At 71.7% G+C, this 55,904-nt stretch carries 51 protein-coding genes and 4 pseudogenes (2 of these 55 cut by a window edge); 23 read left to right on the top strand and 32 right to left on the bottom strand.

Going from position 1 to position 55,904, the window contains the following annotated elements:
* The 3 genes in view from QMZ92_RS17085 to QMZ92_RS17075 are tightly spaced (at most 6 nt apart) and all read right to left on the bottom strand, a layout consistent with a single transcriptional unit that may run on beyond the window.
* A protein-coding gene (locus tag QMZ92_RS17085) for an acyl-CoA dehydrogenase family protein (RefSeq protein ID WP_283298238.1) crosses the window boundary here: on the bottom strand, positions 1 to 87 show its 5' portion. Its footprint begins 771 nt before the window's first position; the window shows 87 of its 858 coding nt (coding positions 1-87); it begins with the start codon at positions 85 to 87; the stop codon falls past the left edge of the window.
* A 6-nt stretch (positions 88 to 93) separates the two neighbouring features.
* Positions 94 to 1,227, bottom strand: coding sequence for an acyl-CoA dehydrogenase family protein (locus tag QMZ92_RS17080; protein WP_283298237.1), 1,134 nt, complete (start codon positions 1,225 to 1,227; stop codon positions 94 to 96).
* A complete protein-coding gene (locus tag QMZ92_RS17075) occupies positions 1,227 to 2,423 on the bottom strand; it encodes an amidohydrolase family protein (protein ID WP_283298236.1) in 1,197 nt (398 codons plus the stop codon). Before QMZ92_RS17075 ends, QMZ92_RS17080 begins: the two co-directional genes overlap by 1 nt.
* Before the next feature lie 143 nt (positions 2,424 to 2,566).
* Here QMZ92_RS17075 and QMZ92_RS17070 point away from each other — a divergent pair, with 143 nt between their 5' ends.
* Entirely contained in the window at positions 2,567 to 4,087 is a 1,521-nt protein-coding gene (locus QMZ92_RS17070) for a class I adenylate-forming enzyme family protein (RefSeq protein WP_283298235.1), read from the top strand.
* A 28-nt stretch (positions 4,088 to 4,115) separates the two neighbouring features.
* Positions 4,116 to 4,538, top strand: a complete 423-nt coding sequence (locus tag QMZ92_RS17065) for a TOBE domain-containing protein (RefSeq protein WP_283298234.1) — start codon at positions 4,116 to 4,118, stop codon at positions 4,536 to 4,538.
* A gap of 294 nt (positions 4,539 to 4,832) precedes the next feature.
* Here the strand turns inward: QMZ92_RS17065 and QMZ92_RS17060 are convergent, their stop codons facing one another.
* Together QMZ92_RS17060 and QMZ92_RS17055 are read right to left on the bottom strand one after the other, a co-directional pair.
* Entirely contained in the window at positions 4,833 to 6,068 is a 1,236-nt protein-coding gene (locus QMZ92_RS17060) for a zf-HC2 domain-containing protein (protein WP_283298233.1), read from the bottom strand.
* Positions 6,065 to 6,643 carry a sigma-70 family RNA polymerase sigma factor gene (locus tag QMZ92_RS17055; RefSeq protein WP_283298232.1) on the bottom strand — a complete coding sequence of 193 codons (579 nt, stop codon included), beginning with the start codon at positions 6,641 to 6,643 and terminating at the stop codon, positions 6,065 to 6,067. Before QMZ92_RS17055 ends, QMZ92_RS17060 begins: the two co-directional genes overlap by 4 nt.
* A gap of 224 nt (positions 6,644 to 6,867) precedes the next feature.
* On the opposite strand from QMZ92_RS17055, the gene QMZ92_RS17050 reads away from it, so the two are divergent.
* Complete coding sequence (locus tag QMZ92_RS17050; protein ID WP_283298252.1) at positions 6,868 to 7,239, top strand: STAS domain-containing protein; 372 nt, start codon at positions 6,868 to 6,870, stop codon at positions 7,237 to 7,239.
* Positions 7,240 to 7,278: 39 nt separating this feature from the next.
* Positions 7,279 to 7,800 carry an EF-hand domain-containing protein gene (locus QMZ92_RS17045; protein ID WP_283298231.1) on the top strand — a complete coding sequence of 174 codons (522 nt, stop codon included), beginning with the start codon at positions 7,279 to 7,281 and terminating at the stop codon, positions 7,798 to 7,800.
* 115 nt (positions 7,801 to 7,915) lie between these two features.
* On the opposite strand, the gene QMZ92_RS17040 is transcribed toward QMZ92_RS17045, so the two are convergent.
* Positions 7,916 to 9,193: an ABC transporter substrate-binding protein gene (locus QMZ92_RS17040; protein WP_283298230.1), complete on the bottom strand. Its 1,278-nt coding sequence runs from the start codon at positions 9,191 to 9,193 to the stop codon at positions 7,916 to 7,918.
* Positions 9,194 to 9,416: 223 nt separating this feature from the next.
* On the opposite strand from QMZ92_RS17040, the gene QMZ92_RS17035 reads away from it, so the two are divergent.
* The 3 genes and pseudogenes from QMZ92_RS17035 to QMZ92_RS36390 form a co-directional block, all read left to right on the top strand.
* Positions 9,417 to 9,863 carry an SCO4402 family protein gene (locus QMZ92_RS17035; protein WP_283298251.1) on the top strand — a complete coding sequence of 149 codons (447 nt, stop codon included), beginning with the start codon at positions 9,417 to 9,419 and terminating at the stop codon, positions 9,861 to 9,863.
* A gap of 143 nt (positions 9,864 to 10,006) precedes the next feature.
* On the top strand, positions 10,007 to 10,858 hold the full coding sequence (gene purU, locus QMZ92_RS17030; protein ID WP_283298229.1) for a formyltetrahydrofolate deformylase: 852 nt from the start codon (positions 10,007 to 10,009) through the stop codon (positions 10,856 to 10,858).
* 50 nt (positions 10,859 to 10,908) lie between these two features.
* Positions 10,909 to 11,098: pseudogene (locus QMZ92_RS36390) on the top strand (hypothetical protein); the annotation flags it as partial.
* Here the strand turns inward: QMZ92_RS36390 and QMZ92_RS17025 are convergent.
* A complete protein-coding gene (locus QMZ92_RS17025; protein ID WP_283298254.1) occupies positions 11,058 to 11,363 on the bottom strand; it encodes a hypothetical protein in 306 nt (101 codons plus the stop codon). The pseudogene QMZ92_RS36390 and the gene QMZ92_RS17025 overlap by 41 nt on opposite strands.
* 528 nt (positions 11,364 to 11,891) lie before the next feature.
* Between QMZ92_RS17025 and QMZ92_RS17020 the strand changes: the two genes are divergently transcribed.
* Both QMZ92_RS17020 and QMZ92_RS17015 read left to right on the top strand, forming a co-directional pair.
* A complete protein-coding gene (locus tag QMZ92_RS17020; RefSeq protein ID WP_283298228.1) occupies positions 11,892 to 12,701 on the top strand; it encodes an FkbM family methyltransferase in 810 nt (269 codons plus the stop codon).
* An 871-nt stretch (positions 12,702 to 13,572) separates the two neighbouring features.
* Positions 13,573 to 14,226, top strand: a complete 654-nt coding sequence (locus tag QMZ92_RS17015) for a carbonic anhydrase (protein WP_283298227.1) — start codon at positions 13,573 to 13,575, stop codon at positions 14,224 to 14,226.
* Positions 14,227 to 14,522: 296 nt separating this feature from the next.
* On the opposite strand, the gene QMZ92_RS17010 is transcribed toward QMZ92_RS17015, so the two are convergent.
* Positions 14,523 to 15,275 carry a bestrophin-like domain gene (locus QMZ92_RS17010; RefSeq protein ID WP_283298226.1) on the bottom strand — a complete coding sequence of 251 codons (753 nt, stop codon included), beginning with the start codon at positions 15,273 to 15,275 and terminating at the stop codon, positions 14,523 to 14,525.
* Positions 15,276 to 15,764: 489 nt separating this feature from the next.
* Positions 15,765 to 15,908, bottom strand: coding sequence for a hypothetical protein (locus tag QMZ92_RS17005; protein ID WP_283298253.1), 144 nt, complete (start codon positions 15,906 to 15,908; stop codon positions 15,765 to 15,767).
* Between the two features lie 366 nt (positions 15,909 to 16,274).
* Between QMZ92_RS17005 and QMZ92_RS17000 the strand changes: the two are divergent.
* Positions 16,275 to 17,692 (top strand): annotated as a pseudogene (locus QMZ92_RS17000) (alanine/glycine:cation symporter family protein).
* 107 nt (positions 17,693 to 17,799) lie between these two features.
* On the opposite strand, the pseudogene QMZ92_RS16990 reads toward QMZ92_RS17000, so the two are convergent.
* Positions 17,800 to 18,605, bottom strand: a pseudogene (locus QMZ92_RS16990) (IS5 family transposase).
* Positions 18,606 to 18,885: 280 nt separating this feature from the next.
* On the opposite strand from QMZ92_RS16990, the gene QMZ92_RS16985 reads away from it, so the two are divergent.
* The 3 genes and pseudogenes from QMZ92_RS16985 to QMZ92_RS36385 form a co-directional block, all read left to right on the top strand.
* Positions 18,886 to 19,845, top strand: a complete 960-nt coding sequence (locus QMZ92_RS16985) for a GNAT family N-acetyltransferase (RefSeq protein ID WP_283298224.1) — start codon at positions 18,886 to 18,888, stop codon at positions 19,843 to 19,845.
* Positions 19,846 to 19,940: 95 nt separating this feature from the next.
* Positions 19,941 to 21,236 (top strand): ATP-grasp domain-containing protein, encoded by a 1,296-nt coding sequence (locus QMZ92_RS16980; RefSeq protein ID WP_283298223.1) that lies wholly within the window; start codon positions 19,941 to 19,943, stop codon positions 21,234 to 21,236.
* A gap of 17 nt (positions 21,237 to 21,253) precedes the next feature.
* Positions 21,254 to 21,361: pseudogene (locus tag QMZ92_RS36385) on the top strand (IS630 family transposase); the annotation flags it as partial.
* A 168-nt stretch (positions 21,362 to 21,529) separates the two neighbouring features.
* Here QMZ92_RS36385 and QMZ92_RS16975 read toward each other — a convergent pair.
* Complete coding sequence (locus tag QMZ92_RS16975) at positions 21,530 to 22,972, bottom strand: hypothetical protein (RefSeq protein WP_283298222.1); 1,443 nt, start codon at positions 22,970 to 22,972, stop codon at positions 21,530 to 21,532.
* 213 nt (positions 22,973 to 23,185) lie between these two features.
* Entirely contained in the window at positions 23,186 to 24,568 is a 1,383-nt protein-coding gene (locus tag QMZ92_RS16970; protein ID WP_138054620.1) for an NsdA family TPR-like regulatory protein, read from the bottom strand.
* Between the two features lie 267 nt (positions 24,569 to 24,835).
* Between QMZ92_RS16970 and QMZ92_RS16965 the strand changes: the two genes are divergently transcribed.
* The 5 genes from QMZ92_RS16965 to QMZ92_RS16945 all read left to right on the top strand — a co-directional run bounded on the left by QMZ92_RS16965 (position 24,836) and on the right by QMZ92_RS16945 (position 29,817).
* Entirely contained in the window at positions 24,836 to 25,525 is a 690-nt protein-coding gene (locus QMZ92_RS16965) for a bifunctional DNA primase/polymerase (protein ID WP_283298221.1), read from the top strand.
* 39 nt (positions 25,526 to 25,564) lie between these two features.
* Positions 25,565 to 26,395, top strand: coding sequence for an ABC transporter ATP-binding protein (locus QMZ92_RS16960; protein ID WP_283298220.1), 831 nt, complete (start codon positions 25,565 to 25,567; stop codon positions 26,393 to 26,395).
* The gene (locus tag QMZ92_RS16955) at positions 26,392 to 28,005 is read left to right on the top strand and encodes a transporter (protein ID WP_283298219.1); all 1,614 of its coding nucleotides are present in this window, start codon (positions 26,392 to 26,394) and stop codon (positions 28,003 to 28,005) included. Before QMZ92_RS16960 ends, QMZ92_RS16955 begins: the two co-directional genes overlap by 4 nt.
* A gap of 60 nt (positions 28,006 to 28,065) precedes the next feature.
* Positions 28,066 to 28,944, top strand: coding sequence for a hypothetical protein (locus QMZ92_RS16950; protein WP_283298218.1), 879 nt, complete (start codon positions 28,066 to 28,068; stop codon positions 28,942 to 28,944).
* A 432-nt stretch (positions 28,945 to 29,376) separates the two neighbouring features.
* Positions 29,377 to 29,817, top strand: a complete 441-nt coding sequence (locus tag QMZ92_RS16945) for a subtilase-type protease inhibitor (protein WP_283298217.1) — start codon at positions 29,377 to 29,379, stop codon at positions 29,815 to 29,817.
* A gap of 151 nt (positions 29,818 to 29,968) precedes the next feature.
* On the opposite strand, the gene QMZ92_RS16940 is transcribed toward QMZ92_RS16945, so the two are convergent.
* Together QMZ92_RS16940 and QMZ92_RS16935 are read right to left on the bottom strand one after the other, a co-directional pair.
* Positions 29,969 to 30,832: an alpha/beta fold hydrolase gene (locus QMZ92_RS16940; protein ID WP_138054615.1), complete on the bottom strand. Its 864-nt coding sequence runs from the start codon at positions 30,830 to 30,832 to the stop codon at positions 29,969 to 29,971.
* 739 nt (positions 30,833 to 31,571) lie between these two features.
* Positions 31,572 to 32,264 carry an iron-dependent transcriptional repressor DtxR gene (locus QMZ92_RS16935; RefSeq protein ID WP_138054614.1) on the bottom strand — a complete coding sequence of 231 codons (693 nt, stop codon included), beginning with the start codon at positions 32,262 to 32,264 and terminating at the stop codon, positions 31,572 to 31,574.
* A gap of 151 nt (positions 32,265 to 32,415) precedes the next feature.
* Between QMZ92_RS16935 and QMZ92_RS16930 the strand changes: the two genes are divergently transcribed.
* Complete coding sequence (locus tag QMZ92_RS16930; RefSeq protein WP_283298216.1) at positions 32,416 to 33,171, top strand: SIS domain-containing protein; 756 nt, start codon at positions 32,416 to 32,418, stop codon at positions 33,169 to 33,171.
* Positions 33,172 to 33,230: 59 nt separating this feature from the next.
* Here QMZ92_RS16930 and QMZ92_RS16925 read toward each other — a convergent pair whose 3' ends face one another.
* Both QMZ92_RS16925 and pdxH read right to left on the bottom strand, forming a co-directional pair.
* On the bottom strand, positions 33,231 to 34,592 hold the full coding sequence (locus QMZ92_RS16925; protein ID WP_283298215.1) for a PAS domain-containing protein: 1,362 nt from the start codon (positions 34,590 to 34,592) through the stop codon (positions 33,231 to 33,233).
* A gap of 414 nt (positions 34,593 to 35,006) precedes the next feature.
* Positions 35,007 to 35,666 (bottom strand): pyridoxamine 5'-phosphate oxidase, encoded by a 660-nt coding sequence (gene pdxH / locus QMZ92_RS16920; RefSeq protein ID WP_283298214.1) that lies wholly within the window; start codon positions 35,664 to 35,666, stop codon positions 35,007 to 35,009.
* A gap of 338 nt (positions 35,667 to 36,004) precedes the next feature.
* On the opposite strand from pdxH, the gene QMZ92_RS16915 reads away from it, so the two are divergent.
* The gene (locus QMZ92_RS16915) at positions 36,005 to 37,135 is read left to right on the top strand and encodes a citrate synthase 2 (protein WP_283298213.1); all 1,131 of its coding nucleotides are present in this window, start codon (positions 36,005 to 36,007) and stop codon (positions 37,133 to 37,135) included.
* A 62-nt stretch (positions 37,136 to 37,197) separates the two neighbouring features.
* Here the strand turns inward: QMZ92_RS16915 and QMZ92_RS16910 are convergent, their stop codons facing one another.
* From QMZ92_RS16910 to QMZ92_RS16860, 11 genes are all read right to left on the bottom strand, one after another.
* Positions 37,198 to 38,244: an isopenicillin N synthase family dioxygenase gene (locus tag QMZ92_RS16910; protein WP_283298212.1), complete on the bottom strand. Its 1,047-nt coding sequence runs from the start codon at positions 38,242 to 38,244 to the stop codon at positions 37,198 to 37,200.
* A gap of 453 nt (positions 38,245 to 38,697) precedes the next feature.
* Complete coding sequence (locus tag QMZ92_RS16905; protein ID WP_283298211.1) at positions 38,698 to 39,099, bottom strand: PIN domain-containing protein; 402 nt, start codon at positions 39,097 to 39,099, stop codon at positions 38,698 to 38,700.
* Entirely contained in the window at positions 39,087 to 39,353 is a 267-nt protein-coding gene (locus QMZ92_RS16900) for a type II toxin-antitoxin system CcdA family antitoxin (protein ID WP_283298210.1), read from the bottom strand. Before QMZ92_RS16900 ends, QMZ92_RS16905 begins: the two co-directional genes overlap by 13 nt.
* A 48-nt stretch (positions 39,354 to 39,401) precedes the next feature.
* On the bottom strand, positions 39,402 to 40,001 hold the full coding sequence (locus tag QMZ92_RS16895) for a TetR/AcrR family transcriptional regulator (protein WP_283298209.1): 600 nt from the start codon (positions 39,999 to 40,001) through the stop codon (positions 39,402 to 39,404).
* Entirely contained in the window at positions 39,989 to 40,738 is a 750-nt protein-coding gene (locus QMZ92_RS16890; protein WP_283298208.1) for an enoyl-CoA hydratase family protein, read from the bottom strand. Before QMZ92_RS16890 ends, QMZ92_RS16895 begins: the two co-directional genes overlap by 13 nt.
* Positions 40,735 to 42,342, bottom strand: a complete 1,608-nt coding sequence (locus QMZ92_RS16885) for a 4-coumarate--CoA ligase family protein (RefSeq protein WP_283298207.1) — start codon at positions 42,340 to 42,342, stop codon at positions 40,735 to 40,737. The genes QMZ92_RS16890 and QMZ92_RS16885 overlap by 4 nt, the downstream gene beginning before the upstream one ends.
* A 45-nt stretch (positions 42,343 to 42,387) precedes the next feature.
* Positions 42,388 to 43,521 carry an acyl-CoA dehydrogenase family protein gene (locus tag QMZ92_RS16880; protein WP_283298206.1) on the bottom strand — a complete coding sequence of 378 codons (1,134 nt, stop codon included), beginning with the start codon at positions 43,519 to 43,521 and terminating at the stop codon, positions 42,388 to 42,390.
* On the bottom strand, positions 43,518 to 45,488 hold the full coding sequence (locus tag QMZ92_RS16875) for an ATP-binding protein (RefSeq protein ID WP_283298205.1): 1,971 nt from the start codon (positions 45,486 to 45,488) through the stop codon (positions 43,518 to 43,520). Before QMZ92_RS16875 ends, QMZ92_RS16880 begins: the two co-directional genes overlap by 4 nt.
* A 7-nt stretch (positions 45,489 to 45,495) precedes the next feature.
* Positions 45,496 to 47,097 carry an acyl-CoA carboxylase subunit beta gene (locus QMZ92_RS16870; protein ID WP_283298204.1) on the bottom strand — a complete coding sequence of 534 codons (1,602 nt, stop codon included), beginning with the start codon at positions 47,095 to 47,097 and terminating at the stop codon, positions 45,496 to 45,498.
* A 174-nt stretch (positions 47,098 to 47,271) separates the two neighbouring features.
* Positions 47,272 to 48,987: an acyclic terpene utilization AtuA family protein gene (locus tag QMZ92_RS16865; protein ID WP_283298203.1), complete on the bottom strand. Its 1,716-nt coding sequence runs from the start codon at positions 48,985 to 48,987 to the stop codon at positions 47,272 to 47,274.
* A gap of 3 nt (positions 48,988 to 48,990) precedes the next feature.
* Positions 48,991 to 49,803, bottom strand: a complete 813-nt coding sequence (locus QMZ92_RS16860; RefSeq protein WP_283298202.1) for a TIGR03084 family metal-binding protein — start codon at positions 49,801 to 49,803, stop codon at positions 48,991 to 48,993.
* 236 nt (positions 49,804 to 50,039) lie between these two features.
* Between QMZ92_RS16860 and QMZ92_RS16855 the strand changes: the two genes are divergently transcribed.
* Positions 50,040 to 50,831, top strand: coding sequence for a tyrosine-protein phosphatase (locus tag QMZ92_RS16855; RefSeq protein WP_283298201.1), 792 nt, complete (start codon positions 50,040 to 50,042; stop codon positions 50,829 to 50,831).
* 43 nt (positions 50,832 to 50,874) lie between these two features.
* On the opposite strand, the gene QMZ92_RS16850 is transcribed toward QMZ92_RS16855, so the two are convergent.
* Positions 50,875 to 51,807, bottom strand: a complete 933-nt coding sequence (locus tag QMZ92_RS16850) for an EamA family transporter (protein ID WP_502962076.1) — start codon at positions 51,805 to 51,807, stop codon at positions 50,875 to 50,877.
* Between the two features lie 197 nt (positions 51,808 to 52,004).
* On the opposite strand from QMZ92_RS16850, the gene QMZ92_RS16845 reads away from it, so the two are divergent.
* Positions 52,005 to 52,862, top strand: coding sequence for a LysR family transcriptional regulator (locus QMZ92_RS16845; RefSeq protein WP_283298200.1), 858 nt, complete (start codon positions 52,005 to 52,007; stop codon positions 52,860 to 52,862).
* 59 nt (positions 52,863 to 52,921) lie between these two features.
* Here the strand turns inward: QMZ92_RS16845 and QMZ92_RS16840 are convergent, their stop codons facing one another.
* Complete coding sequence (locus tag QMZ92_RS16840) at positions 52,922 to 53,335, bottom strand: cytidine deaminase family protein (RefSeq protein ID WP_283298199.1); 414 nt, start codon at positions 53,333 to 53,335, stop codon at positions 52,922 to 52,924.
* A gap of 160 nt (positions 53,336 to 53,495) precedes the next feature.
* Between QMZ92_RS16840 and QMZ92_RS16835 the strand changes: the two genes are divergently transcribed.
* Positions 53,496 to 54,317, top strand: coding sequence for an HAD hydrolase family protein (locus tag QMZ92_RS16835; protein WP_283298198.1), 822 nt, complete (start codon positions 53,496 to 53,498; stop codon positions 54,315 to 54,317).
* A 98-nt stretch (positions 54,318 to 54,415) separates the two neighbouring features.
* Here QMZ92_RS16835 and QMZ92_RS16830 read toward each other — a convergent pair whose 3' ends face one another.
* The 3 genes from QMZ92_RS16830 to QMZ92_RS16820 form a co-directional block, all read right to left on the bottom strand.
* A complete protein-coding gene (locus tag QMZ92_RS16830) occupies positions 54,416 to 55,075 on the bottom strand; it encodes an HAD family hydrolase (RefSeq protein WP_283298197.1) in 660 nt (219 codons plus the stop codon).
* Positions 55,076 to 55,127: 52 nt separating this feature from the next.
* Positions 55,128 to 55,724, bottom strand: a complete 597-nt coding sequence (locus QMZ92_RS16825; protein WP_283298196.1) for a Uma2 family endonuclease — start codon at positions 55,722 to 55,724, stop codon at positions 55,128 to 55,130.
* 94 nt (positions 55,725 to 55,818) lie between these two features.
* Positions 55,819 to 55,904, bottom strand: the end of a protein-coding gene (locus QMZ92_RS16820) for an FAD-binding and (Fe-S)-binding domain-containing protein (protein ID WP_283298195.1). The gene runs 2,848 nt beyond the window's last position; the window shows 86 of its 2,934 coding nt (coding positions 2,849-2,934); its start codon lies beyond the right edge, outside the window; it ends in the stop codon at positions 55,819 to 55,821.

The raw sequence follows: 55,904 nt of genomic DNA, 5'->3' as shown, positions 1-55,904 counted from the left end.
GAGGGCGTCCCGGCCGCAGCGGGCCTCCAGCAGCTCCCGGACCCCCTTGCGCAACGCCCGCTGGTCCTCGGTCGGTTGGAAGTGCACGGCTCCTCACCGCTCCTTCGGCAGGCCGAGGATCCGCTCGGCGACGATGTTCCGCTGGATCTGCGAGGTGCCGGCGGCGATGGTGTACGACAGCGACGCCAGCCTGCCGAGGGTCCACTCGCGGGACAGGTCCAGCGCGTCCGGGCCGAGCACCTCGGCGGCCGTGTCGTACAGCTCCTGGCGGGCGTGGGAGTAGCGGAGCTTGAAGACCGAGCCGCCGGTGCCGGGGACGCCGCCGTTCGCCTCGGCCTCGCTGACGTTCCACTGGGTGAGCCGCCACAGCGCGCCGAACTCCGCGTTGAGCCTGCCGAGCCGGCGGCGCAGCACGGCGTCGCCCCAGCGGCCGTTCTCCCGTGCCGTGCGGGCCAGCGCGGCGAGCGTACGGCGGCAGGCGACGACCTCGCCGACGAAGGCGGTGCCGCGTTCGAAGGACAGGGTCACCATCGTGACGCGCCAGCCGTCGTTCTCCTCCCCCACCCGGTTCGCCACCGGCACCCGCACCTCGTCGAGGTGGACCTCGGCGAACTCCGTCGACCCGGCGAGGGTGCGCAGTGGCCGGACGGTGACGCCGGGCGCGTCCATCGGCATCGCCAGCCAGCTGATGCCGCGGTGACGGGGCGCCTGCGGGTCGGTTCGCACGAGCAGTTCGCACCAGTCGGCGACCTCGGCGTGGGAGGTCCAGACCTTGGCGCCGGTCACCACGTAGGCGTCCCCGTCGCGGACGGCCCTGGTCCGCAGGGAGGCGAGGTCGGACCCGGCGTCCGGCTCGCTGAAGCCCTGGCACCAGATCTCCTCACCGCGCAGGATGCGCGGCAGCCAGCGCTCGCGCTGTTCGCGGGTGCCCTCGGCGGCGATGGTCGGGCCGGCGTGCAGCAGGCCCACGAAGTTCGCGCCGACGTAGGGGGCCCCGGCCTTCTCGGTCTCCTCCAGGAAGATCAGCCGCCGGGTCGGGGACGCCTCCCAGTGGACGTCCGCGTATCCGGCGTCGTACAGCGCCCGCTGCCAGGCGGTGTCGTGGGCGCGCCGGGCCGGCCAGTCGTCGGGCGGGGGCGGCGGCGGGAGCTCGGGGAGGACGGCCCCGAGCCAGTCCCGCAGTCCGGCCCGGAAGGCCTCCTCCTCCTCGGTGTACGCGAGGTCCACTACGCGTCCAGGTCCAGGCCGAGCATCCGGATCGCGTTGCCGCGCATCAGCTTGTGGACGGTCTCGTCGTCGAGGTCCTTGACATGGTCCAGGGCGACCTCCCGGGTGTGCGGGAAGGTCGAGTCCACGTGGGGGTAGTCCGTCTCGAAGGTGGCGTTGTCGCGGCCCACCACGTCGAGCGAGGCGACGCCGTGCTTGTCGCGGAAGAAGCAGCAGAAGATCTGCCGGTAGTAGTACGTGGACGGCGGTTCGGGGATCAGGTCGCGCACCCCGCCCCAGGCGCGGTGCTCCCGCCACACGTCGTCCGCCCGTTCCAGCGCGTACGGGATCCAGCCCATCTGGCCCTCGCTGTAGGCGAGCTTGAGCGCCGGGAACTTCACCAGCACCCCGCTGAAGAGGAAGTCCGTCATCGACGCCATGGCGTTGTTGAAGGAGAGCGACGCCTGGACGGCGGGGGGCGCGTCGGGCGATGCCGCGGGCATCTGCGAGGACGAGCCGATGTGCATGTTGACGACCGTCCCGGTCTCCTGGCAGGCGGCGAAGAACGGGTCCCAGTAGCCGGAGTGGATCGACGGCAGTCCCAGACAGGTGGGGATCTCGGAGAAGGTCACGGCCCGTACGCCACGGGCCGCGTTGCGCCGGATCTCGGCCACCGCGAGGTCGATGTCCCACAGGGGGACGATGCAGAGGGGGATGAGCCGGCCGCCGCTGTCGCCGCACCACTCCTCCACCATCCAGTCGTTGTACGCGCGGACACAGGCGAGCGCGACCTCCTTGTCCTTGGCCTCGGCGAAGGTCTGGCCGCAGAAGCGGGGGAAGGTGGGGAAGCACAGCGACGCCTCGACGTGGTTGAGGTCCATGTCCTCCAGCCGGGCCCTGGGGTCCCAGCAGCCGCGCCTCATCTCGGCCCGGGTGATCCCCTCCAGCGTCATGTCGTCGCGGTCGAAGCCGACAGCGGCGATGTTGCGCTTGTACGGGAACTTCAGGTCCTCGTAGATCCACCAGTCCGTGGGCGGCCCGTCGGGGTCCATCGTGATCCGGTACTTCCCGCCGACGTACGCGAGCTCGCCGATGCCGGCGGTGAGCGGCTGGGGTCCGCGGTCCCGGTACTTCGCCGGCAGCCAGGTCTCGAAGAGATGTGCGGGCTCGATCACATGGTCGTCGACGCTGATGATCCGAGGCAGTTCCCGTTCCATCGGGCCCCTCCGTTCGCCACATATCTGACGGGTCGTCAGACAGCAGGCTAGTCCCGCACCCCTGGACCGACAAGGCGACCGGCCCTACGCTTCCGGCACTACCTGACGCACCGTCAGGCTCCGTCGGAACGGAGGGAACCGTCGTGACCGACACCGCACACTCCCTGGGCGCCTCCCGCACGCTCTGGGAGCTCGTCGACCACCGCGCCCGGCTCACTCCCGACTGCACCGTCCTGCTCCAGGACGACCGCCGCCTCACCTTCGGCGAACTGCGCGGACGCTGCGAACGGGTCGCCGCCGGGCTGTACGCGCGCGGTGTGCGGCCCGGCACGGTCGTGGCCTGGCAGCTGCCCACCCGGATCGAGTCCGTCGTACTGGCCGGGGCGCTGGCCAGGCTCGGTGCCGTGCAGTCCCCGGTGATCCCCTTCTACCGGGACCGCGAGGTCGGCTTCGCCCTGGACGCCTGCGCGGCGGAGTTCTTCGCGGTGCCGGGCGTCTGGCGCGGCTTCGACCACACGGCGATGGCCCGGCGGATCGGCGCCCGGGGGGTCTTCGAGGCGTACGAGGACCTCCCCGACGGCGACCCCTCCGTCCTGCCCTCGCCGCCCGCCGACGGCACCGAGGTGCGCTGGATCTACTGGACCTCCGGCACCACCTCCGACCCCAAGGGCGTCCTGCACACCGACCGTTCGCTGATCGCGGGCGGCTCCTGCCTCGCCCACGCGCTGCGGCTGACGTCCGACGACGTCGGCTCCATCGCCTTCCCGTTCGCCCACATCGGCGGCGCGGACTACCTGGTGATGCTGCTGCTCTACGGCTTCCCCGCCGTGCTCTTCGAGAAGTTCGCCCTCCCGGAGGCGCTGGACGCCTACCGCAGGCACGGGGTCACCACCGCCGGCGGGTCAACGGCCTTCTACTCGATGTTCCTCGCCGAACAGCGCAGACAGCCGGGCGAGCCGGTCGTCCCCACGCTCCGTCTGCTCGCCGGCGGGGGCGCCCCCAAACCGCCCGAGCTGTACCACGCCGTCGTACGGGAGATGGGCGTGCAGCTCACCCACGGCTACGGCATGACCGAGGTCCCCATGATCACGATGGGTTCGCCGGACGACCGGCCGGAGGACCTGGCGACGACCGAGGGACGGCCGCCCGAGGGCATGGAGATACGCATCGTCGACGGCGAGGTGCGGCTGCGCGGAGAGGCCGTCTGCAGGGGCTATCTGGACCCGGAGCAGACCGCCGCCGTGTTCGACGACGACGGCTTCCTGATCACCGGCGATCTGGGGCATCTCACCGAGTCCGGTCATCTCGTCCTGACCGGGCGCCTCAAGGACGTCATCATCCGCAAGGGGGAGAACATCTCCGCCAAGGAGATCGAGGACCTGCTCCACGAGCACCCCGGCGTCGGCGAGGCGGCGGTGATCGGACTGCCGGACCCGGAACGCGGCGAGCGGGTCTGCGCCGTGGTCCAACAGCCCGAGGGGGCGGGACCACTGAGTCTGGAGGAGGTCGCGGAGTACCTCCGCGGCGCGGGCCTCGCCGTGCACAAGCTCCCCGAGCAGCTGGAGCTCGTGGACGCGCTGCCCCGCAACGACACACTGCGCAAGGTGCTCAAGTACAAGCTGCGCGAGCGGTTCACTGGGGCGGACACGACATCCAGGGCGTGAACGACATCCCCGACACGAACGGCACGACATGAGCCTGAGCATCCGCAACCAGCTGCCCGGCACCGTGATCGCGGTCACCGGCGGCCCCGCCATGGCGACGGTGAGGATCCGCCTCGACAGCGGTGAGGAGGTCACCTCGGCCGTGACCGCCGACGCCGTCTCGGAGCTGGGCATCTTCCCCGGCGGAGCGGTCAGCGCCCTGATGAAGGCGAGCGAGGTGGCCCTTGCGACGGCGCGCGTGGAGGGTCTGAGCATCCGCAACCAGCTGCCCGGCACGGTCACATCGGTGACCCCGGGCGCGGCGATGGCCACCGTCCGTCTGAGGCTGGACGGCGGCCAGGACCTGACCTCGGTGATCACCAAGGACGCGCTTGACGAACTCGGGCTCTCGGCAGGCGGCACCGCGGTCGCCCTGGTCAAGGCGACGGAGATCTCGCTCTCCACCGCCTGAGCGCTGCTGCGGCCCCCGCACCGCGCCACCCCGGGCCTTCCGGGCCGCCCGCCTGACACCGCTCCTCGACGGGCCAACCCTGCCCGACGCGGAACCTGGTGCCGCAGCGGGCGGCGTTCGCCCCGCGCGACTCCCGGCACGGCGACTCGAGGCGTTTCCGAATCAGTTGCCGAATCAACCGAGCAGACCCACCACGAGGTCGATCCGGCGCCTTGCGATCCTTGCCCTCGACCGGAGGTCCGGAGGGAGACCCCACGCACCGGACGCCGCTCGCCGGCGGGCACGCGCCGCCCGTCAGAGCCGGGACAGCGAGGCCGCCGCGAACAGGACGTCCCGCACGGCCTCGCGGTCCCCGTCCTGACCGGCCGCGGCGTCCGCCGGCGGGACATGGCCCGCCACGAGCTGGCAGAACTCCACACCGTCGAGGGCGATCTGGGCGACCGTGTGGTCCGGGTCGCCCACCGCCGCGGGCGAGTCCAGCGCGATGTACCAGTGGCCGCCGCCCGCTCCCTCCACCTCCAGGTGCAGCGAGCGGCCGGGCGAACCGGCCGTCACCAGACGGCGGGCCGGGGCCGCGAGCCCGGCCCGCCGCCGGGCGGCGAGCGCCGCGGGCAGCAACCGGGCCGCCAGATCGATCATTCGGTGCAGATGCGCACCGGCCGGGGGTTCGTACGGATAGTCCACCGCGGCCGCGATGTCGTCCGCGTGCACCCAGCGCTCGAAGGCCCGGTCCAGCATCGCGTCCTGCAACGGCAGCGCGAAGTCCCCGTAGGACACCGACAGCTGCTCCACCCCGAGCCCGGCGAACGACACCGTCCGCACCAGCGCATGGCTCTGCTCGCGCCACGGGACGCGCACCGAACGCGTCGCCGGGCGTTCGCCCGAGCTCCACAGCCGCTCGGTGCGCTCGGCCGGGGAGGCCGGCGCGTCGGGGCCGGCCGGATCTCCCAGCCCCAGGGCCGAAGCCACCAGCCCGTCCACGGACATCAGATGGCCTATCACTCCGGCGACCGTCGTCCTGCGGCTCACCTTCGCCTCGCCGTCGAACCACTTCAGCCGCACCGGGGCGTGCCACTCCGAGTCCCCGATGTCCCGCAGCAGCGCGTCGAGCCGGGCGGTCTCCGCGTCGTACGCACCGGCCCAGGCGGGCACCGGGGTCCGGGCGGGCCGCCGGCCCAGACAGTTCTCCAGGACCCTGGAGCGCAGCAGCGGATCCAGGTCGAGGTCGTGGTCGGTGTGCAGCAGCCCGACGGCGTCCCGCAGCCGCAGTGCCTCCTCGGCACAGGGCGCGCAGCCGGTGAGGTGCTCCTCCACCGCCGCGGACTCCTCGGCCGAGCACGCCGCCAGCGCCCATGCGCCGAGCAGCGACTTGAGTACGCCGTGGGCCAGGGGCTCCGGCGGCGGCGAGGGCAGCACGTCCGGCGGCGAGAGGTCGTCCCCCGCCGCACGCGGTCCGGGTATGCGCGGCGGCGCGCCCGGCATGTCGTCGGGACCGCCGGGACCGCGGCCGCCGTCCAGGGGCCCGCTCACCGGCGGCTTCCCGGTCCGGGAGGCGGCGAGCCGTCCAGCGCGCGGGTGTTGGCCGTCGCCAGCAGCTGCAGCCCGAGCCGCAGCCGTCGGCGCGCCTCGTCCTCGGTGACCCCGAGGTCGGCGGCGGTCTGCCGGTAGTCCCTGCGCTGGTAGTACGCCAGCTCCAGTGCGGCCCGCAGCGGCGCGGGCATCGACGTCACGATGTAGTCCGCGCGGGCGGCCACGGAGGCGCGGCGCACCTTCTGCTCCACGTCCTCCGTGCCGCCACCGCTCTCGGCGGCCGCCGCGCGCTCCTGCTCCCGCAGCCGGTGGACGGCCTGGTCGTGTGTGAGACGCGCCACCCAGAAACGCATCGAGCCCTGCCGGGGGTCGTACGCGTCCGGGTTCTCCCACACGTAGCCGAACACCTCGCGCGTCACCTGGTCGGCGGCCGCGTCGTCGTCGAGCACGCGATGGGCCTGGCTGTGGACGACCGAGGCGAAACGGTCGTACAACTCGCCGAGCGCGGCGGCCTCGCCCCGCGCCAGCCGCTGCTGCATCCTGCGGTCCCAGCGAGGTGGTGCGTCCTTGCCCATCCGGCGGCCCCCAAGCCTCTGCCCGTCCTTGTCGCCTTCTGCTCGTCCTGTCGTCCACTCGAATGTAATGCGACGCGGGTGAAACGCACGCCCCTTTATGGCAAGTCCGCCCCGGCGAAGACCACGCGTGGTAGAGGGTTTCGCCGCGGTGGGGCGGGGCAGCAGCGCCGGAAGGGAACGACTACGTCCGGACGGGGACCGGTGTGACGAGAGAGCCGCGCGAGATGCTCAGGGTGGAGCGAACCGAGCAGACCCCCTGGACGATACTGCACATTCAGGGCGAACTGGATCTGGTCAGTTCCCCCGAGGTCCGGCGCCATGTGCACGACGCCGTGGCCGTGGGGCGCCGCGACGTCGTGCTGGACCTCTCCGGAGTGGTGTTCTGCGACTCCAGCGGTGTGGGCGTGCTGATCGCCGCGCGCCGCCTGCTGCGCTCCTGCCGCGGGCGGCTGAGGCTGATCCTGCCCGCCCGCGGCGCCGTCGACGGCTCGCACGTGAACCGGGTACTCGCCGCCCTGGGGGTGCGACGGCTGTTCGAGGTGTACGCGGACGTGGACGCCGCCACCGACGACGAGACGCGGCCCCTGTCCGCGTAACGGGACGCACGGACCGCCCCGACGTCGTACGCTCCCCGCATGGACAGCGCAGAATACGAGCGCAAGATCGCCCACCGGTTCGCCGAGTTCGACCAGGACGGCAACGGCTACATCGATCGCGCGGACTTCAGCAAGGCGGCCGCGGTGCTCCTCTCCGAGTTCGGCACGACCGCACGCTCCGACAAGGGGCAGGCCCTGTACTCGGGCGCGGAGGCGTTCTGGCAGGGCATGGCGGGCATCGCCGACGTCGACGGCGACCAGCGGGTCTCCCGTCAGGAGTTCGTCACGGGCGCCGTGAAGCGCCTGCGTGACAGCCCCCGCCGCTTCGCGGAGATCGCCCGGCCCTTCCTGCACGCGGTCGTCGCCATCGCCGACGAGGACGGTTCCGGGGTCACCCGGGGCGGCGCCGAGCGGGTGCTCCGCGCCCTCGGCGTCGAGCCCGACCGATGCACGGCGGTGGCCGCCGCGCTGGACTCCGACGGGGACGACCGGATCAGCGAGGAGCAGATCCTCGAGGCGTTCGCCGCCTACTACGTGACTTCGGAACCCGACACCCCCTGAACCTCCGGCCCCGGACCGTCCCTCCGCACCGGCCCCGGAAACCGCGGAGGACGCCCCGCGGGACCGGGGCCGTCGCGCCCGCCCGGGTCGCCGCAGGGGCCGCCGGACCGTCCGGTCAGACCATGGGCGCCTGCGACATCGTCCGGGCCACGTTGACGAAGCCCGGCCGCTGGGCGACCAGACGGCCGTCCCGGACGACCTGGAAGGTCACGTTCGGGTTGACGATCCGGGGGAAGCCCGGCACGCCCAGCATGTCCTCGAAGCGCCAGCGCAGCGCGGGCGTGAGACCGCCGGTGTCGACGCTGACACCGGTGTCGAGGGCGTGGGACACGGCGCTCGGGGTGACGCTGTCGCGGTCGAGCGCCTCGATCACCTTCTCCAGGACGGTGTACGCGATCCAGGTGGTCTGCACCCCCGCGTCCGCCGGGTCGATCCGGTCGTCGCCGAAAGCGTGGTCCTTGATCACCTGCCTCATCACGCCCCAGCGGGCGTCACCCGCATCGGGGTACCAGCCGGTCATGTACGCGCCCTCGAACGGCCCGCCGGCCCCGCCCGTACGGTCGATCAGCGGCTGGTCGACGGAGCTGAGGACGGAGGAGATCCGCACCCCCCTGTCGTCCTCCGGCAGCCGGCGGAAGGAGTCGAAGAAGTTCGCGGTGCGCTCACCGAGGACGGCCGTGACACAGCCGCTCCGGCCGCCGGCCTCGTCCCGGGCCCGCTCGGCCTCCTCCAGGTACTCGGTGGCGTCCTCCGCGGCCTTGACGTCGGCGGACGGCCGCCCGTCGCCCTCGGCCAGCCCGGTGTTCAGCAGCACCGGCAGGTTGTCGCCGGCGATCGTGTCGGGCCGCACCAGCGAAACCCGGCTGCAGCCTTCCGCCAGCTGCCGGCCGTTGCCGGCGAGGAGCGCCGCCTGACCTCCGTTCACCGGGTAGGAGAGGTAGCTGGTGAACTCCTCCTCGGACACCCCGTAGCCGCCGATGTACGGTACGCCCGCGGCTTCCAGCGGCGCCATGAAGGCCCGGCCGTTCTGGCTGTACGAGCCGACCACGGCGACCGCGCCCTCGGCCACCGCGCGCCGGGCACAGGCCGCCGCGCCCGCCGTCGTGTTGTGCTCGTTGCAGGTCAGCACCCGCAGCTCGTGACCGTCGATGCCGCCCTTCTCGTTGACGTACTTGGCGTACGCCTGGGCCATGGCGGGCATTCCGGGCATGTTCGTGGCTCGGGTCTCCTCCGGGGCGAAGGTCATCACGGTGATCGGCTCCCTGGCCCCCGCCGAGCCGCCGGGGAGCACCCCGCACCCGGCGAGTGACGCGCCGACGGCCGCCGTGCACGCGGCGAGGGCCGTCGCGGTCCTGAGGGGGCGGGGGAAGGAGAAGCGTCGCCTACCGGTCATGTCCCTGCACAATTCCGCCCCATGGGTAACACCGGAGTGGTGGCGGTTCAACACAGGGTGACCGCGAGGTGAATTGCAGGGGGACGGGATCGCCGGATGGCGGAGAACGTACGATCGAGGCCGCGCTAGCTTCGGTGCTGACCGTGTCGCGGAGCTCGCAAGGACCGAGCTCACGAGGTGAACGTCAATGAACTCTTCCCGCCGCGGCCGTCGCTCCTCCACCATGGGCGACATGCCGCTCAACGACATGCCCTGGTGGCGCTGGCGTGCCAATGTGCGCTCGGCGCTGCACATGTTCTCCGACCCCGCCTTCCACCAGGAGACCTGGCTGGCAGGCCATGAGGGGTACGGCGACGTCACCGACGCCGTCTACCGGCTGGTCGAGGACACCTGGCTGGACAACTGGTCCGCCGAGAAGTACGTGGGAACGATCTTCCGGGACTCCGGCGAGGCCGCGCTCGTCGACGTGGCCGTGCTGCGCGTGCTGCGGATCATGCACCAGGTCGGCGCGGACGCGCCGGTCTCGGCGTACATGGAGCACCACGCCTGGCCCGAGGCCGTGCAGGCCGCACGGGAGGCCCACGTACTGCTGGCGACGAACGACGGGGAGGACCCGGACGCTCCGCCGCGCACCCTGGAAGTGCTGCGGATCATGACGCGTTCGGCCTGACGGTCGCGGAACACGGCATGGCTCCCCGGCGACGGACACCGGGATCACCGCGGTCCGCCCGACGGACGCCGGAATCACGATCGTGGGGTCCGCCTGACGGACGCCCTTCCGCCACCGGCCTGGGGGTGTGGCACCCTACGAGAATGACCGACCAGTACGTCCTCACGCTCTCCTGCCCGGACAAACAGGGCATCGTGCACGCCGTGTCCAGCTATCTGTTCATCACCGGCTGCAACATCGAGGACAGCCAGCAGTTCGGAGACCGGGACACCGGCCTGTTCTTCATGCGGGTGCACTTCTCGGCCGAGGACCCGGTGACCGTGGACAAGCTGCGCGCCGGCTTCGCCGCGGTGGGCGACTCGTTCTCCATGGACTGGCAGATCCACCGCGCCGACGAGCGCATGCGGATCGTGCTGCTGGTCAGCAAGTTCGGTCACTGCCTGAACGACCTGCTGTTCCGGTCGAGGATCGGGGCCCTGCCCGTCGACATCGCCGCCGTGGTCTCCAACCACACCGACTTCGCGGAACTCGTCGCCTCCTACGACATTCCGTTCCGGCACATCCCGGTCACCAGGGACAACAAGCCGCAGGCCGAGGCGGAGCTGCTGGAGCTGGTGCGCGAGGAGAACGTCGAACTCGTCGTGCTCGCGCGCTACATGCAGGTCCTCTCCGACGACCTCTGCAAGCAGCTGAGCGGCCGGATCATCAACATCCACCACTCCTTCCTGCCGAGCTTCAAGGGCGCCAAGCCCTACCACCAGGCGCACGCCCGCGGGGTGAAGCTGATCGGCGCGACGGCGCACTACGTGACGGCCGACCTGGACGAGGGCCCGATCATCGAGCAGGAGGTGGAGCGCGTCGGCCACGAGGTGACGCCGGAACAACTGGTCGCGGTCGGCCGCGACGTGGAGTGCCAGGCGCTGGCCCGCGCGGTGAAGTGGCACGCGGAGCACCGGATCCTCCTGAACGGCCATCGCACGGTGGTGTTCGCCTGAGGGCTGTCCCGTAATCCCCGGTGGATCAGCGCGCCTCCGCGTCAGATGCGGTGCATCGCAAGGCGGAGACTCCGGGCGGGCCGGGAGCGGTTCCGGCGGACACGGTGCGGGTGGCGCGGGCCGCGTTCCCGAAGGGGAGCTTGGCGATCCGGGTCCGGGACGCACTGGGGGCTGTTTCGCGACGACGGGTCCGCGGACTTCACCCTGCCTCACTCGCGGGGTCCGAACCACGACGCGGGACGGTCCAGAGCAGCACCATGGTCGGCGCGCAGATGACTGCGCCGACACTGACGCTCACCTGACGACCTTGGACGAAGTCCCGCTTCGTCGCCTCCACGACGGCCTCGCGCCGGCCAGGTGAGGGGGTGGGCAGCGGGCGGCCGGGGCCGATCTCGGACGTGTAGGCATGGGGGTTGGCCTCCTGGACGATCTGGTCGGCGATCGCCTGGCGGGCCAGGGCCTCTGGAACGACTTGGCGCAGATCGGCGCTGAGCGTGACGAGCAACGTTCAGCACGCCCGGCACCGCTTGCCCGTCCGTGCAGCGACCCGGTCGATCCGTTGGGAATAGGATGGATCGTGAGCGGTACCGACGCCATCGTTGCGATCATCCAGGGCCGAGGGCTCACAGACAGCCCGGCTCGTCAGCGACTCACGGGCCCTGGGGATCGGCGGAGTGATCTGGGCTGACCAGAGCCTGCGTGCCGCTGTCACCGCGATGTGCCGCGCCTGCCGCCCGCTGTGCGTCGACGGCCCCGCCGCGATGGAAGCGGAGATCGCACCGTTGGATGACCGTGTTCGACCTGACGCGGCACTGAGGGCGAGCAACGGTACGGCACGTGATCACGGACGGCCGCTGCCGAGCGTGCCGCGATCACGCGTCCGCGTCGTACCGCCGGCCACCGTCCGGCGCGGCGAGCCGGTCACCCCGGTAGGGAGCCCGGAGGGGGGAAGGAGAGGCCCTGCGCTGTTCGTGGCGAAAACGACCGTGTGCCGAGTCGCGAAAAAGCCGGGAGGCATGGAAAGGAAACAGTGATGCGAGTCGAAACGGGCGGCATCGCGGGCGTGAATCGGCATGAGACGGAACGCCTGCATGAAGAGATATTCGCACAACGGGCATACCTCCGCTTCGGAGTGACACTACCGGAGAATTCCGTTGTTTTCGATATCGGGGCCAATATCGGAATGTTTTCGCTGTTCGTCCGGTCGGTCTGCCCGACGGCATCGATTTATGCATTCGAGCCACTGCCGCCTCTGTTCGCGAAGCTGCGGCAGAACGTTGCCGCGCACGCAAGACTGTTCGAGTACGGGTTGTCGGACTCCGAGGAGGAGGTCACGTTCTCGTACTATCCAGACTGGTCCGTGATGTCCACCCGTAGCACATATGCCGATGAGGTCATGGACATGGCAGTCATCGAGCGGATAGTAAGCGGACGGTCGGGCCGACCTGTGACCGACGCGGACGGGACACCGACTGGATCGACCGGTTCTTTGGGAAATGAAATGCAGTCGCGGGAATACGTCTGCCGCGTTCGCGTTTTGTCCGATGTCATCGACGAGCAAGCCGTCGAACACATCGACATGCTGAAGATCGATGTCCAGCGGTCGGAGCTGGACGTGCTGAACGGAATCCACGACCGCCATTGGCCGACGATACGACAGGTCGTGACCGAGGTTCACGACGCACCCGGATCTCCCACGTCGGGACGGCTCGGGAGAATCGTCACCGGGTTGGTCGGCCACGGTTTCCAGGTCGCCGCCACACAGGACCCATGCCTCGCGGGCACAGACCGGTACATGGTGCATGCCATCCGGGGTGAGCTGCCCCGTGGAACTCCCCGTTGAACCGAACAGCCTGATACCGGAACGGATCGCCCCGGAGGCAGCAGTCCAGGGAGTGAGGAGGGGGCGCCATGACCGCGCGCCCCGGCCGTCCGCGAGGGCGGCCCGGGGGAGTGGGGACGACCCCGAGCACCCTTCCTGGAAACGCTGTTCGGGTAGGCGTGATCACGCCGGACGCGCCCGCGTGCCGGGGAGGCGGTCCACTCCGTGGTGTCGGTTGGTGATCGAGGACTTCGACGAAGCCGGGCCCGTGCCGACGAGGGCCTCGGCAGACAGGATGAGAGCACGTCGGCGTGCGGTGGCAGACAGCTGTCCGCGGATGTCGACGGAGCCCGGATGCTCGAGTTCCGCGCGCGGGCTCTTTGAGCCGTTGGCGGCAAAGCAGCCCGCGCCCTCTCGCGCCTCGCGTCGGACCGTCGTCCTCTGCCGGACACTAGTGCCGCATCAGGCGACGTTCGCCCCGTCGCGGCACCCGGCACGGCGACTCGCGGCGTTGCCGAATCAACCGAGTAGGCCCACCACGAGGTCGATCCGGCGCCTTGCGATCTTCCCCTCGGCCCGGAGGGCCTNCACCCGGCACGGCGACTCGCGGCGTTGCCGAATCAACCGAGTAGGCCCACCACGAGGTCGATCCGGCGCCTTGCGATCTTCCCCTCGGCCCGGAGGGCCTGGGGAGACCCCGTGCACCGGACGCCGCTCCTTGACGGGCAAACCTTGCCCGACACGGCACTAGCTCTGCCGTCAGGCCGTGTGGACGGTTCTGAGCGGCATCGAAGGGAACGGTGGAAGTCATATGGCAGGACGTCCGGCTCGCAGAGCCGTGCTCGGGGCCGCGCTTGCGGGTACGACCATTGCGCTTGGGGGATGCGCACCGATGCGTACCGTCACGCCGGCGCCCAGCGCCTCGACCGTGCCGCGGCCGACGCCGACCACGCCCGCCGCGGCATTGGCGATGTTGATGGAAGGCAACGAGCGCTGGGTGGAAGGAGGGCTTCAGCACCCCGACCGGGATCCGAGCCGGCGTCAGTTTGTGGCCCAGAAGCAGGAGCCCTTCGGGGCGATTCTCTCCTGCATCGACTCCCGGGTGCCGCCTGAACTCATCTTCGACACCGGCCTGGGCGACCTCTACGTGATGCGTACGGGCGGGGAGGCGATCGGTCCCGTGGTCACCGGTTCCGTCGAGTACGGACCCCTGACGAGTGGCACCCCACTCGTCATGGTCCTCGGTCACCAACGTTGTGGGGCTGTCGAGGCGGCGTACAAGTCCATCCGCGACGGCGAACCACTGCCCGGCAACCTGGAGGCGATCGTCGATGCTCTGCGGCCCGCATACGAGCAGGCGGTCCGGGAGGGCGGCCCCGACCCAGTGGAGACCATGGCCCGCGCTCAGGCCACACTGACAGCGGAGACTCTGCGCTCCAACGAGGGCCTCGCCCCACTCGTGCAGGAGGGCGCCCTCGCCGTGGTCGGTGCCTACTACCTGCTCGACACGGGCAAGGTGGAAGTCCTGTCCGGCTCGCCCTCCTGAACCTGGGCGGAGACGGATGGCGGACGTCGTCGCCGCCCGAGGTGTCCACCATGGCCAGTTCGAGACGCACCCCGGTCTCGTGGCAGAGGTCGTCTTGCTCGGCCGCGTTCGCGAGCGTGGTGTCCAGGGGCGCCGCAGGTCCTCGGGGAGGGGCGGGCGAGGCGTACGCGCCAGCAGACCGCGTGGACGCGGTCGGGGAGAGCTGAAGAGGCAGCAAGATCGTGTTACGACCTCTACGGTTTTTCCATAATGGCCTGAATTTCTCTGAACGGGTAGACCGATACGTGGAAGCTCCCCTAGAACGGAGTGGTCAGGATAAGGATAACCGCGACAATGCTGGCCAGACTCAAGGATATGACTCCTGAAATTATCGCATGAATTAGCCGGGATTTTATGGGCATGAACCAGATGAGTGAGGTCATAATAATGACCCCAAGCCCCAGGACGAACCAGAGGGGCCCAGGTAGATTCCGCTGGGAGTAGAACACGCGCTCCCTCCGACTCGACAGGAAATCTCCATAAGTTGCGAAAAGGGCTTGCTGGATATTCGATTCCCGCCCCGTTGCCGGCTCGAGCGCCCCGACGGCATGCCCGATTTCTCGCGCTTGCGGAGAGCATGGATACAAAGCGCTCCTGCCCTCGACCATGGCCGGCCACTCGACATCTATGACGCATTTAACGTACATCTCGACACTGTTTACCACATCCGCAGACGAGGACTCTGGCAGGCTCTCAGATATTCCATGTATGGAGATGAGTTCTGCCGCTTCCTGCTGGGTCGCGGACAATGCGGCCGAATATTGGTCGTAGGCAACCACCGCAATCAGCGCCATGAGGAGCCCGAAGAGTACAAAGCTGCCGTTGACGATGAACTCCACGGTCTCTCGCAGCTGGGGCTCGTTCATCAGCCTCGGATGGATTCTCCTCACCAGGACCGTCCCCGCGGACGCGACAAGGAGCGAGGCGGTCAATGTGATCCCCCAGAGCGCCCAGTCCGGAAATTGCGTGATATCCGGGAATTTCATGGAACTGTTGAGGTTCATCGCCATACGGGACTCCGGGTCTCGTTCCAAACGCGGCGTTATGCGATGGACTTGTCCGCCCAGGAGAGTCAGGGCCGGGTACAGCCGGGAATTCAGCGTCTGCGCCTGCAGGGGATCCGAAGCCGGAGGCGGTCGTCTCTCATTGAACCCGGCCCATCACACTGCGCAACTCGGCGATCTCGTCGAGTCCGAACACGAGCCGTGGCTCTCCTGTGCGGCCCGGCCGCAGGGACCCAGAACCGTGCCCTGCGTCACAGGGCCTCGCTGTCGAGGTCGAACAGGTCGAGCGGCACTTCTCCGTCCGCGTTGAGCGGCGGCCCCTCGGCGGGCGAGCGGCTGTACATCCAGAAGATCCAAGAGATCTTGCCCTCCGGGGGTCTACCGGGTTCCCTCAGCGTTCGGACATCTGGGCGATCGGGAACAGGCCCAGGCCTCCCTCGCCCGTCGCGGCCGCGTACCGCAGGTGATCGAAGTGCCGCTGCCGTCCGCCACCCCTCAGGTCAGGCATTGGTCACGGAGCAGCCACACCCTGATCGGCCGGAAACCGTACCGAGTGAACAGCGCCCCGTCGTGCCGCAGCCTGGCGAGCACCTCACGGCAGGTCTCCTCCGACGTGCGGTCGGCTTGGAACAGCGCCAAGCGGCAGCTCGATCCCGACGCCGGTTCCGCATGTGGTCCTCGATTCGTAGCCCGTCGGTGTGAAGGCGAGCCGGGTGCCCTCGGCGACGTCCGGTAAGGCGGTCTCGAACGGCATGCCGCCTTCCGTCATGCGCATCCCGTACGTGGCATCCGTGACCGAATGATCACCCAGGGCGGTTGCCTCGAACGCCGCTCGGTCGGCCACGACGCACTTGAGCGCGTCGTGACAAAGGAAGTCCCTGTTCGATGAGCAGGGACTTTTTCGTGTGCGGGGCATAAACTCCACTTCCCCCGGGGCGGTTCACATCGCCGGGTGGTACGTGTCGATGGGCCGATTTGGGTGGTTCGCCGCATCCAATAGGCGTCATGGACTTCATTCGGCAGAGCCTCATCGGACCGATCAGCGAGTTTCTCTGGTCGTATGTTCTGGTCTACTTGCTGATTGGCGCAGGTCTCTACTTCACCTTCCGCACCCGTTTCGTCCAGATCCGACTCTTCCCTCTGATGGTGCGCCAACTACTTCACAGCGGGCATGCTGACGGAGGCATCTCCTCGTTCCAGGCCTTCTGCGTCGGGCTGTCGACGCGTGTGGGGACGGGGAACATCGCCGGCGTGGGTATCGCCCTCACGCTCGGCGGTCCTGGAGCCATCTTCTGGATGTGGGTTGTGGCCGCTCTCGGCATGGCGACCGCGTTCGTGGAGGCCACTCTGGCCCAGGTGTTCAAGGTGCCCGCAGAGGACGGCTCGTTTCGTGGGGGTCCCGCGTTCTACATCGCCCGCGGCCTTGGTGCCCGGCGGGTCGGAGCCTTGTTCGCCGCCGTTCTCATCGTCACCTTCACTCTGTTCAACATGGTGCAGGCCAACACGGTCAGCGACGTGCTCCGAGGCGGTCACTCGGTAGGCGCCCAGTGGACCGCGCTCGTGCTCGTCGTCTTCGCCGCTCCCGTCCTGTTCGGCGGCGTGCGGCGGATCGCCCGGGCCATGGCGTACCTCGCCCCTGCGATGGCCGTGGTCTACATCGTTCTGGCCCTGGCAATCGTCGTCATGAACCTGGCAGAAATTCCCGGCGTGTTCAGCCAGATCCTCAGGTCCGCGTTCGGCCTGGATCCGGCGCTGGCCGGTACGGCAGGAGGGCTGAGCGCGGCACTACTCAACGGGGCCAAGCGCGGACTGTTCTCCAATGAGGCGGGCATGGGCAGTGCCCCGAACGCCGCCGCGACCGCCACCACGCCGCACCCTGCCCGGCAGGGGCTGATCCGTCCCTGGGGGTGTTCGTGGACACGATGCTCGTGTGCACGGCCACTGCGCTGATCATCATGGTGGGCGGGGAGGAGGTGTACGTGCCGGGTCAGGACAGCACGCTCACGGGGGCGGCACTCACGCAGGCCGCCGTCGCATCCCAGTTCGGTACTGCCGCGACATGGCTGACGACCCTGCTGGTCACGGTGTTCGCCTACTCTTCGATCGTCGGTAGCTACTCCTACGCGGAGGTGAACCTGTCGCTCTTCCACGCGGGGAAGGTCGCACTGACCTCCTTCCGCCTGATCACACTCGCGGCGGTCGGGATCGGTTCGGTCCTGGCCCTCGAGGTGGTCTGGGAATTCGCAGATGTCGCGATGGCGGTGATGACACTGATCAACCTGGTGGCCATCGGTTTGCTGGGAGGTTGGGCGTTCGGGCTGCTCCGGGACTTCGACCGCTCCCGTCGCGAAGGTCGGGATCCTGTCTTCTCCGCGAAGGGAAACCCGGACCTGCCCCGCCCGCTGGACACCGAGGTCTGGTGAGAATCCCATCTCGGACAGGCTCCGCTCCGGGCGCAGTACGATGACATGTGGTACATCGGTGACCGAACGGACGGGGAACCCGTCATGGTCATCTCACTGAGCCTCTTTCATCCTGAATAGTCGCAGGTCAGTAGTGTGTGGACGGCCTGGACGACGGTGCCGATCCGGCGGGTGGAGCATCTGGCTCGCCGTAGTAGCCGCCAGGACTTCAGCTGTGCGAAGGCCCGTTCTCCTGGAGCTCTCAGCCGAGCATGGTCGCGGTTGAACTGCTGGTAGTGCTCGGGTTGTTCACGGTGGTGGTAGTACGGGGTGCGGACGGTGGCGCCGGCGCCCTGGTAGGCGCGGTCCGCGAGGACGAGGATCTGTCTGGTGAGGCAGGCCTGGACGATGCCGTGGGCGCGGGCCGCGGTCAGGTCGTGGGTGCGGCCCGGTGTCGCGCGGGAGAACCACAGCGGTGTGCCGTCGGGTCGGGCGATGACCTGCACGTTCATGCCATGCTTACGGTGCTTCATCGAGTAGTACGGCTCATCCGCACGGATCCGGTCGATGGGAATCAGGGTGCCGTCAACGATGACGTGGTCGCTTTCACCGAGGCCGGTCAGAGCTTCATGAAGGCCGGGCGCCCAGGAAGCCAGAACGTCCAAGGCCTCGTCCACGTACCGCCAGGCGGTGGCCTGGGATATCCCGAAACCGGCTCCGAGCTGCGAGAACGTCTCGTTCTTGCGCAGATGGACCAGCGTGAGCAGCGCCTGCTTGAAGCAACCGAGCTTGCGCCAGCGGACGTTGCGGGCCCGGCGGTGCTCGTACAGCAGCCAGGCAACATGCTCAACGAGCTCATGCTGGACATCGAGCATGGCAGGATACGGAACCAACAGGGCCTCTCCGGTCGCGGTGTGCTGAGTGGAATCACCACGCCAACGACCAGGGGCCCTGCCTCGTCACCACGCCCGCTGACCAGCCCATTTCACCCTTCAGCGCAGGATGAAAGAGGTTCACTGAGATCGGCGACTCCGGAAGACATCGACCCCTGTGGGCATCTCTACTACGAGGCATTCCGGTCCGTTTCCGAAGGACACGACTTCCCGTCGGACTATCCGACCATCGATTCGGCGCTGTCCCTTGTGGAGTATCGATTAAATGGGGCGTGCAATAGAATTTTGGGAAGTGCTTTCGCCGCAAGCAACCAATTGGTTATGGCAGCCATGAACCGAAGATTCCTTTGTGGGAGAACGTCCGCGCCGACCAATGGCGAACGGCGGCGAAACCGCTACCGGCCCACCGTCGAAGTGCCCGCAGAAGGCACCGGGCGGTTCGAGATCACGAGCGCGAGCGCGGCCGAGACACGGATGATCGAAGCCTGGGCCGCCAGGGAGGGTTGGAAGCTCGGCGACATGGACACGTTCGCCTATGCGGTCGCCGATCCCGGTGCACTCCTCATCGGACGTCTCGACGACGTACCCATAGCGTCGGTCTTGGCCATTCGTTACGGTGAGAGCTTCGGTTTCATCGGCCTGTACATAACCCGGGCCGATCTACGCGGAAGGGGCTACGGCAGGCGGATGTGGCGAGCCGCCGCGGCCCGGCTGGAAGGACGTCTGATCGGCCTGGACGCTGTGCCCGCACAGCAGGACAGATACATGGCCATGGGTCTGCGCCCCTTCTGGCGGAACATCCACTTCCGCGGGGTGCCGCGGCTCGCGGGCGTGCCGCCCGCCGGTCTCGAACTGGTCGACGCCACAACGCTCCCTTTCAGCGTGCTGGCGGCATACGACTGCCGGTTCTTCCCGGTGCCGCGGAACGCCTTCCTGACCGCATGGGTTCGCATGCCCGATGCCCGGAGTCTCGCGGCCCTCCATAACGGCCGCATGGTCGGATTCGGGGTGTCCCGGCCCTCTGGGAGAACGTGGTCCCGGATCGGCCCGCTGTACGCCGACTCGCCCGAGGCTGCGGCGGCCGTGTTGTGGAGCCTGGCCGCAGCGGCTCCGGACCGCGCGGCCGCGATCGATGCGCCCGAGGCCAACCCACTGGCCGCGGTGACCATGACGCGACTCGGCCTGGAGCCTGGTGCCCACACGGTCCGGATGTACGACGGCACGCCGCCAGAGGTGGAGCACTCGGGCGTCTACGGCACGACGAGCCTCGAAGCCAGCTGACCAGCTCGTATCGTCGTGCATGGGGAAGCTCCCGCACCACGTAACCCGGATTCGAAGGGGTCACCATGTGCAGTCGTCGAGAGGAACCGGCCTGTGTGGCGGTACTGCACAGGCGCGGCGGCTCGGCCGGGCTCACGGAGATCGAGCAGGCCGCTCGGGGTGTCTGCCGACCGGTGATGTTCTTCGACCGATCTGTGGCCGAGGGCGATCCCGGACTGGTCCGCAGGGCCGAGGAGCTGTTCCCGGTCCGTGTCTTCGACCCCCCCACTCTCGCCGAATCCGTCAGGGACGCGGAGGTGGAGGGAGTCACCACCTTCCACGACCGGGAGGTGGAGAACGTCACCGCCGTGGCGTCGGCCCTCGGGCTGCCAGGCGTCCCGGCCGGGCCGAATCCATGGGACAAGCTCACCCAGCGGACGCTCCTCGCCGGAGCCGGCCTGACGCACGTCACTGCGGTGGCCGTCGACTCCGCGCGCACGTTCGCCGAGGCACTGGACAAGGTCCGCCTGCCCGCCATCCTGAAACCGCGGCGTGGCGTGGGCGGTACCGGGATCGCATTCGTCGACAACACGTCCGACGCCGACTACCAACTGAGGCACCGCACGCAGTGGCCCGGCCTGCTCCTGGAAAGCAGACTCCCGCCGCACGAGCATCCGCGAAACGAGTGGCTCGCGGACTACGTATCCGTGGAGACGGCCAGCACCCAGGACGCTCACGTTCCGATCGCGATTTTCGACAAGGCGCCCGTCTCGGTGTACCCGCGCGCTGGGCCGGATGCGTCCGACGTCGTCAGCGTCACCGGCGATCTGACGCCGACGATGCTGCCGCGTGCCGTGCGGAACCGCGTCCTCGACTACGTCCGGGAGGTACTCGCGGCACTCCGCGTGCGGTGGTGCGTCACCCACACTGAGGTCAAACTGCTGCCGGACGCGGTCGATCTCATCGAGGTGAACGGGCGCGTCGGCGGCCATCTACCCAGGCTGCTCCGGGCCCTGGAGGGACCGAATCTCCTCACGATCGCGATGAGCCTGGCGCTGGCGCAGGAGCCGAACGTTCCTCCACTCGCTGACGGTGCGCCTCGCGGGTACGCCATGGGACTGTTCCCCGCCTTCGGGGAACGGGCGGGGACCGTACACTCGGCCGTCACCCGGGACCAGCTCGAAAGGTTCCCCTGCATCGTCCAGGTGGACGAGGTCGCCGAGCGCGGCAGGCTGCGTCGAGCCACCGGATACCGTGCCGCGAACGTGGTGCTGCGCGCCCAGGACGAGGGAGAGCTCACCGCGGCCGTCACCGCGGTCACGGCCGGCATCTCCGCACTGTTCAACGCCGACGGACTGGGCGAAGACCCCTGGTTCGAGAACTTCCACCCACCCGCTGGGCCCCTTCGGTGATGGCCTTGGTAGGGCGGCTCGAGCGCAGCCTGGCCAACCTTGCCCTCGACCGGCTCGAAGCCCTCGTCCGTAACCGGCCCGAACGCCTGCAGTATCGGGCCGACACCTTCGACGGCTTCATCGCCGTACTCCTCGTTCGCGGGTCCAACGGCGGTGCGACCTTGACGGCTGCGCGCCCACCTCGGGCATGGAGTCGTGCCCGGGTGGAAGTGAGGGAAACAGTGCAACGCATCACGCAACGTATCCGTGTAACGCCCGGAGCGTTTCAGCTCTCACACTGCAACCGCCGCGGCTCAGAGCTGTTCCGCGCGGCGCTCCGTCAGGTCGTACTTCGTCGCGATCCGGTTCCAGAGAGTCGCCGCCTCGCGCTTCGCCTTCGTCGCCACACCGCTCTGGGCGTTGCCCTGGGCGGTCTGGCCCGTGTTGCGCGCCTTGCCGCCCTTGCAGCCCTTCTTCTCCTTCACCTGGCCCGCCCACGCGGCGTAGTGGTCGTCCGCCGAGGCCGACGCCTCCCACGCCCTCTTCAGGGAGGCGGTGAGCGCCTGGTGGTCCGGGAGCTCGTCCACGGCGAGGCCCTGCAGCCGGGTCACGAGCCCGCGGCGCTGCTCCGCCGCGCCGCGCAGGTCCGAGGCCGCCTGGTCCAGGTTCTCGCAGGTCTTGATCGACTCGACGGAGCGGATCACCGCGGCCCGGCTGTCGTTGCTGTCCGCGAGGAGCTTGTCGAGCTCCACGGCCTGCGTCTTCGCCGGATCGTCCGCCACCTCACCGGACGGGTCGGCCGCGGGCGAAGACGCCGCGGCGGCACTCGTGCCGGCGCCCGGGTCCTCGTCGTCACCGCCGCCGAACATCAGCGCGCTCGCACCGAGCCCGAGCACGGCACAGCCGACCACGACCGCGGCGATCAGCGGCAGCCGCGAGGAGTTCCGCGAGGCGCTCCCCCGGGAGGGGCCGGACTCGGGAGCGCGGCGGGCCGCGCGGCCGCCCGGAGAGGCGTACGGCGGCTGGGCTCCGTACGCCGGCTCCTGCACGGGCGGCAGGTACTGCGTCGCCTCCGCGCCACCGGCCCCGCCGGCGTCGCTGCGGAAGAGGTTGTCGAACTCCGCCGGCGGCTGCCGGTCTCCCGGCGCTCCGGGGCGGACGCCGTAGGGGGCGCCGGGCGGCGGCGCGGGGGCGTCCTGGTGCGCCACGGGCGGCAGGTACTGCGTCGCCTCCGCCTCCCCGGCCGGAGCAGCCGGAGCGGTGCCCGCCGACCGTGCCCCGAGGAACTGCGTCGGCTCCGCCGGGTTCTCCGGCGGCAGGGCCCCGGGCCCCGGCGGGACCGGAGCGATGTACTGCGTGGCGTCCCCGGCGGATCCCGGGGGGACCGGAGCGATGTACTGCGTCGCGTCGCCGGACCCCGCCGGGACGGGAGCGATGTACTGCGTCGCATCGGCGTCGGGCGCGGGCGTCTGCACGCCCTGCTGCCCGTATCCGTACGGCGTCTGCTGCGGCGGCAGCGCCCCGGCGGGCGCGGGCTGCGCGTACGGCGCGCCCGGCGGCTCCTCCTGCGGCAGCGGCTGCGCGTCCCGCCCGGGGCCCCAGGGCGCACCCCACGGGGTGCCACCGGACGGGGCGACCTGCGGCCCGCTGACTCCGGGGGTGAAGGGCTCGCTGCCGTCCGCGGGCAGCACGACACCCTCGTGCGCGGGCCGCGAGGCGGGATGCCGCGACTCGTCACCCTGTCCGCTGTGCGTCACCGGGACTCCTACGTGTCAACCTACGGAATCGTCGGCTCACGCTACCGGGTGACTCAGTGCGTCCGCACACGCGTGTGGTAGCCGTAACAAGAACGCCCGCGGAGACGCTGTTATCGCCTCAAGCCCCTTGCCGGCACGGGGATCCGCCCGCCCGGAACCGGGCCCCGCTCACACCCGGGCGGCCCCGCCGGCCGCGGAACCGCCCGGGCCCGCTCACGCCGCCTGCAGCTGCAGCCTCGCGCCGAACTCCCGTACGGACGGCTCCGCCGCGTACGGCTCCAGCCGCTGGTGCAGGTCCTCCAGGTACTCCGTACCGCGGCTGGAACGGAGGGTGCCGAGGAGTTCCATCGCCCGCGTGCCCGTACTGCAGGCCTCCTCGACCTCGCGCTGCTGGAGCCGGGCCGCGGCCAGCAGGACCAGTCCGATCCCCCGGCGCCGCGCGCGCGACTCGGGATGGCCGTCCAGGGACTCGGTGGCCCGGCGCACCGCCTGGTCGGCCTGCCCGAGGTCGCGGTGGCAGTGGGCCAGCTCGTCGGCGAGGTACGCATGGTCGAAGTGGGCGATCCAGTCGGGATCGTCGCCCGATTCGGTGTTCGCCCGGTCCAGGGCGGCGATGGCCCTGCCGGCCGCCTCCTGGCAGGTACGCGCGTCACCGAGCAGCGCGTGCCCCCGGGCCTCCGCCGCGTGGAACATCGCCTCCGCGCGCGGTGTGACCTGGCCCCGGGCCCCCTCCTGCGCGGCCCGCGCGAGCTGGGCGATCTCCCTCGGGTTCCCGAGCTCCGCGGCGAGATGGCTCATTGACGCGGCCAGGACGTAGCCGCCGTAGGCGCGGTCGCCCGCGGCCTGGGCCAGCCGCAGGGCCTGGATGTAGTAGCGCTGGGCGAGGCCCGGCTGGCCCGTGTCGACGGCCATGTAGCCCGCCAGCTCCGTGAGCCGCGCCACCGCGGCGAAGAGCTGCCGCCCCACCGGCTCCCGGTACGAGCCGGAGAGCAGCCCGGACACCACGCTGTTGAGGTAGTGGACGACGACCGGCCGGACGTGCCCGGCGCCGAACCGGTGGTCGAGACCGGTGAGCGCCTTCGTCATCGCCCGCACGGCCTCGACGTCCGGGAGACCCACCCGCGCCCCGGCCTGCCGGGCCACCTGGGTGTCGGCCCCGGTGATCAGCCAGTCCCGACTGGGCTCGACGAGCGCCGAGGCGGCCACCGTGGAACCGGTCAGGAAGTCGCGCCGGCCCACGTCGCTGCGCCACAGCTCGCAGACCTGCTCGATCGCCCCTACCACGGTGGGGGCGAACTGCAGCCCCACACCGGACGCCAGGTTCTTGCCGTTGGCCATCCCGATCTCGTCGATCGTGACCGTGCGGCCCAGCTTGCGGCCCAGTGCCTCCGCGATGATGCCGGGCGCCCGGCCGCGCGGCTGCTGCCCGCGCAGCCAGCGCGCCACCGACGTCTTGTCGTAGCGCAGATCGAGGCCGCGTTCAGCCCCGACCATGTTGACCCTGCGGGCCAGACCGGCGTTGGAGCATCCGGCTTCCTGGATCAGCGCCTGCAGCCGTTCGTTCGGCTGACGGGCGACGAGTGGCCTCGCTGCCATCACTAACCCCCTGTGCCGGACCTCGCCGGTCGTGATCTCCGTGGTGATCTGCCATCGATCACTTCCCGGCGTTATCCGGAGAATGCCAATGAGCTCGGACGATTACGGGTGAATGCCGCTCACCCGCAACTGGCTACCCGCCCGCCGGGTCCGGCCCTCATGCGCGCCCCCGTCCGTGCACCCGTGCGCCCCACGTGCGGTATCGGTGCGCCACCGCCCGGCGCCGCGCGCCCGTAACCGGGTCCGGCGGGGGGAGTTGTGTTTATCGTGGAAGACACCATCGACGGGTCGATCCGCCTCACCGAGGCGGCACGGATCCCCGTACAGCGCGGCACACAACTGCTCGACAGCGCGGTCCGTTACGCGGAGGAACGCCACTGGGACGTGTTCCCCGGCACCTGGCTGGAGGCCGTCGAGGGCGCCGAACGGTGCTCGTGCGGCGCCCCCGTGTGCGATGCGCCTGGGGCGCACGCCGCCCGGCCGGACTGGTCGGGCCAGGCGACCGGCAGCGCCGTCGCCGCCCGCCGGCTGTGGGGCAGGCAGCCGAAGGCGTCGGTCCTGATGCCCACGGGGAGGACGTTCGACGCCCTGGAGGTCCCGGAGTCGGCCGGCTTCCTCGCGCTGGCCCGGATGGAGCGGATGGGCATGGCCCTCGGGCCGGTGATCTGCGGCCCGAACCGGCGCATGCTGTTCCTCGTCCTGCCGGGCGCGGCCGTGAAGCTCCCGGACCTGGTGCGCAGGCTCGGCTGGGTGCCCAGTTCGCTCGACCTGGTGGCGCGCGGCGACGGGCAGTACGTGGCGGCGCCGCCGACGCGCGTCGGCGGCCAGGGAGCCGTGCAGTGGGTGCGCAAGCCGACGACCGCGAACCGCTGGCTGCCGGACGCCGAGGAGCTGATCAGCCCGCTGGCCTATGCGTGCGGACGGGAGGCCGCCGACGGGCGGGACCGCCGATCGTAGGGTTGTTCCCGTACTACGGGGACAACGGAAGGCGGCAACATGCCCGACCAGGCATCGGACCGGACGGTGAACACGGCGGGCGGCGCGCCCGGGGAGGTACCTCCCCCCGCCGTCCGGGTGGAGGGGCTCTGGAAGCGGTTCGGCGAACAGATCGCGGTTGCCGGCGTCGATCTCACGCTGCCCGCGGGCAAGTTCATCGGCCTGGTCGGACCCAACGGCGCCGGCAAGACCACGACGCTGTCGATGGTCACCGGGCTCCTCCGCCCCGACCAGGGGCGCATCGAGGTCGCCGGCCACGACGTCTGGAGGGATCCGGTCGAGGTCAAGGCCCGGATCGGTGTACTGCCCGAGGGCCTGCGGCTGTTCGAGCGGTTGTCGGGCGGTGAACTCCTCGCCTACACCGGCCGGTTGCGCGGACTCCCGGGCGAGGAGGTGGACAAGCGGGCCACCCAGCTGCTGGACGTGCTGGATCTCGCGGGCGCCCGGCACAAGCTGGTCGTCGACTACTCGACCGGTATGCGCAAGAAGATCGGCCTGGCGGCGGCACTGCTGCACAATCCGCAGGTGCTGTTCCTGGACGAGCCGTTCGAGGGTGTCGACCCGGTGTCCGCACAGACCATCCGCGGGGTTCTGGAGCGGTACACCGCGTCCGGGGCGACCGTCGTGTTCTCCAGCCATGTCATGGAGCTGGTGGAATCGCTGTGCGACTGGGTCGCGGTGATGGCCGCCGGCCGGATCAGGGCGCACGGCACGCTGGCGGAGGTCCGCGGTTCGGCGCGGTCCCTGCAGGACGCCTTCCTGGAGCTCGTCGGCGCGAACGGACGGGACACCGGCAAGGCGCTGGACTGGCTCGGCGGCGGTGCCCGGTGACGGCCACGACGCCCGGCCCGGCTCACTCGCTCACGTCGGTGTTCGTACGGCTCAAACTGTCGCTGCTGACCAACGGTCTGCGGCAGTCGGCCGGCCGTACGGCCGCGTTCGTCACCTCGGCCGTCCTGGCACTGCTGGTCGCCGCGAGCCAGTTCATCGGATTCGTCCTGCTGCGCGGCACAGCGCACGCGGCCTCCCTGGTGGTACTGCTGGTGGCGGTGCTGGCCCTGGGCTGGGCGTTCCTCCCGCTGTTCTTCCCGAGCGGGGACGAGACGCTGGACCCGACCCGGCTGGTGATGCTGCCGCTGCGGCCGGGACCGATGGTGTCGGCGCTGCTGGTGGCGTCGCTGGTGGGCATCGGACCGCTGTTCACGCTCTGTCTGGTGGCCGGTGCCGCGCTGGCCCTGGCGCACGGGCCCGCCGGGGTGGTGGCCGCGGCGGTCGCCGTGCCGCTGGCGGTGCTGGTGTGCGTGGCGCTGGCTCGGGCGGTCGCCGCCGCCAACATCCGCCTGCTGACCAGCCGCAAGGGCCGCGACCTGGCCGTGCTGAGCGGTCTGGTGATCGCGGTCGGGATCCAGTTCGTGAACTTCGGTGTGCAGCGACTCGGTCAGGCCGGCGGGCTCACCGCGCTGGACCCCGCGGCGGCCGTGGTCCGCTGGATTCCGCCCGCGTCCGCGCTCGGCGCCGTCGACTCTGCGAGCACCGGGGCGTACGGGGCGGCCGCCGCGCAACTCGCGCTCTCCGGAGCCGCCCTGGCCGCCCTGCTGTACGGGTGGCAGCGCAGTCTGACGCGTCTGATGACCGCCCCGGACGGCTCGACCCTCGCGGCGGCCTCGGAGCCGACCCGCCGGAACACGTCCACGGGTCTGCACCGGCTGCTGCCGGGCGGGCGCACGGGCACGGTCATGCAGCGCAGCCTCCGCTACGTCTGGCGTGATCCGAAGACGAAGACCGCGTGGGTGACGGCGCTGGTGATCGGGCTGATCCTGCCGCTGTTCAACGCCCTTCAGGGGACCGGCTCGATCTACTTGGCGTGCTTCGCTTCGGGGATGCTCGGCATCCAGATGTACAACCAGTTCGGCCAGGACACGTCCGCGTTCTGGATGGTCGCGCAGACGATCGCCTCACCCCGCGACGCCTACCTCGAACTACGTGCCCGTGCGCTGGCGTTGCTGCTGATCACCCTGCCGTACACGATGCTGGTGACGGTCGCCACGGCCGCCGTGCTGGGCGACTGGCGGGCGCTGCCGGAGGCGCTGGGGATCGCACTGGGGCTGCTCGGCGCGATGATGGCGACCGGCGCGGTCGCGTCGGCGCGTTTCCCGTACTCGATCCCGCAGGGCAGCGCCTACAAGAACGTGGCGCCGGGGCAGGGCGGGCTCGCGTGGATCTCCATCTTCGGCGGGATGATCGCCTCGGCTCTGCTGTGCTCCCCGCTGATCGCGCTGACGATCTGGCTGAACGCCGCGAACGCCGAGTCGGCGCTGTGGATCCTGCTGCCGCTGGGTGCCGCGTACGGCGCGGCGGTGGCCTGGGGCGGGCTGCGGGTGGCGGCCCCGCAGACGGCCGCGCGGCTGCCGGAGATCCTGACGGCGGTCAGCAAGGGGTGACCACGGCCTGGTCCGTACCGTACGCCGGGCATCGAGAGCCCATGACGTACTGTACGGATCATGTCCATGCCTCCTCCGCCCCAGGGACAACCGCAGTACCCGGGGTATCCGCCACCGGCACAGGGCGCGGCGCAGCCGGGCCCCTACGGCCCAGGGCAGCCGGGGCCGTACGGTCCGGGGCAGCCGGGCCCCTACGGCCCTCCGCCACAGCAGGGAGGTCCGTACGGCCCGCCTCAGGGAGGCCCTTACGGACCGCCGCCGCCCTTCCCCCAGCAGGGTGCCTGGGCTCCCCCGCCCGCGCCGCCGAAGAAGTTCTGGTCCGGCCCGAAGGTCGCGATCATCGGGGTGTCGGTCGCCGTGGCCGTCGCGGTGCTCGCGTGGGCGGGAAACCGGGGCGGCGGCTCCGGCTCCTTCCCGGAGGCCACGCACAAGGTCACCCTCCCCGGGACGCTGCTGGGCGGCGAGTACACGCTGGCCCAGGACCTCTCCGAGCAGGGCGACTCCGCGCTGGCAGGCGCGAGCGAGGCCAACATCCGTGATCCGAAGGGCGTCGTGGGCCAGTACGCCTCCACCGACGCGAAGAAGGCCGGGGTTCTGGTCCTCTCGGCCCTCTACGGGCAGATCAAGGACCCGGACGACGCCCGGGAGAGCATGCTGAAGGGCGCCGCCCGGTCGGAGGGGGCGACGGTCGCCGTGCCGCCGAAGGACATCGAGGTGCCCGGCTCCGACGTCACCGTCACCTGCCAGGTCCTGACCGCCGCGTCCACCGGCGGGAAGAGTTCCTTCCCCATGTGCGCCTGGGCGGACGGGAACACCAACGGCTCCGTCGCCGAGGTGACCCCCGAGACCGCGACGCGGAGCCCCGAGTCACTGGACCTCCGGACGGCGGCCGCGAACACGCTGAAGGTGCGCGAGGAGGTCAGGAAGCCCATCGACTGACTTCCGCTTGTGGAGGTCTCGTGCAGAAAGCGCGACCTCACGACGACGGGCCGGCGACGGAGTGCACCACTCCGGCGCCGGCCCTTCGCTGTATACGAAGGCGTACGGCGGAACGCGGCGAGCACCCGGGACGAGGTTCACCGAAAGGCGCCGGATTCCGGCCGAAGCGCACGGCGCGGCGGCGGTCAAAGACGAAACCGGTTTTGCATCACCGCAGGCCGGACCTTTGTTCCGCGTTGGACCACACCCCGCTGTCCATATACCGGACAACCGATCACCCGCCTCGCACACCCCTTCCGAGCTGCCCGAACGGCCATTCGGTCGGCACGCCTTGAACGTATGCGGCCGGAAACAGGTGATGGATGTGCGATCACTGTACGCATCAGCAAGACTCCCGACCGCAACCGCACACACCGTCAAAGGGGTTCACTCATGCGTTACATCGTCCACACACTCGGCGCGACGGCCTCCGCAGCGGCGCTCGTGCTCGGCGGCCTGGCCGCGGGCACCGCGCACGCCGATGCCGCCGGTCACACGGGGCTCTACGCGCCGTCCGCCCTGGTGCTGGCGGTCGGCAGGGGCGAAGCCGCCGCGACGGCGACCGTCGAGCGCGCGGTCACGCTGAACTGCGCCCCGGCGCCGGGCGGCACCCACCCGTCCGCCCGCGCGGCCTGCGGTGAACTGAACGCGGTGAGCGGCGAGTTCGCCCTGCTGACCAGGACGTCCGACCGCCCCTGCACCCGGCAGTGGGACCCGGTCACGATCATCGCCACCGGGGTCTGGGAGGGCAAGCGCGTCGACTGGTCGGCCACGTACGGCAACGCGTGCGAGATGCGGGAGAGCATGGGCGGATCCACCGTCTTCGCCTTCTGAGGCCCCTCAGCCGCGGCGGACCGGGGCGATACGACGGCGGTCCCGGTCCGCCGCACCGCCGGCGCGGCACGCCGGCACTCCCATGGACTGGATGGCCCCCTCCCCGGCCATCCGGTCCCGGGCGAGGTCGATGCGCACCGCCGTCAGACCGTCACACCGTCAGGACGCCTTCGAGGAAGGGCTCGACGACCGCGCGCCAGGCCTCCGGCTGGTCGTAGTGGACGAGATGGCCGGCGTCCGCCACCTCCGCGTACTGCCCGCGAGCCAGGACCCGGACCATCTCCTGAGCCTCCGCACGGCCCAGTTCCCCGTCGAGCCCGCGGACCACGAGCGTCGGGCACGTGACCTGGGCGAGCGAGTCCCAGTGCGCGTCGTGCACCCAGGTCGCCCGGGACCGCAGCATCTGGCGGCGGGAGAAGACGGGCCGCCAGCCGTCCGCCCGTTCGGCCATCACCTCGGCGAAGAACTCGCCCCGAGACGGGCTGGGACGCTCCACCCAGGGGTCGTCCTCACCGAACCACTTGCGCACGTCCGCCAGCGTCGCGAAGGGCACGGGCCATGAGCGGAACCAGTCCTCCCACTCCCGCTGGGAGGCTGCGCCGAGCGCGGAGGCGCGCATGTCGCAGATGACCAGGGCCCGCACCAGGTCGGGACGCTCGGCGGCGAGTTGCCAGGCCGTCAGGGCACCCATGGAGTGGCCGACGAGGATCGCCGGCGCCAGGCCCAGCCGCTCCACCGCGGCCGCCGCGTCCGCGACGTACGCCTCGCGGGTGAACACTCCGTCGGCGGGCCGCTCGCTGCGGCCGTGCCCGCGCTGGTCGAGGGCGACCGCCCGGTGCCGTTCGGACAGCCAGCGGGCGGTGGGCGCCCAGTGCGAGGCCCGGCCCATCAGCCCGTGGAGGAGTAAGACGCCCGGGACGCGGTCCGTCTCGCCGCGCCCCTTGGGCGGGTCGGCGAACTCCCAGGCCGCGAGCCGTACACCGGCCGTACCGGCCACGTCGATGCGCCGCACCATGGTCCTGGCACCCCCTTCTGGCCCCGTGGATCTCCGGACTCTCCGAAGCGATCGAGCCCGGCCAGACTATCGAACTTCCATTCGAAAACTGGCTTCCGGCCAGCAACACCCCTCGTTCGAGTGACCACCCTCAAGGATTGACGCGCGTCGCCGAGGGGAGATCTTCAGCGGGAGGCGGGCCGCTCGGGGAAGACGGTCCGAGGGGATTGACCCTGGGAGCTCGGGGCTCCGGGTCAGCGAAGGGGAGGACAGGCCCCGGCGCCGCAGGGCGCCGGGGCCCTCCGCGTTCAACAGCCGCATGCTCCGCTCCCTCCCCTGCGGCCGACCACCGACCCGGCCCGGCCCGGTCACATGCCTCAGCCACAGGGTGGCACGCAAACCGCCCGTGCGCTGCCGTTACGGCCGGAAAGCGCGTTCTGAAAGAGTCCTCACGGCGGGCGGAGGAGTCACACGGCGGGCGGGGGTCGCACGCCGGACGACGAAGCGCGCCCGTACCGCGGATGCACGGTACGGACGCGCCGCACGAGGTCCCCGTCTCCCGCGATGCTCGCGGGACGGGAGCCCGACGAGCCGGAGCCCGGTGGGCCGGTGGACGGGACAGCCGGACCGCGCGACGCCAGCCAGGCCCGGTGGGCCGATGGAGCCGCCCGGGACGACGGCCGCGCCCGGTGGGCCGGTCCGGTCGCTCAGCGGTCTCCGGCGGACGACCGCCGGGGCCGGGAGCGCACGGAGCGGGTACTCAGCGCTTCGCCACGAAGACGTGCGAGGCGACGTCCGCCTTCAGCTCCGCGGCCTCACCGCCGCTGCCCACCAGCACCCCGCCGGCCGACTCGGTCACGCTCACCACCGAGCCGGGCTGCACACCGGCGCGGCGGAGCGTGTACATCAGCTGGGCGTCCGTCTGGATCGGCTCCCCGATCCGCCGGACCACCACCGTCTTGGCCTCCGTGCCGGCGTCGAGATCGGCCAGGCTGACCATGCCGTCGTCCAGGAACGCCTCGGCCTCGGACTTCTCGCCCAGCTCCTCCAGGCCCGGGATCGGGTTGCCGTACGGCGACTCGGTGGGGTGCCGCAGGAGCTCGAGCACGCGCCGCTCCACGGCCTCGCTCATCACGTGCTCCCAGCGGCACGCCTCGGCATGGACCTGCTCCCACTCCAGGCCGATCACATCGACCAGGAGGCACTCGGCGAGCCGGTGCTTGCGCATCACGCGGGTGGCGAGCCGGCGGCCCTCCTCAGTCAGCTCCAGGTGACGGTCGCCCGCGACCGTCACGAGCCCGTCGCGCTCCATCCGCGCGACGGTCTGGCTGACCGTCGGCCCGCTCTGGTCGAGCCGCTCCGCGATGCGGGCGCGCATCGGGACCACGCCTTCCTCTTCCAGCTCGAGGATGGTGCGGAGATACATCTCCGTGGTGTCGATCAGTCCGGACATACGTGCCCCTCGAAGAAGTCGTGCGGTGGCCCTGCCCCAATTCTGACGCATGCCGCCGACAACCGGGCCACGCCTGCCTGGAACCCGTATTGACAGAGCAATGGTCCAGACCGCAACGTGATCCGCGACACGACGGGAAGGGGCGACCGCGATGGGCGGGAACAAGCTGGCGGGACAGTTCTTCGACGCCGCGATCGGTCTGCTGGAGCGTGTGCGCGACGAGGAGGCGGCGAGCATCGCCGCGGCCGGCGCGGCCGTCGCGGACACCGTCGCCGCGGGCGGGAGGCTGTTCGCCTTCGGCGCGGGCCACTCCTCGCTCGCCGCACAGGACGTCGTCTACCGGGCAGGCGGTCTGGCGCTGATGAACCTGCTCGCCGTCCCCGGCGCCGTCGGTGTCGACGTGATGCCCGCGACCCTCGGCTCCGCGCTGGAGCGCGTCGACGGCCTGGCCGGCGCCGTACTCGACTCCAGCCCCGCCCGCGCCGGCGACGTACTGGTCGTCGTCTCCCTCTCCGGCCGCAACGCCCTGCCCGTCGAGATGGCCCTGAACGCGCGGGCGCTCGGGCTGAAGGTCATCGGGGTGACGTCCGTGGCGTACGCCTCGGAGACGAAGTCCCGGCACACCTCGGGCACGTTCCTCAAGGACCACTGCGACATCGTCCTCGACTCCAAGATCGCGGTCGGCGACGCCGAGCTGACCGCGGAGGGCATCGCGGCCCCGTTCGCGCCCGCCTCCACGGTCGTCACCAGCGCCCTGATGCAGGCGACCCTCGCTGCCGCTGCCGGCGAACTGGCCGAACGCGGCATCGAGCCGCCCCTGCTGCGGTCGGGGAACGTGGACGGCGGACACGAGTGGAACGGCCGGGTCATGGCCCAGTACGCGGACCGGATCTTCTACCGCCGCTGAGCCCGGGCCCCCGCGCGGCAGACGGGGCCCCGGCGCGGACCCGGTCGCGGCGGGCGGGGCTATCCGCCGCGCGCCCGGGCCAGGTCCAGTGCTGCCGCCACGTGCGTCGCGACGCTCTCCGCGTACTCCGCGTCGGGGCGTTCGAAGCGGGGGCGGTTGGCGGACCGCAGGAAGGTGACGACACCGAGCGTGCGGCCGCGGCTGCGGAGCACCGTGGACAGGGCGTGCACCGCGTCGCGCGGCCACTGGCGTTCCGCTGCCCAGCTCTCGGTACGGTCCGGCCCTCCGCCCGTGCTGGTGCGGACGGAACCGACGCGGTCCACCGCCTGCAGTGCCGGATGGCCCTGCGGATACCGGAGCGGGATGCCCGCGCCCGCCACCCGGGCGACCGGTCCCGGGGCACCCGACGGCGTCGCCGCGGCCCGCACCAGCCGTTCGCCGTCCTCCGACAGCACGTCGACGAGGACGTGGTCGGCGAATCCGGCGAGGGCGAAGTCGAGCCGCGTCGTCGCCGCCTCCATCGGGTCCTCGCACTCGGCCGCAGCCCGGGCCGCCCGGTGCAGCTGGCTGAACCGGAACCGCAGCCGGTCCGCCTCCTGCTCCGCGAGCTTGGCCTGGGTGACGTCCTGGAACAGCCAGCCCACGCCCAGCGGCACCGGTTCCTCGGCCAGTGGCGACGCCAGCCTGAGGAATCCGCTGCGCCAGCACCTGCGCTGCTCGCCCTCGTCGCCACGCACTGTCAGCCACAGCTCGACGAGCGCGCCGGGCGCACCATCGGCGAGGACGTGGTGCAGTGCGCCCTCCAGTTCCTCAACGCCCCGCACGACCAGCTCCCCGAGCGGACGCCCGAGCGCCGTCGTGCGGCCGGAGGATCCCAGCATCCGGGCCGCTTGCCGGTTCACGACGGCGGGCCGCAGGTCCACGTCCACCAGCACGACGCCCCACGACGCGTCCTCGAACAGCGCCTCGCTCAAGGCGATCGACCGCTCCAGATCGATCTGGGCGTGCACTTCGCTGAACGCGCAGTACACCCCGGCGGGCCCGCCGTCGGCACCGCGCACCCCGGCGGACTGCGTCCGTACGAGCACCCGCCCGCCGTCCTTGCGCAACAGCGCGAACTCGTGCACCTGACGGCCCGGTGCGGTCATCGCGGCCATCAGCCGGCCCTGCACCTCGTCCGCGTCCGCGGTCCGCACGGCCCACCCGGCGAAACCGCGCCGCCCGACGGCCTCGTCGGCCGACCAGCCGAGGATCCGCTCGGCCTCCCGGTTCCAGTGGGTGATCACACCGTCCGCGTCGAACGCGCACAGCGCGGCGTCCATCCCGTCCAGCAGCGCCGCGAGCAGATCGGAACCGGGGCCGTCCCGCTCCGGCTCGTCCGGTCCCAGCGCGCTGGCGGCCTCGCTCTTGGAAGCACTCATCCCGGCACCCCCTGCAGGACGTGTCCTCGGCCCGTGCCGCCCTCCGCAAAGCGGCACCCCGATCATTCAACTGGAACGTGACTCAGGACACATCCATTTCCCGGAAATCGTCGCCCCGGGCAAAAAGGGGTTGAGTCACCCTCGCGAGGTTCCTAGTGTGGGACGCCTCGAGAAGGGAGGTGATTCGGAACATGATGGCATTCCGGACGCGAGAGGTGGCTGCGGCCTAACGGCCCGTCGTCGCACCTTCGTGCACCTCGGCAGGGCCACTGCCGAAATCCAAGCAGTCACCGACCCGCGGGCTCGCCGGTACGTCCGGCCGGCTTCCTCCTCGGAGGGACCCGAGCCCGCGGGTTTCCGCGTTCCCGGTCCCTGCCCCGGGGCGCACCTCACCCCGCCCGGCCCGCCCGCGGTTCACGGAGCCAGCCGCTCCACCCGCCAGCCACCGGGCCCTTCCGGGGTGCGGACGTACCGTAGGCGGTCGTGGAGCCGGTTCTCGTGGCCCTGCCAGAACTCGACGGTCCCGGGCGTCACCCGGTAGCCGCCCCACTCCGGCGGCACCGGCACCTGCTCACCCGCCGGGTACCGGTCGGCGAGTTCCTCGTAGCGCCGCAGCAGCTCCCCACGGGACGGGAGCACCGAGGACTGGGGGCTGGCCCAGGCACCGAGCTGGGAGCCGTGGGGCCGGGTGCGGAAGTAGGCGGCCGTCTCGTCGCGGCCCACCCGGGCCGCGGTGCCGGTCACGATGATCTGGCGGGTCAGCGGGTGCCAGGGGAACAGCAGCGAGACGTGCGGGTTGGCCTCGAGTTCGCGGCCCTTGCGCGAGGCGTAGTTCGTGTAGAAGACGAAGCCGCGGTCGTCGAAGTGCTTCAGCAGCACGGTCCGGGAGGACGGCCGGCCGTCGGGCGTGGCCGTGGAGACGATCATGGCGTTCGGCTCGTGGAGCCGGCCGGCCGCGGCGTCCTTGAACCAGTGGACGAACTGTTCCATCGGATCGGCGGGCAGGTCCGCCTCGTCGAGCGGTGTCGAGCGGTAGTGCTCGCGCATGGCGGCGGGGTCGAGGGCGTCGGTCACGGGGTCATCCTGCCGCACGCGCCCCGGGTGGTTCCCCGCCCTCCGGGGGCCGGCGCCGTGGCGGTCGGGGCGGGGCGCCGCGGCTCCCCTCGTCACCCGTTCGGAGCGCGGCCGAGTTTTCCCGGCACGGAGTGCCGCCAATCCTCCGGAACCGGATCGGTGCAGTGTGCCGGATGTCACGCTTCCCCGCATCGGAGGAACCGGCCAAAATCGTGCGCTGGGCCGCTGTGGCCTCCCTACGACGCGGAGCGGGTGACCACGCGCCGCGAGGGGCATCACCGTGGTGGTGACCCACCCGGGCCGAAGCTTGTCTCGCACATATCCTGAGGAGCCGCCTGATGTCCGATTTCGTACCCGGACTCGAGGGAGTCGTCGCGTTCGAGACGGAGATCGCCGAACCCGACAAGGAGGGCGGCGCGCTCCGCTACCGAGGTGTCGACATCGAGGACCTCGTCGGCCACGTCTCCTTCGGGAACGTGTGGGGGCTGCTGGTGGACGGGGCGTTCAACCCCGGTCTGCCGCCCGCCGAGCCGTTCCCGATCCCGGTCCACTCCGGTGACATCCGCGTCGACGTCCAGTCGGCACTCGCGATGCTCGCCCCCGTGTGGGGCCTGAAGCCGCTCCTCGACATCGACGAGGCGCAGGCTCGGGACGACCTCGCCCGGGCCGCCGTGATGGCGCTCTCGTACGTGGCACAGAGTGCCCGCGGCCAGGGGCTGCCGATGGTGCCGCAGCGGGAGATCGACAAGGCCGAGTCGGTCGTCGAACGGTTCATGATCCGCTGGCGGGGTGAACCGGACCCCAAGCACGTGAAGGCCGTCGACGCCTACTGGACGTCGGCCGCGGAGCACGGCATGAACGCCTCCACCTTCACCGCCCGGGTCATCGCCTCGACGGGCGCCGATGTGGCCGCCGCGCTCTCCGGCGCCGTCGGCGCCATGTCGGGTCCGCTGCACGGCGGCGCCCCGTCCCGGGTACTCGGCATGATCGAGGAGATCGAGCGCACCGGGGACGCGGCCGCGTACGTCAGGAAGGCCCTGGACAAGGGCGAGCGCCTGATGGGCTTCGGCCACCGGGTGTACCGGGCCGAGGACCCGCGCGCCCGCGTCCTGCGGAGGACGGCGAAGGAGCTGGGCGCGCCCCGCTACGAGATCGCGGAGGCACTGGAGAGGGCCGCGCTGGAGGAGCTGCACAACCGCCGTCCGGACCGGGTCCTGGCGACGAACGTGGAGTTCTGGGCGGCGATCATGCTGGACTTCGCCGAGGTCCCTGCGCACATGTTCACGTCGATGTTCAGCTGCGCCCGTACGGCGGGCTGGTCGGCGCACATCCTGGAGCAGAAGCGCACCGGCCGTCTGGTGCGGCCGTCCGCCCGTTACGTCGGCCCCGGCCCGCGCGACCCGCGCTCGATCGAGGGTTACGCCGACATCACCGACATCGCCGCCGTCACCGACGCCGCCGCGCGGTAGCGCGGCAAGGGAGCGGGCCCGGCGCGTGCGGCGGTCCGGGCCCGCAGGCGACGCACCGGCCGTCAGGCCGCCCGCTCCACGAGATCCGCGTGGTGGCGGGCGGCGACCAGCGGATGCGCCCGCAGCTTGCCCTTGAGCTCGTTGCGCCCGTACTCGGCGAAGAGCGGGTTGGCCGGGTCGGTGGTGACGCCGGGCGCGTCGGCCGCGTACGGGAAGGGCAGCGGGGCGACCCGGGCGTCGAGCCGCGGGTTGAAGAAGAACGGCACGGAGAACCGCTCGGTGGCACCGGGCGGACTGACCACCCGGTGGTTGGTGGCGACGAGGTAGCCGTTGGTGGCGACCTCGAGGAGTTCGCCGAGGTTCACGACGAACGCGCCGGGCATCGGCGGTACGTCGTGGAAGAGGCCGTCCTCCCGCTGCACCTGGAGACCGCCGATGCCGTCCTGGTGAAGCAGGGTGAGGAAGCCGTAGTCCTTGTGGGCGCCGACGCCCTGGTCGGCGCCGTCGCCGGCGCTGCCGGGGTAGCGGACCAGCTTCAGGTGCAGATGGGCCCGGTCGCCGAAGACGTCGTCGTAGAAGTCCGGCGGGGCGCCGATGGCCGTCAGGAGTTCGTGGAGCAGCCGGTGCGCGACCCCGCTGAGCCGCTCGATCCAGCCGAGTGCGGCGGTGCGCAGTTCGGGCAGTGCGGCGGGCCACTGGTTGGGGCCCTCCAGCCACCAGTACGCGGGCTCGCCCGGCGCGGGCACGTGTGCGGGCCGCTCGGCGCCGATGTCGAGCTGGTCGCGCCAGTCGCGGCTGCCGCCGGTGCGCTCGTCGCCGATGCGCGTGTAGCCCCGGAAGTGCGGTGAGTTGACGTTGTCGATGGCGTGCCGCTCGGCCTCGGGCAGGGCGAAGAAGGCGCGCGTCGCACGCATGAGCGCGTCGGTCTCGGCCTCGGTGACGCCGTGGCCGACCAACTGGAAGAAGCCGACGTCGTGCGCGGCGGCGTGCAGACGGGCGTGCAGGTCGGCGCGGGCCGCGGGGCCGCGGTCGGCCGCGGAGAGGTCGACGACCGGGAGCTGCGAGAGGTCGCGCGAGGCGTGCTGCGGGAGGTGCTGCGAAGAAGACATGGGTGCGTCCGCTGTTCTGTGTCCCGGCCGCCGGTCCCGGTGGTGACCGGGTGTGTGCCGCCGACGTCCGCCGGAGTGGGGGCGGGGCCGGTGGGCCGGGTGGGGGTGGAGTCAGGGCGTGGGTCGGAGGTGAGCCCGACAGCCCATGCTCGTGACGCGGAGGAAGTCCACGTGGCGACGGCGAACGAGCGGAAGCATGGGGAAAGGGTACGACGCGGGGCTCGGCGAGCGGCCGTGACCCGGGTCACAGGGCGGGAACGGTGGGCGCGCGACCGAGGGCCCGTGCCCCGGACTTCCCCCTGGTCGCGGGGCCGCCCGGCTCGGGCCGACCGCGGAGGGCGGACCCGGTACCAGGGGTTCGGCCCTCGAACGGCCCGAGGGTCGCGCCCGGCCCGGCCACCCGCAGAGCCTCACCGCACCCGCCGGCGGGGCCAAAGACCGGTGGACACCGGGTCAGACGCTCAGGAGCCGGATCCGGTCGCCACAGAGCCTGGCCATGTCGTCGAGGTCGGACGTCATCATCACGACGGGGCCCGGCTGGCGCAGCGCCATCTCGGCGACGGTCGCGTCGATGGCGTACTTGCGGCCGTGCAGTCCGGCGTCCTTGAGCAGCCGGGCGGCGGCCTTCGCGGACTCCTCGGTGACGGTCTCCACCTTGACGCGGGAGAGGAGCCGGTTCAGCCGGGGAATGCTGGTTCCGGCGTGGGCGGCCTCGATGACGGTGTTGGCGCCGACGACGAATTCGGTACCGCTGCCGTCGAAGGCTTCAAGGACGGCGGTGACCTTGCGGTCCTGCGCGATCCAGGCCGACAGCCCCTCGGAGTCGAGGACCAGGGTTTCCACTACCGGGCCCATGCGGCCCTCGCCCCGGGTGCACCCTGATCGTCCGAGAGCGCCTGAGCGACGGCGGCACGTGCCTCGGCGAGTTCCTGCTCGGTGAAGGCGCCGTGCTCCTCCTGATAACGCTCGAACTCTTCCCTGCGCAGTTGGTGCCGGATCTGGCGAGCCACCGCCTCGGCCACGTACGCGGACACGTTGTCCGTCAGCTTCTTCAGCACTTCCACGTCGGCGGTGGGAAGCGTCACCGTGATGCGTGTCGTCTCGGCCATGGAGCCAGGCTACCCCACATCCGCATACCATCAGTATGCAGATACGTTTCACCCCAGCGTCTCCTCCAGCAACCGCGCCCACTGCCCCACGACCCGCTTCCGCCTCGCCGCGTCGTCGGTCAGCAGGTTCGCGAGCCCCAGGCCGCGGGCCATGTCGAGCAGGCCCTGGACGGTCTCCCGCACGCCCGGCACCGTCTCGTCCGCGCCGAGCAGCTCCACCGCGATCCGGTGGGTCTCGCGGCCGACCCGCGCCTCCAGCTCGGTGACGCGGCCGCGCAGCTGCTCCTCGTTGGAGGCCGCGACCCACAGATGGAGGGCGGCGCGGAAGAGCGGACCGGTGTAGAGGTCGACCAGGGCGGCAACGACGGCGGCCCTGCTCTGCCCCGGAAGGGACCGCAGCGCCGAGGACCGCTCCTCCGCCACGTACTCCACGGCCGCTGTGAACAGGTCCTCCCTGGTCGGGAAGTGGTGCTGTGCCGCGCCCCGCGAGACCCCGGCCCGCTCGGCGACCACCGAGACGGTGGAGCCCGCCCAGCCGCGTTCGGCGAGGCAGGCCACCGCGGCCTCCAGCAGCCGCTGCCGGGTGGCCCGACTGCGGTCCTGCTTGGGCTCCTTGGCGGAGCCGGCGGGGGAGGTCACAACACCCATGCGGGGTCCCGTCGTTCGAGGAAGGCCGTCATCCCCTCGCGCGCCTCCGCGGAGGCGAAGATCGACGCCGAGCGTTGGACGAGGTCCTCGGCGTCACGGTCGAAGGTCTCCCGCACCCTAGCCGTGAGCAGCTGTTTCGTCGCGTCCAGGGCCTGCGGCGAAGCCTTGCGGAAGCCGTCGAGGACCGGAGCCAGAGCCTCGTCCACGTCCTCGGCTACGGCCGTCAGCAGGCCCATGCGGGCCGCCTCCACGGCGCCGAAACGCTCCCCGCCGAGGTAGTAGCGGGCCGCCGCCCGGGGCTCCAGGCGCGGCAGCAGCGGCAGGGAGATCACGGCGGGCGCCACCCCGATCCGCACTTCCGTGAACGCGAAGTCGGACCGGGCGGACGCAGCGGCTACGTCGCAGGCGCCGACGAGGCCGAGCCCGCCGGCCCGCACATGGCCGTCCACCCGCGCCACCACGGGCTTGGGCAGTTCGACGATCCGCCGCAGCAGCGCGACGAACGTGTACGGGTTCGGGGGCTCCTTCAGATCGGCGCCGGCACTGAAGGTGCCGCCGGTGTGGGTCAGGACGACGGCCCGCACGGCGGGGTCCTTCCCGCACTCGGCCACGGCGTCGGCCAGCTCGCCGACCAGCCGCGCCGAGAGGGCGTTGCGGTTCGCCGGCGAGTCCAGCGTCAGGGTCGTGATGCCGCGTGCTGTCGCCGCCTTGACGGTCTCCGTGCCGGTGGATGTCACGTGGTCTCCTTCTCCGATTCCTCCCGGGCCTGCCGGGTCTCCCGGTCGCGCAGTTCGCGGCGGAGGATCTTCCCCGAGGCGGCCCGGGGCACCCCTCCGATGAACTCGACGCGCCGGATCTTCTTGTACGGGGCCACCCGCTCGGCGACATGGGCGAGGACCGCGTCCGCGGTCAGATCGGGCGCGGCGGCCTGCCGTACCACGTACGCCTTGGGTATCTCGTTCCCGTCGTCGTCGTACACGCCGATCACGGCGGCATCCGCGATCCCCTCATGGGTGAGCAGCAGGGCCTCCAGCTCCGCCGGGGCGACCTGGAAGCCCTTGTACTTGATGAGTTCCTTGACCCGGTCGACGACGAACAGCCAGCCGTCCCCGTCGACCCGGCCGATGTCACCGGTGTGCACCCAGCCGTCGCCGTCGATCATGGCGGCGGTGGCGTCGGGGCGGTTCAGATAGCCCTTCATCACCTGCGGCCCGCGGATGGCGATCTCGCCCTCCTCGCCGGGTGCGGCGTCCCGGCCGGGGTCGTGGAGCGCCAGGATCCGCATCTCGGTGCCGGGCAGCAGCTTGCCCACGGCGCCGGGCGGCGGGTTCACGGCGTCGAGCGGCACGACGTGGGTGCCGGGTGACAGCTCCGTCATGCCGTACGCCTGGAGCACCGGCGGCAGACCGAGCCGCTCCGAGCAGGCGCGGGCGAGCCCGGCGTCGAGCGGGGCGGCGGCGCTGACGACGTACTCCAGCGACGACAGGTCGTAGCGGGCGACCGCCGGGTGCTTGGCCAGGGCCAGCACGATCGGCGGGGCCACGTACAGGGCGTTGATCCGGTGCTTCTCGATCGCGGCGAGGAACTGGTCGAGGTCGAACCGCGGCAGGACGACGACGGTCGCGCCGTTGCGCAGCGGGGCGTTCATCAGCGCGGTGAGGCCGTAGATGTGGAAGAACGGCAGCACGGCAAGAACCCGGTCGCCGGGCTTCATGGGGATCACCGGTTCCAGCTGCGCCAGATTGGTGGCGATGGACCGGTGGGTGAGCATGACGCCCTTGGGCACGCCGGTGGTGCCGGAGGAGTACGGCAGGGCCGCGACGTCCTCCGCCGGATCGATGGCGACGTCGGGTTCGGGGGCGGTGGAGCCGAGCATGGAGAGGATCGAGCGATGGCCGTCGGACTGGTCGCAGACGAAGATCTCCTCGACCCCGCCGACCAGTTCCGCAGCGCGCCGCGCCGCTTCGAGCAGCGGGGAGACGGTGACGATCCAGCGGGCGGAGGAGTCACGCAGCTGCTTGGCGAACTCCTCCGCCGTGGAGAGCGGATGGACGGTGGTGACGGACGCCCCGGCGCGTGTGGCGGCGTAGAAGACCGTCGGGTAGGCGATCGTGTTGGGGCTGTGCAGGGCGAGCACGTCGCCCTTGCGGACGCCCGCGTCGGCGAACGCCGCCGCGAGCCTGCGGTGGTACGTGTCGAGCTGGGCGTACGTGAGCGTCGTACCGCCGGCCCCGTCGATCAGGGCGACGGTGTCGCCGTACTCGACGGCCCGGCCCAGGACGGCTTCGTGGATCGGGACGGAGAGGGACGGGACGTCCGCGTACTCGCTGTGCATCACCATGGCAGCCCCTTCACGGTCGTGTCGTGGTCGCCAGAATCTCCCCTGTCAGTACGACTTGGGGAGACCCAGGGACTGGTGGGACACGAAGTTCAGCACCATTTCACGGCTCACCGGGGCGATCCGGGCCACCCGGGCGGCGGTGACCAGGGACGCGAGACCGTACTCGCGGGTGAGGCCGTTGCCGCCGAGCGTGTGGACGGACTGGTCGACGGCCCTCACACAGGCTTCTCCGGCCGCGTACTTGGCCATGTTGGCGGCCTCGCCGGCGCCCGCGTCGTCGCCCGCGTCGTACAGCGCCGCGGCCTTCTGCATCATCAGCCGGGCGAGTTCCAGCTCGATGTGCGCCTGGGCGAGGGGGTGCGCGATGGCCTGGTGGGCGCCGATGGGCGCCTTCCAGACCTGCCGCTCCTTCGCGTACTCCACGGCGCGGGCCAGCGCGTAGCGCCCCATGCCGATCGCGAACGCGGCCGTCATGATGCGCTCCGGGTTGAGTCCGGCGAACAGCTGGAGCAGTCCGGCGTCCTCCTCGCCCACCAGCGCGTCCCCGGGCAGTTCCACGTCGTCGAGGACCAGCTCGAACTGCTTCTCCTGCGCGTGCAGTTCCATGTCGATCTGCGATCGGCCGAAGCCCGGCGCGTCCCGCGGGACGACGAACAGGCACGGCTTCAGCTTCCCGGTCCGTGCGTCCTCGGTACGGCCCACGACCAGCGTCGCGTCGGCGATGTCGACGCCGGAGATGAACACCTTGCGGCCGGAGAGGACCCAGCCGCCCTCCGTGCGCCGCGCGGTCGTGGTGATCCGGTGCGAGTTGGAACCGGCGTCCGGCTCGGTGATGCCGAACGCCATCGTGCGGGTGCCGTCGGCGAGGCCCGGGAGCCACGCGCGACGCTGCTCCTCGGTGCCGAACCGGGCAATGACGGTGCCGCAGATGGCGGGCGAGACCACCATCATCAGCAGGGGGCAGCCGGCGGCGCCGAGCTCCTCCAACACGATGGACAGCTCGGCCATGCCGCCGCCCCCACCGCCGTACTCCTCCGGGAGGTTGACCCCGAGATAGCCCAGCTTGGCGGCCTCGGCCCACAGCGCCTCGCGGTCGTGGTCGCGGCCGTGCCGCTTCCCGAGGGCCGCGACCGCGGCGCGCAGCGCCGTCCGCTCTTCGCTTTCGATGATCGTGCTCATGATGTGTGCTCCTCCTGTGCTGCGGCTTGGACGACGGCGAGAAGGGCACCGACCTCGACCTGGCGGCCGGGGGCGGCGTGGAGCGCGGTGAGGGTGCCGGAGGCGGGAGCGGTGATGCGGTGCTCCATCTTCATCGCCTCCAGCCAGACGAGCGGCTGGCCGGCGGTGACCGTGGCGCCGGGGGCGAGCCCCTCGGCGACCCGGACGACCGTGCCGGGCATGGGGGCGAGCAGCGAACCGGGCTCGCGCTGGGCGGTGGGGTCGGGGAAGCGGGACAGCCGGGTGAGCGTGTGTGCCGAGGTCGGGGTGTCGACGTGGATCAGGTCGCCGTCGTGGACGGCGACCCGGAACTCGCGTTCCACACCGTCGACTTCGAGCCGCACGGCGTCCGGGGCGGCGTGCCGGACCCGTACACCGGGGAAACCCTCGGCCTGTGTGCCCCGGCGGGTGACGCGGTAGCGGACCTCGTGCTCGGCGTCACGGCCCCGGTAGCGCTTCACCTGGGGCTGCGAGGGGAGGTTGCGCCAGCCGCCGTGACGGGCGGTCGTGCCGGCCGCGCCGCCGGCGGCCCGCCGGGCGGCGGCGTCCGCCAGGGCCGCGGCGAGCGCGGCGAGTTCCTCGCCGTCCTCCGACGCGGTCAGCGCGGGCAGATGCCGGTCGTAGAAGCCGGTGTCCATCCGGGCCTCGACGAACTCGGGGTGCCGCAGGGACCGGACGAGCAGCCGGCGGTTCGTGACGGGACCGTGGATCGTGCTCCTCGCCAGATCGCCCGCGAGCCGGCGCACGGCCTCCCGCCGGGTGGGCGCCCAGACGACGACCTTGGCGATCATCGCGTCGTAGTGAACGCCGATCCGGTCGCCGTCGCCGTACCCGGCGTCGATCCGGGTCCACGGCCGCGGCTCCGCTGCACCGTCCCCAACGGCCCCCGGCCGGCCGGCCGGGAAGGACAGCGTGTGGAGCCGGCCCGCCTGCGGGGCCCAGGAGCGGGACGGGTCCTCGGCGTACAGCCGGGCCTCGACGGCATGGCCGCGCGGTGCGGGCGGGGAGGGCGGCAGGGCGCCGCCCTCCGCGACAGCGATCTGCAGGGCCACCAGGTCGACGCCGAACACCGCTTCGGTGACGGGGTGTTCCACCTGGAGCCGGGTGTTCATCTCCAGGAAGTGCGCCCGGTCGCCGACCACGAGGAACTCGACCGTGCCGGCGCCCAGGTAGTCCGTCGCCCGCGCCGCCCGGACGGCCATCTCCTCCAGTCGGGAGGTCAGTTCGGGGTCCAGCCCCGGCGCGGGCGCCTCCTCGACGACCTTCTGGTGCCGGCGCTGCAGCGAGCAGTCCCGGGTGCCCAGCGCCCACACCGTGCCGTGGGCGTCGGCGAGGATCTGCACCTCGACATGGCGGCCGCCCTCGACGTACGGCTCGACGAAGACCTCGCCGTCCCCGAAGGCGCTCAGCGCCTCGGCCCGGGCGGCCGCCAGCCCGTCCCGGAGCTCGCCCAGCTCCCGGACGACGCGCATACCGCGACCGCCGCCGCCGGCCGCCGCCTTCACCAGCACGGGCAGGTCGTCCTCGGTGACCGCCTCCGCCACCAGCGGGGCGATCCCCATCAGCTCCTTGGCACGGGTCTTGGACGCCATCGCCTCGACGGCCTCCGGGGGCGGCCCGATCCACGTCAGTCCCGCGCCGATGACCTCCCGGGCGAAGTCGGCGTTCTCGGACAGGAATCCGTAGCCGGGGTGGACGGCGTCCGCACCGGCCGCGAGCGCCGCCTTCACGATCAGGTCGCCGCGCAGATACGTGTCGGCGGGCGCGGCGCCCGGCAGCCGTACGGCGGTGTCGGCCTCCCGGGTGTGCAGCGCGCCCTCGTCCGGGTCGGCGTAGACGGCGACCGTCGCGATACCGAGCTCCCGGCAGGTGCGGAACACCCGGCAGGCGATCTCACCGCGGTTGGCGACGAGCAGGGTTTCGATCATCGGGGCCTCACATCCTGAAGACGCCGAAGCCGCCGCGCGCGCCTTCGACCGGGGCCGTGTGGATGGCGGACAGGCACATGCCGAGCACCGTGCGGGTGTCGCGCGGGTCGATGACGCCGTCGTCGTACAGCCGCCCGGAGAGGAACATCGGCAGCGACTCCGTCTCGATCTGCTGCTCGACCATCGCGCGCAGCCCCGCGTCGGCCTCCTCGTCGTAGGGCTGCCCCTTGGCGGCGGCCGAGGCGCGGGCGACGATCGAGAGGACGCCGGCGAGCTGCTGCGGTCCCATCACGGCGGACTTGGCACTGGGCCAGGCGAAGAGGAAGCGCGGGTCGTACGCCCGGCCGCACATCCCGTAGTGGCCGGCGCCGTACGAGGCGCCCATCAGGACCGACAGATGCGGGACCTTCGAGTTGGAGACCGCGTTGATCATCATGGCGCCGTGCTTGATGATGCCGCCCTGCTCGTACTCCTTGCCGACCATGTAGCCGGTGGTGTTGTGCAGGAAGACCAGCGGGATGTCGCGCTGGTTGGCCAGCTGGATGAACTGGGCGGCCTTCTGCGACTCGGCGCTGAACAGCACGCCCTGCGCGTTGGCGAGGATGCCGACGGGATGGCCGTGGAGCCGCGCCCAGCCGGTGACCAGGCTCGGACCGTACAGCGGCTTGAACTCGTCGAAGTCGGAGCCGTCGACGATCCGGGCGATGACCTCGCGCGGGTCGAACGGGGTCTTCAGGTCCTCGGGGACGATGCCGAGGAGCTCCTCCTCGTCGTACGCGGGCGGTGCGACCGGGACCGCCGGAGCGGGGTGCGCCTTGCGGTGGTTGAGACGCGCGACGATCCGGCGGGCGTGGCGGAGGGCGTCTTGCTCGTCCACGGCGTAGTGGTCGGCGAGTCCGGACGTCCGGGCGTGCATCTCGGCGCCGCCGAGGGACTCGTCGTCGCTCTCCTCACCCGTGGCCATCTTCACCAGCGGCGGCCCGCCGAGGAAGACCTTCGACCGCTCCTTGATCATGACGGTGTGGTCGGACATGCCGGGTACGTACGCTCCGCCGGCGGTGGAGTTGCCGAAGACCACCGCGATCGTGGGGATCCCGGCGGCGGACAGCCGGGTGAGGTCGCGGAAGAGCGCCCCGCCCGGGATGAAGATCTCCTTCTGGGACGGGAGGTCCGCACCGCCGGACTCGACGAGGCTGACAACCGGCAGCCGGTTGGCGAACGCGATCTCGTTCGCGCGGAGGACCTTCTTCAGCGTCCAGGGGTTGCTGGCGCCACCGCGCACGGTCGGATCGTTGGCGGTGATCAGGCACTCGACGCCCTCGACCGTGCCGATGCCGGTGACGACGGAAGCGCCGACGGGGTAGTCGCTGCCCCAGGCGGCCAGCGGCGACAGCTCCAGGAACGGGGTGTCGGCGTCGAGGAGCAGCTCGATCCGCTCCCGGGCCAGGAGTTTGCCCCGCTTGCGGTGCCGTGCGGTGTACTTCTCGCCGCCGCCGGCGAGGGCCTTGGCGTGCTCGGCCCCGAGCGCGTCGAGTCGGGCGAGCATCGCCTCCCGGTGGGCGGCGTGGTCGGGGGACGCGCTGTCCAGCGCGCTGGCGAGGACGGTCACGGGATCACCTCCGGTGCGGGGTGCGGTGCGGTGCGGGCTGCGATACGCGGACGGGAGAGCACGCCGGGCGGCGCCCGGGGAGAACGGCCCGGTGGCCCGGCACGGCGCGGCGGTGGCCGGCCCGCTCGGGGCCGAGGGGGCGGGACGGCGGGCGCCGCGGGAGGGGGGCACGGGTCACAGCAGGCTCTCCGGGACGTCCACGTGCCGGGACCGCAGCCACTCCCCCAGGCCCTTCGCCTGCGGATCGAAGCGGGCCTGAGCGGCGACACCCTCGCCCAGCAGGCCCTCGACGGTGAAGTTCAGCGCCCGCAGATTCGGCAGGACATGGCGTACGACGGGCAGCTCCGCGGTCTCCGGCAGGAGCTCGCGCAGCCGCTCCACGGTCAGCTCGTGCGCCAGCCAGCGCCACTCCTCGTCGTCACGGACCCACACCCCGATGTTCGCGTCGCCGCCCTTGTCGCCGCTCCGGGCACCCGCGACCAGGCCGAGGGGGACGCGGCGGGTCCTCGCGCCGGCCGGCGGCGACTCGGGCAGCGGCGGTTCCGGAACGGGCTCCAGGACGCGGGTGCGCGGGGCCGCCGGAACCGGCAGCCGCCGCCCGTCGTCGAGCACGGCGGTGTGCGCGACCGACCCCGCGTCCACGTACGCCGCCTCGAACACCCCGTAGGGCGCGCCCTTCCCCGGCGGGGCGGTCACATGGAAGCCCGGGTAGCCGCCGAGGGCCGTCTCCACGGCCGCTCCGCTGACGACCCGGCCGACGGCCTCCGCGTCGCGGTCGCGCACGACCAGCCGCAGCAGCGCGCTCGCGGTCTCCTCGGTGGCGGCGTCCGGCCGGTCGGTGCGGGCCAGTTCCCAGCGGACCTCCGCCGGGCGCGCCCCGGCGCGACCGAAGGCGTCCTCGATCTGCTCGCGCACGAGCCGCGCCTTGGCGTCGATGTCGAGCCCGGTGAGGACGAACACCACCTCGTTGCGCCAGCCGCCGAGGCGGTTGAGGCCGGTCTTGAGGTCCGGCGGCGGCGCCTCGCCGCGCACGCCCGACACCCGGACCCGGTCCGGGCCGTCCTGGGTGAGCCGTACGGTGTCCAGGCGCGCGGTGACGTCGGGGCCCGCGTACCGCGCTCCGCCCGTCTCGTACAGCAGCTGGGCGGTGACCGTCCCGGTGTCCACGAAACCGCCGGTGCCGGGGTGCTTGGTGATGACGCTGCTCCCGTCGGCGTGGAGTTCCGCGAGGGGGAACCCTGGGCGGCGCAGGTCCCGGCCGGCGTAGCGCTCGTCGGCGAAGAAGGCGTAGTTGCCGCCCGTCGCCTGCGTGCCGCACTCCAGGACGTGGCCGGCGACGACGGCACCGGCGAGGGCGTCGTGGTCCTCCGGCCCCCAGCCGAAGTGCCACTGCGCGGGCCCGGTGACGAGCGCGGCATCGGTGACCCGGCCGGTGACGACGACGTCCGCGCCCTCCGCCAGGCAGGCGGCGATCCCGCCCCCGCCGAGGTAGGCGTTGGCGGCCAGCGCGCCGGGGAAGCGCTCGGTGAGGTCGTCGCCCTCGACATGGGCGACGCGCACGGGGACCCCGACCCGGCCGGCGAGTTCGCGCACGGCGTCGGCGAGACCGGACGGGTTCAGCCCGCCCGCGTTGGCGACGATCCGCACGCCGCGCTGGTGCGCCAGGCCGAGACCCTCCTCCAGCTGGCGCAGGAAGGTCCGGGCGTACCCGAGGCGCGGGTCCTTCATCCGGTCCCTGCCGAGGATCAGCATGGTCAGTTCCGCCAGGTAGTCCCCGGTGAGGACGTCCAGTTCGCCGCCGGTGAGCATCTCGCGCACGGCGTCGAAGCGGTCGCCGTAGAAACCGGACGCGTTCCCGATCCGCAGCGGGGCGGGCGCCGTCGGCTGCATCGGTCAGGCCCCCTTGGGGGCGCGGCCGGTGCCCGCCGGCCCGGCGAACGCCTGGGCGATGTCCAGCCAGCGGTCGGCGTCGGCGCCCTCCGCCCGGACGGCGAGGTCGTCGCGGTGCGCGCGTTGGGTCACCAGCAGGCAGAAGTCCAGCGCGGGCCCGGTGACCCTCCCCCGGCCCTCGGCGTGGGGGACCCCGGCGGCCTCCTCGGGCCCCCACGTCCACAGTTCGCCGCCCGGTCCGGTCAGCTCGACCCGGAACTGCTCCTTCGGTGCCTCCAGCCCTCGCACGAGGAAGGCGTAGTCACGGGCGCGTACTCCGATGTGCGCGACGTGCCGCAGCCGGGCGGTGGGCTCCCGCACGACGCCGAGGGCGTCCGCGACGTCCTGGCCGTGGGCCCAGGTCTCCATGAGCCGGGCGGTCGCCATCGACCTGGCGCTCATCGGCGGCCCGTACCAGGGGATCCGGGCGCCCGGGGGTGCGTCGCTCAGGGCCTGCCGGAGCCCGTCGCGACCGGTGCGCCAGTGGGCGAGCAGTTCGGCGGGCGGCCGGCGGACCCCGGCCTCCGCGGCCCGGTCGACGAAGGTGCCGGGCTCGGCGAGTGCCTTCTCGACCTCCCGGGCGAAGGCACCGGGGCTGGTGGCGGCGAGCAGGGCGACCTCGTCGGTCCAGGCGAGGTGGGCGATCTGGTGGGCGACGGTCCAGCCGGCCGCGGGGGTCGGCGTCCACCATTCCTCGTCGCTCAACCCGGCCACGAGCCGGTCGAGTTCGTCGCTCTCTGCGCGCAGGTCGTCGATGACGGCCGCGGGGTCGGACACGGTGCGCTCCCTCCGGGACACGGCGTGGTGCCCCGGAGCATGACAGCGCCCCCAGAAACAATCAAGCATGATTGCTTTACTTTCTCGGCCGACCGAAGCCTCAGGGCCCCTCGACGACCTCCCGGCCGGAAGGCGGCTCCTCGACCCACCGGCCCCGGAGTCCGGTTCGGGGTGGACCGTCCCGGAGCCCGACGAAGGCGCGGGGCGGACGGCGGGGGCCGGTACCGTGCCACCCCGTGAGCAGACAAAGCAGACACATACCGTTCGAACGACTGTGCAACTTCCGGGACTTGGGCGGCTACGCCACCGAGGACGGACGCTCCGTGCGGTGGGGGCGGCTGTACCGTTCCGACTCGCTGGACAAGCTCGCCGGGGAGGACTGGGAACGCTTCCTCGGCATGGGTATCGGCACGGTCGTCGATCTGCGCCACCCGTGGGAGATCGAGGCCCGCGGACGCGTCCCGGACGACGCGTCGTTCACGTACCACAACCTCAGCATCGAGCACCGGCCTTACGACCAGCCCTCACTCGGCCCCGAGATCGAGGTCGGGCCGTTCCTCGCCGAGCGATATCTGGAGGTGGCCGACGACGGGGCGGCCGAGCTGCACGAGGCCCTGGAGGTGATCGCGGCGTCGGACCGCCCGGTGGTGTTCCACTGCGCGTCCGGCAAGGACCGCACAGGTCTGCTGGCCGCTCTCGTGCTGGCCCTGGTGGGCGTCTCCGAGGAGGACGCCGCCGAGGACTTCGCCCTCACGGAGCTGGCCACCAAGCGCCTGCTGGCGGACTGGCGGGCGGCACACGGGGGCAGGGAGCCGACGTGGCCCGGCTACGGACGCGCACCCGCGGAGGTCATGACGTTGTTTCTCGCGGCACTGACCCACCGGCACGGGTCGGTACGGGACTATGCGGCGAACGCACTGGGCGTGGACGAGGCCCTGACGGCGGCACTGCGGGAGAGGCTGCTCACACCGGCGGTGGCGGGGATGCCCGCGTTCGCGTCCGGGAGTGAGGCCGGGACCGGGACGTAGGCCCCGCGGTCGGGTGCCCGCGCACCCCGACCGCGGGACGGGCTCACGCCGTACGGCCACCCGCCCCCACCTGGGTGCGCACCGCGCCCATACTCGCCGCGACGACCAGCGCGATCGCCAGTGCGTCGGCCGCGGACAGCGCCTGGTGCAGCACGAGGAACCCGGCGGTCGCGGCGATCGCCGGCTCCAGGCTCATCAGCACGGCGAAGGCGGGGGCGGGCAGCCGTCGCAGGGCGAGCAGTTCCAGCGTGTAGGGCAGCACGGACGACATCAGCGCGACCAGGAGGCCCAGCCCGACCGTGGACGGGACGAGCAGCTTGCCGCCCGCCTCCGCGACGCCGAACGGCAGACTGAGGACGGCGCCGACCGCCATCGCGAGGGCGAGCCCGTCGGCCTGCGGGAACCGACGTCCGGTGCGGGCACTGAAGACGATGTACGCCGCCCACATCGCACCCGCCCCGAGGGCGAACGCCGCGCCGGCCGGATCGAGCCGGTCGAAGCCGCCGCCGCCGAGGAGGACGACACCGCCGAGGGCGAGGCCCGCCCAGAGGAGGTTGATCAGCCGCCGCGAGACGATCACGGAGAGCGCCAGCGGGCCGAGGACCTCCAGGGTCACGGCCGCGCCGAGCGGAATGCGGTCGGCGGCCTGGTAGAAGAGCATGTTCATCCCCGCCATGGCCGCGCCGAAGACCACCACCGTGCCCCAGTCGGTGCGGGAGTGGCCGCGGAGCCGGGGGCGGCAGACCAGCAGGAGCACGACGGCGGCGAGTACGAGCCGGAGCGTGACGACGCCGAGCGCTCCCGCACGGGGCATCAGCAGCACGGCGACGGCGGCACCGAACTGCACGGAGAGCCCGCCCGCGACGACGAGGGCGACCGGCCCGAGCGAGCCGCGCCCGCGCCGTACGGCGCGCCCCAGTTCACCGGCGGCCTCGGGGAGGGCGACCGCGGCTGCAGCCGCCCGCTCCGCCTCCACGCCCTCGCGGCCATCGGTGCTTGCGGTCGCGCCTGCGCCACGGAGCCTGCTCACCGTTCCACCTTCATCTATCCAACTGCACCTGCAGTTCAAAATAGTGCACTGGAGTTACTCGGTCCACTTCGTTCCCCCTTCACGCTACGGAAGCCCGTGCCGCCCGTGAAATGCCGATTGGGCTGCGGTTATGCTCCGCACGCATGAGCATCGAGCTGCGTCATCTCCGCTGTTTCCTCGCCATCGCGGAGGAACGGAGCCTGACCAGAGCCGCCACCGCACTGCACCTCACCCAGCCGGCCGTCTCACGCACGCTCGCCGCACTGGAACGCCGGCTCGGCGTGCGGCTCGTCGACCGCTCCACGCATCATCTGGACCTCACAGCCGAAGGCCGGGCCTTCCGTGAGAAGGCAGCCGCGGTGGTGGCCGCGTTCGACGAGGCGCTCGACCCCGCACGGCTGCACCGCCGACCCCTGCGCCTCGGGCACGCCTGGTCGGCCTTCGGCGCGTTCACCACCCCCCTGCTGCGGCGGTGGCGGCAGGAACACCCAGACACCCCGCTGGAACTTTTCCGCATCGACGACCGCACTGCGGGCTTGGCGCGCGGCGAGGTGGACGCCGCTGTGCTGCGCGGCCCGGTCGACACCCCCGGCCTGGTGACGGCGCTGCTGTTCACCGAGCCCCGAGTCGCCGCGGTCACCTCCGACGGGCCGCTCGCCCGTCACGCGTCACTGACGCTGGCCGATCTCGCCTCCGTCCCGATCGTCCTCAACACCGTCTCGGGGCTGACGACGCTCGACCTCTGGCCCGCCGGGACCCGGCCGGGGACGACGCTGACCGTCGGCAACACCGACGACTGGCTGACGGCGATCGCCGCGGGCCGCGGCGCGGGCGCCTCCGCGGCGTCGACTGCGGCGATGCACCCTCACCCCGGGGTCACCTACCGCCCCCTCGCCGACGCGCCTCCGGTCCCGGTCCTCCTCGCCTGGCGCGCCGCCGCACCGCACCCGGCGACCGGTGCGTTGGTGGCGCTGGCGCGCGAACTCGGCACCGAGAGCTGAGGCGACGCGGCGGGAAGCACCGTCGCCGCCGGCGGCGACGGTCCCGCCGAGCAGCGCGCTCACCCGTCCTCGAGCTGATGGTCCGCCCAGACGTAGCTCACGGGCAGCAAGTCGCCGATGGGAACGGCGCGGAGGCGATCGCCCTCGCCGACGATGACCTCGAGGCCCGGGAAGTAGTCGAGCAGGACCTGACGGCAGCGGCCGCACGGGGGGACGACCCCTCGTTCCCGATCCCCCACCGCGACGACGGTGTCCAACTCGTAGGCGCCCTGGGCGGCAGCCGTACCTATGAGGACGAGTTCGGCGCAGGGGCCTCCCGTGAAGTGGTAGGCGTTCACCGCGGTGACGATCCGTCCGTCCCGGGTGCGGGCCGCGGCCGCCATGGTGTGGTTGTCGCCCCGGCAGCGTGTGCCGGCGACGCGCGCTGCGGCCCGGACGAGTTCCTGGTCGACGGAGTGGGACTGCGTGGTCATTTTCTCTGCCTTCGCCGGGTGTCACGCGACGCTGCCCCACTCGATGAGGACGCGCAAACGAATATCGGGCGGTCCGTGCGCAGCTTCGGGCACCCGCCGGAGGCGGGCGAACGGAAAACCGGTCCCGGGCACGGGCCCGATGCGGCCCTAACATGAGCCGATGCGGCACCCTCGCCCCCGCCCACGGCTGATCGCGACCGACCTGGACGGCACACTCCTGCGCCGCGACGGCACCGTGTCGGAGCGCACGCTGCGCGCCCTGCGCACGGCCGTCGAGGCCGGGGCGGAACTCGTCTTCGTCACCGCCCGGCCGCCGCGCTACGTGGACGCGCTGGCCGCGGCCACGGGGCTCGTCGGCACAGCGGTGTGCAGCAACGGCGCGCAGGTGTACGACGTGCGCGCGCGTACGGTCGTCCGCTCGCTGGCGCTCGTGCCGGCCACGGCCCGCAAGGTGGCGACGGCCCTGGCCGAAGCGGCGCCGGGACTGGGGTTCGCGGTGGAGACCGGCCTGAGGGTGCTGTACGAGCCGGCGTATCTGCTGCGCTTCGGCGGCGGGCTCGGCGCGGAGTCACCCGTGGCGTCGCTGGGCGACCTCTGGCTGCTCGACGTCCCCATCGTCAAACTGCTCGCCCACTCGAACCGGTTCGACGCGGACGTGCTCGTGGCGCTGGCGGAAGAAGCGGCGGGCGGGGAGGCGCAGTTCACCCACTCGGGCGGACGCGGCCTGCTGGAGATCAGCGCACAGGGCGTCACCAAGGCCGCGACGCTGTCCGCGCTCTGTGCGGAACGGGGCATCGCCGCAGAGGAGGTGGTGGCGTTCGGCGACATGCCCAACGATGTGACGATCCTCCGCTGGGCGGGCGGCGGTTACGCGATGGGCAACGCGCACCCGGTCGTGCTCGCCACCGTTCCCCGGCGGACCGCGTCCAACGAGGAGGACGGCGTGGCCCGGGTCCTGGAGCGGCTCTTCGACGGGGACTGAGCCCGGCGACGAGCGCGGGGCGACGAGGGTCGCCGCCGCACTCCGGGCCCCGGCCGGCGTCGTCGAGTCCGCGCCGGCCACCACGCGCGGGCTTCCGTTCAGCGTCCGGCCCATCCGAGCAGCGCCGGCAGCTCGCGCATGTCGTCGAACACCACCGTGCCGGGCCCCTCCAGCCGCGCCGCCGGGGTCAGCCCCCCGCAGTACCCGAAGGCCCGCATACCCGCCGCGCGGGCGGCCCGGACCCCGTAGGCGCTGTCCTCGACGACCGCGCACCCGGCGGGGTCCACGCCCATGGAGTGGGCCGCGTGCAGGAAGAGGTCGGGCGCGGGCTTGCCGAGGGACACGTCGGAGGCACTGAAGACACGGCCCTCGAAGCGCCCGAGCAGTGAGGTGAGCGTGAGGCTGTTCCTGATACCGGCGTGGTGGCCGTTCGAGGCCACGCAGAACGGCACGGTGAGCGCGTCCAGGGTCTCGGTGATGCCGTCCACGGGCGTGAGTTCCGCCGCGAACGCCTCCTCGTAGAGATGCTCGTACTGCAGTTGCCAGTCCTTCTCCAGCCGCCGCCCGAGCCGCTCCTCGACGGCCGCCGTGTACACCTCGCCGGAAGAGCCCACGAAGAGCTCGACGATCTCGGCCTCGGTGAACGAGCACCCGAGCTCGGCCGTGATCAGCGCGTCCACCTTCACGCAGATCCGCTCGCTGTCGACGAGCACGCCGTCGCAGTCGAAGATCACCAGTTCGACAGGAGGATGAGTCATGAACGGCAGCCTAGGCCCGTGCGCTTCGGCCGGCCCCTACGCCCTCTCCGCATCAGTCGCGGGGGAACTCCCCGGTCCCGAGGGTCAGGCCGACGGCCGTGCCGCTGAGGTCGACGTCCGCGCCGAAGGCGACGGTCGTCTCGACGAGATAGTCGCCGCCCTTGGGCTGGGTGTACACGTGGCAACGGCCGACATACGGGTCGGCGACCAGGTAGACCGGGACCTCGGCGCTCGCGTAGGCCCGCTTCTTGGGGCCGTAGTCGTTCCGGGCCGTGTCCCGTGAGATCACCTCGGCGATGAACTCGACGTCCTCGCAGCTCCAGAGACGCCGGGAATTGTGTTCCGCGCCCTCGCGCAGCTTGGCGACATCGGGTGCCAAACCGTTCAGGTGGCCGGGGAAGTCGATGCGCTCGTCCGACGCCACCAGCACATCGAGGCCGAAAGCGTCTTCAAGCGCTCGTACGATCCGGCGGATGATCTGCCAATGAACGTGCCGCTGCGGCGACATGAAGACGGTCCCCTCGACGATCTCGACCTTGTACCCCTCGGGGACGGGCATCCGCTCGAGCGCCTCGAACATCTCGTCCAGGGTGCGCTCGTTGTCGCTCTCAGCCATCTCGATCCTGTCGGTCTCCACGACGGTCACCATGGCGCTCCTCCCCGGCCGCCGCGTCGTGGCGGGCAGCCGCGCAGTACAACGATACGTACGGCCGTGACGACACGCCCGGCCCCGCGCGCTCACGTCAACTGCCGTCGTCCGGTTCCCGCGCGCCATCGCCGCTCCCCTCTCTCACGGGTCCCTCCACACACTCCTCCACCGGCTCCCCCG

Source organism: Streptomyces sp. HNM0645 (genome assembly GCF_030056615.1).
In the GTDB taxonomy this organism is placed as follows: Bacteria; Actinomycetota; Actinomycetes; order Streptomycetales; family Streptomycetaceae; genus Streptomyces; species Streptomyces marianii.
The sequence above is the reverse complement of the archived record's forward strand: the minus strand, read 5'-3'. Positions and strand labels throughout refer to the sequence as shown.

Coding starts and splice junctions, on each gene's coding strand:
- QMZ92_RS17075 (WP_283298236.1), bottom strand. CDS start 2,423: ATGGAACGGGAACTGCCTCGGATCATCAGCGTCGACGACCATGTGATC.
- QMZ92_RS17065 (WP_283298234.1), top strand. CDS start 4,116: ATGAGCCTGAGCATCCGCAACCAGCTGCCCGGCACCGTGATCGCGGTC.
- QMZ92_RS17055 (WP_283298232.1), bottom strand. CDS start 6,643: ATGGGCAAGGACGCACCACCTCGCTGGGACCGCAGGATGCAGCAGCGG.
- QMZ92_RS17050 (WP_283298252.1), top strand. CDS start 6,868: ATGCTCAGGGTGGAGCGAACCGAGCAGACCCCCTGGACGATACTGCAC.
- QMZ92_RS17045 (WP_283298231.1), top strand. CDS start 7,279: ATGGACAGCGCAGAATACGAGCGCAAGATCGCCCACCGGTTCGCCGAG.
- QMZ92_RS17040 (WP_283298230.1), bottom strand. CDS start 9,193: ATGACCGGTAGGCGACGCTTCTCCTTCCCCCGCCCCCTCAGGACCGCG.
- QMZ92_RS17035 (WP_283298251.1), top strand. CDS start 9,417: ATGGGCGACATGCCGCTCAACGACATGCCCTGGTGGCGCTGGCGTGCC.
- purU (WP_283298229.1), top strand. CDS start 10,007: ATGACCGACCAGTACGTCCTCACGCTCTCCTGCCCGGACAAACAGGGC.
- QMZ92_RS17020 (WP_283298228.1), top strand. CDS start 11,892: ATGCGAGTCGAAACGGGCGGCATCGCGGGCGTGAATCGGCATGAGACG.
- QMZ92_RS17015 (WP_283298227.1), top strand. CDS start 13,573: ATGCGTACCGTCACGCCGGCGCCCAGCGCCTCGACCGTGCCGCGGCCG.
- QMZ92_RS17010 (WP_283298226.1), bottom strand. CDS start 15,275: ATGGCGATGAACCTCAACAGTTCCATGAAATTCCCGGATATCACGCAA.
- QMZ92_RS16985 (WP_283298224.1), top strand. CDS start 18,886: ATGGCAGCCATGAACCGAAGATTCCTTTGTGGGAGAACGTCCGCGCCG.
- QMZ92_RS16970 (WP_138054620.1), bottom strand. CDS start 24,568: ATGGCAGCGAGGCCACTCGTCGCCCGTCAGCCGAACGAACGGCTGCAG.
- QMZ92_RS16960 (WP_283298220.1), top strand. CDS start 25,565: ATGCCCGACCAGGCATCGGACCGGACGGTGAACACGGCGGGCGGCGCG.
- QMZ92_RS16950 (WP_283298218.1), top strand. CDS start 28,066: ATGTCCATGCCTCCTCCGCCCCAGGGACAACCGCAGTACCCGGGGTAT.
- QMZ92_RS16945 (WP_283298217.1), top strand. CDS start 29,377: ATGCGTTACATCGTCCACACACTCGGCGCGACGGCCTCCGCAGCGGCG.
- QMZ92_RS16940 (WP_138054615.1), bottom strand. CDS start 30,832: ATGGTGCGGCGCATCGACGTGGCCGGTACGGCCGGTGTACGGCTCGCG.
- QMZ92_RS16935 (WP_138054614.1), bottom strand. CDS start 32,264: ATGTCCGGACTGATCGACACCACGGAGATGTATCTCCGCACCATCCTC.
- QMZ92_RS16930 (WP_283298216.1), top strand. CDS start 32,416: ATGGGCGGGAACAAGCTGGCGGGACAGTTCTTCGACGCCGCGATCGGT.
- QMZ92_RS16925 (WP_283298215.1), bottom strand. CDS start 34,592: ATGAGTGCTTCCAAGAGCGAGGCCGCCAGCGCGCTGGGACCGGACGAG.
- QMZ92_RS16915 (WP_283298213.1), top strand. CDS start 36,005: ATGTCCGATTTCGTACCCGGACTCGAGGGAGTCGTCGCGTTCGAGACG.
- QMZ92_RS16910 (WP_283298212.1), bottom strand. CDS start 38,244: ATGTCTTCTTCGCAGCACCTCCCGCAGCACGCCTCGCGCGACCTCTCG.
- QMZ92_RS16905 (WP_283298211.1), bottom strand. CDS start 39,099: ATGGGCCCGGTAGTGGAAACCCTGGTCCTCGACTCCGAGGGGCTGTCG.
- QMZ92_RS16900 (WP_283298210.1), bottom strand. CDS start 39,353: ATGGCCGAGACGACACGCATCACGGTGACGCTTCCCACCGCCGACGTG.
- QMZ92_RS16895 (WP_283298209.1), bottom strand. CDS start 40,001: ATGGGTGTTGTGACCTCCCCCGCCGGCTCCGCCAAGGAGCCCAAGCAG.
- QMZ92_RS16885 (WP_283298207.1), bottom strand. CDS start 42,342: ATGGTGATGCACAGCGAGTACGCGGACGTCCCGTCCCTCTCCGTCCCG.
- QMZ92_RS16880 (WP_283298206.1), bottom strand. CDS start 43,521: ATGAGCACGATCATCGAAAGCGAAGAGCGGACGGCGCTGCGCGCCGCG.
- QMZ92_RS16875 (WP_283298205.1), bottom strand. CDS start 45,488: ATGATCGAAACCCTGCTCGTCGCCAACCGCGGTGAGATCGCCTGCCGG.
- QMZ92_RS16865 (WP_283298203.1), bottom strand. CDS start 48,987: ATGCAGCCGACGGCGCCCGCCCCGCTGCGGATCGGGAACGCGTCCGGT.
- QMZ92_RS16845 (WP_283298200.1), top strand. CDS start 52,005: ATGAGCATCGAGCTGCGTCATCTCCGCTGTTTCCTCGCCATCGCGGAG.
- QMZ92_RS16840 (WP_283298199.1), bottom strand. CDS start 53,335: ATGACCACGCAGTCCCACTCCGTCGACCAGGAACTCGTCCGGGCCGCA.
- QMZ92_RS16835 (WP_283298198.1), top strand. CDS start 53,496: ATGCGGCACCCTCGCCCCCGCCCACGGCTGATCGCGACCGACCTGGAC.
- QMZ92_RS16830 (WP_283298197.1), bottom strand. CDS start 55,075: ATGACTCATCCTCCTGTCGAACTGGTGATCTTCGACTGCGACGGCGTG.
- QMZ92_RS16825 (WP_283298196.1), bottom strand. CDS start 55,724: ATGGTGACCGTCGTGGAGACCGACAGGATCGAGATGGCTGAGAGCGAC.